The 57,343-nt window shown below is 67.5% G+C and carries 46 protein-coding genes (2 of these 46 only partly in view); 22 read left to right on the top strand and 24 right to left on the bottom strand.

The window, feature by feature from the left end; all coding sequences use genetic code 11:
* The 6 genes from RVU70_RS07815 to glgB form a co-directional block, all read right to left on the bottom strand.
* Positions 1-784, bottom strand: partial view of a S41 family peptidase gene (locus RVU70_RS07815; RefSeq protein WP_363350660.1) — the 5' portion only. The gene continues 575 nt to the left of window position 1, outside the view; only the first 784 of its 1,359 coding nucleotides appear in the window; it begins with the start codon at positions 782-784; its stop codon lies beyond the left edge, outside the window.
* Complete coding sequence (locus tag RVU70_RS07810; protein ID WP_363350659.1) at positions 781-2,154, bottom strand: peptidoglycan DD-metalloendopeptidase family protein; 1,374 nt, start codon at positions 2,152-2,154, stop codon at positions 781-783. The genes RVU70_RS07815 and RVU70_RS07810 overlap by 4 nt, the downstream gene beginning before the upstream one ends.
* A gap of 42 nt (positions 2,155-2,196) precedes the next feature.
* Positions 2,197-6,309 (bottom strand): glycogen debranching protein GlgX, encoded by a 4,113-nt coding sequence (gene glgX, locus RVU70_RS07805; RefSeq protein WP_363350657.1) that lies wholly within the window; start codon positions 6,307-6,309, stop codon positions 2,197-2,199.
* Between the two features lie 82 nt (positions 6,310-6,391).
* Positions 6,392-7,870, bottom strand: coding sequence for a glycogen synthase GlgA (gene glgA, locus RVU70_RS07800; RefSeq protein WP_363350655.1), 1,479 nt, complete (start codon positions 7,868-7,870; stop codon positions 6,392-6,394).
* Positions 7,867-9,129: a glucose-1-phosphate adenylyltransferase gene (glgC, locus tag RVU70_RS07795; RefSeq protein WP_363350653.1), complete on the bottom strand. Its 1,263-nt coding sequence runs from the start codon at positions 9,127-9,129 to the stop codon at positions 7,867-7,869. The genes glgA and glgC overlap by 4 nt, the downstream gene beginning before the upstream one ends.
* A 27-nt stretch (positions 9,130-9,156) precedes the next feature.
* Positions 9,157-11,361: a 1,4-alpha-glucan branching protein GlgB gene (gene glgB, locus RVU70_RS07790; RefSeq protein ID WP_363351265.1), complete on the bottom strand. Its 2,205-nt coding sequence runs from the start codon at positions 11,359-11,361 to the stop codon at positions 9,157-9,159.
* A 346-nt stretch (positions 11,362-11,707) separates the two neighbouring features.
* On the opposite strand from glgB, the gene ffh reads away from it, so the two are divergent.
* The 4 genes from ffh (at position 11,708) to trmD (ending at position 15,115) form a co-directional block, all read left to right on the top strand.
* Positions 11,708-13,243, top strand: a complete 1,536-nt coding sequence (ffh, locus tag RVU70_RS07785) for a signal recognition particle protein (RefSeq protein ID WP_363350651.1) — start codon at positions 11,708-11,710, stop codon at positions 13,241-13,243.
* Positions 13,244-13,268: 25 nt separating this feature from the next.
* A complete protein-coding gene (rpsP, locus tag RVU70_RS07780) occupies positions 13,269-13,628 on the top strand; it encodes a 30S ribosomal protein S16 (RefSeq protein ID WP_363350649.1) in 360 nt (119 codons plus the stop codon).
* A 220-nt stretch (positions 13,629-13,848) separates the two neighbouring features.
* Entirely contained in the window at positions 13,849-14,385 is a 537-nt protein-coding gene (gene rimM, locus RVU70_RS07775) for a ribosome maturation factor RimM (RefSeq protein ID WP_363350647.1), read from the top strand.
* A gap of 40 nt (positions 14,386-14,425) precedes the next feature.
* On the top strand, positions 14,426-15,115 hold the full coding sequence (trmD, locus tag RVU70_RS07770; RefSeq protein ID WP_363350645.1) for a tRNA (guanosine(37)-N1)-methyltransferase TrmD: 690 nt from the start codon (positions 14,426-14,428) through the stop codon (positions 15,113-15,115).
* A gap of 52 nt (positions 15,116-15,167) precedes the next feature.
* On the opposite strand, the gene RVU70_RS07765 is transcribed toward trmD, so the two are convergent.
* The 9 genes from RVU70_RS07765 to RVU70_RS07725 form a co-directional block, all read right to left on the bottom strand.
* Positions 15,168-15,629: a host attachment family protein gene (locus tag RVU70_RS07765; RefSeq protein WP_363350643.1), complete on the bottom strand. Its 462-nt coding sequence runs from the start codon at positions 15,627-15,629 to the stop codon at positions 15,168-15,170.
* Positions 15,630-15,740: 111 nt separating this feature from the next.
* A complete protein-coding gene (locus RVU70_RS07760) occupies positions 15,741-16,019 on the bottom strand; it encodes a hypothetical protein (RefSeq protein WP_363350642.1) in 279 nt (92 codons plus the stop codon).
* 375 nt (positions 16,020-16,394) lie between these two features.
* Positions 16,395-18,068, bottom strand: coding sequence for an acyl-CoA dehydrogenase family protein (locus RVU70_RS07755; protein ID WP_363350640.1), 1,674 nt, complete (start codon positions 18,066-18,068; stop codon positions 16,395-16,397).
* 140 nt (positions 18,069-18,208) lie between these two features.
* Complete coding sequence (locus RVU70_RS07750) at positions 18,209-19,624, bottom strand: DUF3526 domain-containing protein (RefSeq protein WP_363350638.1); 1,416 nt, start codon at positions 19,622-19,624, stop codon at positions 18,209-18,211.
* Entirely contained in the window at positions 19,621-21,099 is a 1,479-nt protein-coding gene (locus RVU70_RS07745; RefSeq protein ID WP_363350636.1) for an ABC transporter permease subunit, read from the bottom strand. Before RVU70_RS07745 ends, RVU70_RS07750 begins: the two co-directional genes overlap by 4 nt.
* Positions 21,096-21,815, bottom strand: coding sequence for an ATP-binding cassette domain-containing protein (locus RVU70_RS07740; RefSeq protein WP_363350634.1), 720 nt, complete (start codon positions 21,813-21,815; stop codon positions 21,096-21,098). The genes RVU70_RS07745 and RVU70_RS07740 overlap by 4 nt, the downstream gene beginning before the upstream one ends.
* Before the next feature lie 9 nt (positions 21,816-21,824).
* Complete coding sequence (locus tag RVU70_RS07735; protein WP_363350632.1) at positions 21,825-23,216, bottom strand: heme biosynthesis HemY N-terminal domain-containing protein; 1,392 nt, start codon at positions 23,214-23,216, stop codon at positions 21,825-21,827.
* 15 nt (positions 23,217-23,231) lie between these two features.
* On the bottom strand, positions 23,232-24,641 hold the full coding sequence (locus RVU70_RS07730; RefSeq protein WP_363350630.1) for a hypothetical protein: 1,410 nt from the start codon (positions 24,639-24,641) through the stop codon (positions 23,232-23,234).
* Positions 24,642-24,726: 85 nt separating this feature from the next.
* Positions 24,727-25,596 (bottom strand): CoA ester lyase, encoded by an 870-nt coding sequence (locus RVU70_RS07725; protein WP_363350628.1) that lies wholly within the window; start codon positions 25,594-25,596, stop codon positions 24,727-24,729.
* 135 nt (positions 25,597-25,731) lie between these two features.
* Here RVU70_RS07725 and RVU70_RS07720 point away from each other — a divergent pair, with 135 nt between their 5' ends.
* The 3 genes from RVU70_RS07720 to RVU70_RS07710 are packed head-to-tail and all read left to right on the top strand — an operon-like array spanning position 25,732 to position 27,889.
* Positions 25,732-26,448, top strand: coding sequence for a carbonic anhydrase (locus RVU70_RS07720; protein ID WP_363350626.1), 717 nt, complete (start codon positions 25,732-25,734; stop codon positions 26,446-26,448).
* Positions 26,448-27,356 carry a TIGR01459 family HAD-type hydrolase gene (locus RVU70_RS07715; protein WP_363350624.1) on the top strand — a complete coding sequence of 303 codons (909 nt, stop codon included), beginning with the start codon at positions 26,448-26,450 and terminating at the stop codon, positions 27,354-27,356. Before RVU70_RS07720 ends, RVU70_RS07715 begins: the two co-directional genes overlap by 1 nt.
* A 56-nt stretch (positions 27,357-27,412) precedes the next feature.
* Positions 27,413-27,889: a MaoC family dehydratase gene (locus RVU70_RS07710; RefSeq protein WP_363350622.1), complete on the top strand. Its 477-nt coding sequence runs from the start codon at positions 27,413-27,415 to the stop codon at positions 27,887-27,889.
* A gap of 7 nt (positions 27,890-27,896) precedes the next feature.
* Here the strand turns inward: RVU70_RS07710 and dps are convergent, their stop codons facing one another.
* A complete protein-coding gene (dps, locus tag RVU70_RS07705) occupies positions 27,897-28,379 on the bottom strand; it encodes a DNA starvation/stationary phase protection protein Dps (RefSeq protein ID WP_363350620.1) in 483 nt (160 codons plus the stop codon).
* Positions 28,380-28,525: 146 nt separating this feature from the next.
* Between dps and RVU70_RS07700 the strand changes: the two genes are divergently transcribed.
* The 11 genes from RVU70_RS07700 (at position 28,526) to hemA (ending at position 42,694) form a co-directional block, all read left to right on the top strand.
* A complete protein-coding gene (locus RVU70_RS07700) occupies positions 28,526-29,479 on the top strand; it encodes a bifunctional riboflavin kinase/FAD synthetase (protein ID WP_363350618.1) in 954 nt (317 codons plus the stop codon).
* Between the two features lie 134 nt (positions 29,480-29,613).
* Positions 29,614-30,312: an arylesterase gene (locus RVU70_RS07695; protein WP_363350616.1), complete on the top strand. Its 699-nt coding sequence runs from the start codon at positions 29,614-29,616 to the stop codon at positions 30,310-30,312.
* A gap of 80 nt (positions 30,313-30,392) precedes the next feature.
* A complete protein-coding gene (locus tag RVU70_RS07690; RefSeq protein ID WP_363350614.1) occupies positions 30,393-30,686 on the top strand; it encodes a hypothetical protein in 294 nt (97 codons plus the stop codon).
* Positions 30,687-30,913: 227 nt separating this feature from the next.
* A complete protein-coding gene (gene ileS, locus RVU70_RS07685) occupies positions 30,914-34,009 on the top strand; it encodes an isoleucine--tRNA ligase (protein ID WP_363350612.1) in 3,096 nt (1,031 codons plus the stop codon).
* 157 nt (positions 34,010-34,166) lie between these two features.
* Positions 34,167-35,594 (top strand): lipopolysaccharide biosynthesis protein, encoded by a 1,428-nt coding sequence (locus RVU70_RS07680; protein ID WP_363350610.1) that lies wholly within the window; start codon positions 34,167-34,169, stop codon positions 35,592-35,594.
* Positions 35,595-35,657: 63 nt separating this feature from the next.
* On the top strand, positions 35,658-36,503 hold the full coding sequence (locus RVU70_RS07675; RefSeq protein WP_363351263.1) for a rhomboid family intramembrane serine protease: 846 nt from the start codon (positions 35,658-35,660) through the stop codon (positions 36,501-36,503).
* Between the two features lie 141 nt (positions 36,504-36,644).
* A complete protein-coding gene (locus tag RVU70_RS07670) occupies positions 36,645-37,391 on the top strand; it encodes an electron transfer flavoprotein subunit beta/FixA family protein (protein ID WP_363350608.1) in 747 nt (248 codons plus the stop codon).
* Between the two features lie 3 nt (positions 37,392-37,394).
* Complete coding sequence (locus RVU70_RS07665; protein WP_363350606.1) at positions 37,395-38,339, top strand: FAD-binding protein; 945 nt, start codon at positions 37,395-37,397, stop codon at positions 38,337-38,339.
* A 181-nt stretch (positions 38,340-38,520) separates the two neighbouring features.
* Entirely contained in the window at positions 38,521-39,402 is an 882-nt protein-coding gene (locus tag RVU70_RS07660; protein WP_363350604.1) for a 3-hydroxybutyryl-CoA dehydrogenase, read from the top strand.
* 267 nt (positions 39,403-39,669) lie between these two features.
* Positions 39,670-41,055 carry a M20/M25/M40 family metallo-hydrolase gene (locus RVU70_RS07655; protein WP_363350602.1) on the top strand — a complete coding sequence of 462 codons (1,386 nt, stop codon included), beginning with the start codon at positions 39,670-39,672 and terminating at the stop codon, positions 41,053-41,055.
* Positions 41,056-41,407: 352 nt separating this feature from the next.
* A complete protein-coding gene (gene hemA, locus RVU70_RS07650) occupies positions 41,408-42,694 on the top strand; it encodes a 5-aminolevulinate synthase (protein WP_363350600.1) in 1,287 nt (428 codons plus the stop codon).
* Between the two features lie 85 nt (positions 42,695-42,779).
* On the opposite strand, the gene RVU70_RS07645 is transcribed toward hemA, so the two are convergent.
* Complete coding sequence (locus RVU70_RS07645) at positions 42,780-45,062, bottom strand: NADP-dependent malic enzyme (protein ID WP_363350598.1); 2,283 nt, start codon at positions 45,060-45,062, stop codon at positions 42,780-42,782.
* Between the two features lie 263 nt (positions 45,063-45,325).
* On the opposite strand from RVU70_RS07645, the gene RVU70_RS07640 reads away from it, so the two are divergent.
* The gene (locus RVU70_RS07640; protein ID WP_363350596.1) at positions 45,326-46,246 is read left to right on the top strand and encodes a hypothetical protein; all 921 of its coding nucleotides are present in this window, start codon (positions 45,326-45,328) and stop codon (positions 46,244-46,246) included.
* A gap of 203 nt (positions 46,247-46,449) precedes the next feature.
* Positions 46,450-49,113, top strand: a complete 2,664-nt coding sequence (gene mutS / locus RVU70_RS07635; RefSeq protein WP_363350594.1) for a DNA mismatch repair protein MutS — start codon at positions 46,450-46,452, stop codon at positions 49,111-49,113.
* A 135-nt stretch (positions 49,114-49,248) separates the two neighbouring features.
* Here mutS and rsmD read toward each other — a convergent pair whose 3' ends face one another.
* Positions 49,249-49,809 (bottom strand): 16S rRNA (guanine(966)-N(2))-methyltransferase RsmD, encoded by a 561-nt coding sequence (gene rsmD / locus RVU70_RS07630; protein WP_363350592.1) that lies wholly within the window; start codon positions 49,807-49,809, stop codon positions 49,249-49,251.
* Between the two features lie 3 nt (positions 49,810-49,812).
* Entirely contained in the window at positions 49,813-51,882 is a 2,070-nt protein-coding gene (locus RVU70_RS07625) for a pseudouridine synthase (RefSeq protein WP_363350590.1), read from the bottom strand.
* A gap of 73 nt (positions 51,883-51,955) precedes the next feature.
* On the opposite strand from RVU70_RS07625, the gene RVU70_RS07620 reads away from it, so the two are divergent.
* Positions 51,956-52,402: a nucleoside deaminase gene (locus RVU70_RS07620; protein ID WP_363350588.1), complete on the top strand. Its 447-nt coding sequence runs from the start codon at positions 51,956-51,958 to the stop codon at positions 52,400-52,402.
* A 19-nt stretch (positions 52,403-52,421) separates the two neighbouring features.
* Here the strand turns inward: RVU70_RS07620 and RVU70_RS07615 are convergent, their stop codons facing one another.
* Positions 52,422-53,279 carry a patatin-like phospholipase family protein gene (locus tag RVU70_RS07615; RefSeq protein ID WP_363350586.1) on the bottom strand — a complete coding sequence of 286 codons (858 nt, stop codon included), beginning with the start codon at positions 53,277-53,279 and terminating at the stop codon, positions 52,422-52,424.
* Complete coding sequence (locus RVU70_RS07610; RefSeq protein ID WP_363351261.1) at positions 53,279-54,163, bottom strand: alpha/beta hydrolase; 885 nt, start codon at positions 54,161-54,163, stop codon at positions 53,279-53,281. The genes RVU70_RS07615 and RVU70_RS07610 overlap by 1 nt, the downstream gene beginning before the upstream one ends.
* 218 nt (positions 54,164-54,381) lie before the next feature.
* On the opposite strand from RVU70_RS07610, the gene RVU70_RS07605 reads away from it, so the two are divergent.
* Complete coding sequence (locus RVU70_RS07605) at positions 54,382-54,969, top strand: carbonic anhydrase (protein WP_363350584.1); 588 nt, start codon at positions 54,382-54,384, stop codon at positions 54,967-54,969.
* A 212-nt stretch (positions 54,970-55,181) separates the two neighbouring features.
* Here RVU70_RS07605 and RVU70_RS07600 read toward each other — a convergent pair whose 3' ends face one another.
* The 3 genes in view from RVU70_RS07600 to RVU70_RS07590 are tightly spaced (at most 21 nt apart) and all read right to left on the bottom strand, a layout consistent with a single transcriptional unit that may run on beyond the window.
* Positions 55,182-55,526, bottom strand: coding sequence for a rhodanese-like domain-containing protein (locus RVU70_RS07600; RefSeq protein ID WP_363350582.1), 345 nt, complete (start codon positions 55,524-55,526; stop codon positions 55,182-55,184).
* 21 nt (positions 55,527-55,547) lie between these two features.
* Complete coding sequence (locus tag RVU70_RS07595; protein ID WP_363350580.1) at positions 55,548-55,916, bottom strand: carboxymuconolactone decarboxylase family protein; 369 nt, start codon at positions 55,914-55,916, stop codon at positions 55,548-55,550.
* Positions 55,913-57,343, bottom strand: the 3' portion of a protein-coding gene (locus tag RVU70_RS07590; protein ID WP_363350578.1) for an efflux RND transporter permease subunit. Its footprint extends 1,839 nt past the window's final position; only the last 1,431 of its 3,270 coding nucleotides appear in the window; its start codon lies beyond the right edge, outside the window; its stop codon occupies positions 55,913-55,915. The genes RVU70_RS07595 and RVU70_RS07590 overlap by 4 nt, the downstream gene beginning before the upstream one ends.

The raw sequence follows: 57,343 nt of genomic DNA, 5'->3' as shown, positions 1-57,343 counted from the left end.
TGTCGATGAAGGCGTTGACGACCTGGATCGACTGGTCGAGCAGGCCGCCCGGATTGTTGCGCAGGTCGATGATATAGCCCTTGAATTTGTCGGCCGGGATTTCCTGCGCATATTTGGCCATGGCGTTGCGCAGGCCGTCCGCGGTCTCCTCGTTGAACTGCGAGATGCGGACATAGGCGATGTCGTCGTCCTGCTTGCGCGCGCGCACGGATTTGATGTGGATCTCGGCGCGGGTCAGCTTGACGTCGAGCTTGTCCTTGTCCTTGCCGCGGTAGATCGTCAACTTCACCGGCGTGTTGATGGCGCCGCGCATCTTGTCCACGGCCTGATTGAGCGTCATGCCTTGCACGCTCTCGTCGTCGATGGCGCCGATCAGGTCGCCGGACATGATGCCCGCGCGCGACGCGGGCGTGTCGTCGATCGGCGTCACGACCTTCACGAGGCCGTCTTCCTGCGTCACTTCGATGCCGAGCCCGCCGAATTTGCCCTCGGTCTGGGTCCGCATGTCCTTGAAGCCCTTGGCGTCGAGGTAGCTCGAATGCGGATCGAGCGAGGTCAGCATGCCGTTGATGGCGTTTTCGACAAGCTTCTGCTCGTCGGGCTTCTCGACATAGTCGGCGCGAACCTTGTCGAAAACGTCGCCGAACAGACTCAGGAATTTATAGGTGTCGGCGGTGGCCGCCACCGCCGGCGTGCCAATCAACGCCCGCGCTTGCTGGCCAAGCGTCGCGCAACCGGCGCCGATGGCGATTCCGGTAGCGAGTAGAGCAGTTTTGCGAATCATCCGCCGACCTTCCGACTGTCTGACCTGGCCCACCATGGGCTCGAGTCGATCGAGGTTCCGTCCTTGCGGAACTCGACATACAAAATGGGTTGTTTCGCGCCGATCGCGATGGTCGCCGCCGTCTGCGCGGCTCCGTCTCCCATGCTGGCCACCGGCTCTCCCGCCAGGACGAATTGTCCGACGTTCACATTCGAGCGACTCATGCCGGCCAGGACCACATAATAGCCGCCGCCCGCGTTAATGATCAAGAGTTGTCCATAAGTTCTGTAAGGACCTGAAAAGGCGACCCATCCGTCGCAGGGCGCGACCACCACGCCATTGTCGCGCGCGCCGATGAAATAGGCTTTTTCCTTGCCGCCGAAACCGTCGGGCGCGCCGTAGCGCTTGAGCACCGACCCCGCGACCGGAAAATTGAGCTTCCCCTTGAGATCGGCGAAGGAAACGGCGGGCGCGAGCCGCGCCGGGTCTTTGAAGGGGGCGGCCAGCGCTTTCTGGCGCTGCTCTTCGTCGAGCTTCGCCTGCGCGGCGGCCCGCTCGGCGTCGGCCTTGCGCGCGGCCTCGGCGGCCTGGCGCGCGGCCTCGCTTTCGGCCTCCATGCGCGTGATGAGCTCTTTCAGGCTCGTCGCCTGGCGCGCCAGTTTCTCGACGCGCGCGCTTTCGCTCTGCAGCGCCGACTGCGCCGCGGAGAGGGCTTCCTGGCGCATGTCGATGAGCGCGCCGAGTTTTTCGCGCTGCTCGGCGAGCGCCGTCTTTTCTTTCGTCAGGCGCGCCTGCTCCTGCCGCACGCCGTCGCGCAGCCGCACGAGCTCGGTTAGATCCGTTTGCAGCGCCTGCGCTTCCGCGCGCATCTGCGGCAACAGATCCCCGAGCGCCAGCGCGGCGCGCAACGCGTCGAGCACGTCCTGCGGCCGAGCGAGCAGCGCGGGCGGCGGACGCCGGCCCATGCGCTGCAGAACCATCAGCACTTCGACGATCGTGGCGCGGCGGCCTTCAAGTGAATCGACGATGGCCTTTTCCTGCAGCCCGAGCTTTTCGAGGCGCGTCTCGATCTCGGCGGCGCGGGCCTCGGTCTCCTGGAGCCGGCCCGTCGCCTCGATCAGCGTCTTGTTGAGATTTTCGCGGATCGCCGCATGGGCGGCCACGTCCTGTTCGAGCTTGCGCGCGCGCTCCTTGCTTTCGCCGATGACGTCCTCGACGCCGCGCAGCTCGAGCCGCCGGATGGTGAGATCAGAACCGTCTGCGGGCGTCGCCGCCTTCTCCTCGGCGCGCGCGGCGAGCGAGGCGACGGCGACCGCGGAGGCGAAAGCGAGGCCGCCGACCGCGCGCCTGCGCATGTCGCCAACCCGAAACCGCTCCGCCGATGCCGTCATGCGCGCCGCAGATCCTTCGTCTTTGAAAAAAACTGGCCGGAACTATGGCCCGGCAATCTGGTCCACATTGCGGCGGAGGGCGGAAACAACCGCGCCCGCCCGCGGCAAGGTAAATAGCGCTTCGATTGCGGGTTGCAGCTTGCGTCGCCAGTTCGGCCGCTCGCGGTCGGTTCCGGGCAGATTGACGGCGACGGCTTCGCCGGCGAGATCGTCGAGCTGCGCCACGGCGAGAAGCGCGGGCGTGCGCGCTGCGAACGCATGCAGCGCCTGCGCCAGCGCGTCGTCGAACGGCGTCTCTACGTCGCGCGGCGCGATAAGTCTCTCGGCCTGCAAGGCGTCGATGAGGGCGCGCCTGTCTCTCGCCCGCGCCTCGCGCTCCTCCGCGGCGGTTTGCGGCGAAAGCAGCGCGAGACGCTCTTTCTCGGCGATGTCGGCTTCTTCCCACCAGCCTCGTAACGTCGGCAGATCATGTGTCGAGACGCAGGCCATGGCCTTTTCCGGATAGTCGCGCGGCGCCACGAAGCCTGCGCCGGCGCGCTCGAACCAGAGCACCCGATAGCTCAGGACATGCGCAGCGTCGAGACGCTCCCTGAAGCCCCAGGGCAGCGTGCCGAGGTCTTCGCCAATAACGGCGCAGCGCGCCCGGACGCTTTCGAGCGACAGCTGCGCGAGCAGCGCGTCGAGCGGATAGGAGACATAGGCGCCCTCGCCGGCCTTTGCGCCCTCCGGCACGAGGAAGAGCCGCGCGAGCCCCATCACATGGTCGATGCGCAGCGCGCCGGCGTGGCGCATGTTGGCGCTGAGCAGCTCGGCGAAGTCGGCGCCGCCGTCAGCTTCGATCGCCAGCGGATTGGGCGCGGGCAAGCCCCAATTCTGGCCGTCGCGGCTGAAGGGATCGGGCGGCGCGCCGATCGAAAAGCCCGCGATGAGATGCGCGGCCTTGCGCCAGCTTTCCGCGCCGTCGGGAGCGGCGCCGATGGCGAGGTCGCGGCAAAAGCCGAGCGAAAGACCCGCTCGCTGCGCAGCCGCGGCGGCCCCAAAGAATTGACGATCGGCGACCCACTGCAGGAATGCGTGAAATCGCAGACGCGTCGCATGTTGATCCGCGATAGCGGCGAGCGCGGCCGCTTGCGCGTCGCGCAAGGCCTGCGGCCAGCGCCGCCAATCTTCGCCGCGCCTCGTCTCGCTGATCGTCTCGAAAAGCGCAAAGCGCGTCAGCGCCTCGCCGCCATCGGCGCAAAAACGGGCGAAGCCTGCGACGGGCGCGGCGTCCGGCTGGCGTCGCGCCAGATCGTCGAATTGCGCGAAGGCCGTTTCGAGCGCGCGCTGCTTGAGCGCCTGAACGGCCGGATACTCGACCATGTCGCGCAAGGACAATGCGCGGGCGTTTTCAGGGTCGAATGCGGCGCCGGGGCAATCGGCGAGGTCGATGTAAAGCGAATCGAGAAAGCGCCGGTCGGAAGGGTAATACGGGCTCGCCCGCGTGCGGTCCTGCGAAAACAGCGCATGCAGGGGATTGAGGGCGACGAGCGCCGCGCCGGCCTTGGCGCTTTCCTCGGCGAGGCGACGCAGCGTCGTGAAATCGCCCATGCCCTGATCGCCGTCGCGGCGCAAAGAATAGAGCTGCGCCGAAAATCCGAACGCGCGGCCTTCGGGAAGATGACAATGCGCCGGCGCGACGATGAGACGACAGGTTGCGCCATCCTCGGCGCGGAGGTCGTAACGACCTGCCGGAAGCGGCGGCAATGACGCGCGGCGGCCGTGACGCCGGACGCCGTCCGCGCCAAGCCAGGCGCAGGGCGCCACGTTCGACAGGACCAGCGGCTCTTCGTGTCCGTCTTCATGCGCGAGCGTCAGACGCGCGGGAGCCTCAACGCCGAGGCGCAGCGTCACAGGCGCATGTTCGCGACCGACGAGATGTTGCGGCAAGGGGCGGCGATCGCGCATTTGCGCCAGACGCAGCAGACTGTCGCGCGCGTCAGTCCGGCTTCGCGCGGGCAGGCCGAGCCGGGTCAGCAGCGCAAGCAGCGTGTCGCGCGGGACCTGATGGTCGACGCCGTCGACGTCGCGCCAGTGCGTGGCGACGCCCGCCGCCTCTGCGAGCCGCGCCATCAGCGCGTCGTCGGGGGCGGGCAAGCGAGCCGGCGCAGCGCTCTTTTCTTCGACGAGCAAGACCGCCGTTCGCGCCGGAGCCGTCACATCGCCCGCTTCAACTCTCGCCTCGCCCTCAGAGGCGTCGAAGGCCAGGCGCCAGCAATAGCCGTCGCGCGTCTCCGGCGCCGTCACGCCACAGGGCGCGGCGTCTCTGTGAAGAATGACGAGAACGCGGTCGCCCTGCGCATAAAGCGTTGCGATCAGAGTCGGCGCGTCGCCTCGGCGCCAATCTTCCTCGCGCATCGGTGCGCCGTCGGGCCGTCGCCAGTCCACATCGGGGATGAGGGAATCGTCCTGGGCGGCGCCGTCGAGGAAGCGATCGTCCCCCAGCGCGGGATGCGCGTTGCGCAGCGCAATGAGTTTCGCCGTCGCCTCGATCAGCCCGGCGTCCGCCAGCGTCCAGTCGATCCAGCTCGTTTCGTTGTCCTGCGCATAGGCGTTGTTATTGCCGTTCTGCGTATGGCCGAGCTCGGCGCCCATGGCGAGCATGGGCGTTCCCCGCGAGAAGAAGAGCGTCGCCAGCAGATTGCGCTGATCCCGCTGGCGCGCCGCGATGATTGCAGGCTCGTCGCTCTCGCCTTCCGCGCCATTGTTCCAGGAGAGATTGTCAGTTGTCCCGTCGCGATTGTCCTCGCCGTTCCCCTCATTGCGCTTACGTTCGTAGGAGACGAGATCGCGCAGCGTGAAGCCGTCGTGCGCGGTCACGAAATTGACGCTGCTCGAGGGACGACGGCGTGCGAACAAATCCTGTGAACCGGCGAACCGCGTCGCCAATTCTCCCACGCCCGCGGCGTCTTTGCGCCAGAAACGCCGGACGCTGTCGCGATAACGATCGTTCCATTCGGCGAAGGGCGCCGGGAATTGCCCGAGACGATAGCCGCCCGGACCAAGATCCCAGGGCTCGGCGATGAGCGTGAGCTCGCGCAGCAGCGGGTCCTGCCGCAGCGCCGTCAGGAAAGGCGCGTCGGGATCGAAGCCCGAGGGGAAGCGCCCCAGCGTGGTCGCGAGATCGAAGCGGAAACCGTCGACGCCGCCAAAGGTCGCCCAGGCGCGCAGCGCGTCCATGGCGAGCCGCACGACGGCTGCGCGCTCGAAGGCGAGAATATTGCCGCAGCCGGCGTCATTGACATAGCGCGACTTCTCCTCGGCAAGCCGGTAATAGGTAGCGTTGTCGAGACCGCGCAGGGAAAGCGTCGGCCCGAATGCGTCGCTCTCTCCGGTATGATTGAAGACGACGTCGACAATCACGTCGAGGCCTGCTTCGTGCAGCGCCTCGACGGCTGCGCGCACCTCGCCCCACCCGCCGGGCGCCAGGCGCGGATCGGGGGCCATCCAGGCGATCGGATTGTAGCCCCAGTAGTTGGCGAGGCCCAACGGCGGCAGATGGCGTTCGTCGATCCAGGCCGCGCAGGGAAGCAGCTCGATCGTCGTGACGCCCAGTCTTTTCAAATGCGCGATCGCCGCCTCATGCGCGAGGCCGGCGAACCGTCCGCGCAATTGCTGCGGAATATCGGGATGCGCGGCGGTGAAGCCCTTGACGTGAAGTTCATAGATAATCGCATTTCGCGGCGCCTGGCGCGCAAGCTTCTGCGCCGCAGGCCGCGGCCGGCTCATCACCGCTTTGGCGACGAAGGGCGCGCTGTCGTCTGCGGCGGTCTCGCCGAATGCGAACTGGCTGGGATGCAGCCGCAGCGCCCGGTCGAGCGCGAGCGCGTAAGGGTCGATGAGAAGCTTCGCGCCGTTGAAGCGATGCCCCTCCGCCGGCGCGTCAGGGCCATAAGCTCGAAAGCCATAGCGCTGTCCGTCGTCGAGCCCGGCGACATGGCCGTGAAAGACGTCGCCGGTGCGGGCGGGAAGCCTGATGCGCGCCGTCTCGCGGTCGTCGGCGTCGAACAGGCAAAGCTCGATTTCGTCGGCGTGGGCGGAAAAAACGGCGACATTGGCGCCCGTCTCGTCGAGCGTGACGCCGAGCGGCTCGGGTGCGCCTGTCGTGATCTGCATTCAGGCTCCCTCGCGAACCCTCCCCCGCCTTGCGGGAGAGGAAATCAGACCGTCGACTTCAAAGAGGATGAGCACGCCCGCTTCAGCGGGGGAGGGACAGGGAGGGGACGGCGTCCCCCGAGACCGCCTCACGGTAAAGCGCCGCATAACGCCGCGCGGGATGGCGCCAGGACACGTCTGTCTTCATGCCGTTGACCTGCAAGCTGCGCCACGTCTCTTTATCCCTGAAAACCCTCTCGGCCTGGCGCAGCGCAAGGGCGAGCGCCTCCGCCGAGGGCGGCGAGAATTGAAAGCCTGTCGCGACGCCGGCCTGCAGCGCCATCTCATTGGCGTCGACAATCGTGTCTTTCAGGCCGCCGAGGCGCGAAACGATTGGGACTGCGCCATAGCGCAGCGCGTAAAGCTGCGTCAGGCCGCAGGGCTCGAATCGCGAGGGAACGAGAAAAGCGTCGGCCCCCGCCTGAATGAGATGCGCCATGTCCTCGCTGTAGCCGATGGTGACGGCGACGCGGCCAGGATAGGCGTCCTGCGCCGCGAGAAAGCTCTCCTCGAGATGTTTGTCGCCCGTCCCGATCAAAGCAAGCTGCACGCGGCGCGCCATCAGCGCGGGCAGCGTGGCGAGCAGCATGTCATGGCCCTTTTGCCAAGACAGCCGGCTCACCACGCCCAGCACAAAAGCCTCGGGGTCCGCATCGAGATGCAATCGGCGCTGAAGCGTCGCCTTGTTTTTCGCGCGGCGGTCGAGGCGCCCCGCGTCATAGCGGGCGGCGATGCGGGAATCTGTCGCGGGGCTCCATACCGCTTCGTCGACGCCATTGAGGATGCCGCTGACCACATTCGCGCGCGCGCGCAACAGGCCGTCGAGCCCCATGCCGAATTCGGGGGTTTCGATCTCGAGCGCGTAACTCGGCGACACGGTCGTGATGCGGTCGCAAAGCTGGAGGCCAGCCTTCAGGAAGCCGATCGCGCCGTAATATTCGACGCCCTCCATCTGGAAGGATTGCGGCGGCAGGCGCAGATCGTCGAGCAATTCCTTGGCGAATTGTCCCTGAAAGGCGATGTTATGCACCGTGACGATGGTCGCTGGCCGCGGCCGGCCGCTGTAATGGAGATAGGCGGGCGCCAGCGCCGCCTGCCAGTCATGCGCGTGCAGAACGTCGGGAAGGAAATCCGCAAGCGCCCCTTGCGCGATCTCGGCGCCGACCCAGGCGAGCGCGGCGAAGCGGAAGGCGTTGTCGGGATAGTCGACGCCATTCGCGTCGGTATAGAGTCCGCCCGCGCGCGCATAGAGATGCGGCGCGACGAGCGTGTAGATAACATCTTCGCCCAGGCGTCCCTCATGCAGCCAGGCCGGGCCGCCGAAGAGATCGTCGAAGGCAAGCGACGTCTCGCCCGCCCCGAGCGCGGCGATAACGTCCGGATAGCCGGGAAGCAACGTGCGCGTCTCGACGCCCTCGGCGCGCAACGCCGCCGGCAGCGCGCCCACGACGTCGGCGAGCCCCCCCGTTTTGACGAGCGGGCTCATCTCCGAGGCGACGGCGAGAACCTCGAGCGGCTTCATGTCGCAAGCCTGTCGAGCATCGGCTGGGTGATGAGGCAGACGCCCTGTTCGGTGCGGCGGAAGCGCTGCGCGTCGAAATCCGGGTCTTCGCCGACCACGAGACCCTGCGGGATGCGCACGCCGCGATCAACCACCACATTGGTGAGGCGCGACGAGCGGCCGATGTCGACATAGGGCAGGATCACCGCGTTCTCGACCGTGGCGTAAGAATTCACGCGCACGCCGGTAAAGAGCAACGAGCGGCGCAGCGTTGAGCCGGAGACGATGCAGCCGCCGGAGACGAGAGAGGACAGCGCCTGTCCGCGCCGGCCCACCTGGTCGTGGACGAATTTGGCCGGCGGCGTGATTTCGGCGTAGGTCCAGATCGGCCAGTTGCGGTCATAAAGATCGAGCTGCGGCGTGAAGTCGGTGAGATCGATATTCGCCGCCCAATAGGCGTCGACCGTGCCGACGTCGCGCCAATAGGCGTGCTGCTCGCTCGCCGCGCGCACGCAGGAGCGCGAGAAGTGATGCGCGACGGCTTTGCCGTGCTTCACGATATAGGGAATGATGTCCTTGCCGAAGTCATGCGTCGAATGGGCGTCGTCGGCGTCGCGGCGCAACTGGTCATAGAGGAATTTCGCCTCGAAGACATAGATGCCCATGCTCACGAGCGATCGGTCCGGACGATCCGGCATGGCCGGCGGATCGGCGGGTTTTTCGTAGAAGGCGACGATGCGGTCGTCGTGATCGACCTGCATGACGCCAAAGCCCGACGCTTCGCTGCGCGGCGCCTCGAGACAGCCGACCGTCACGTCGGCCCCCTGCTCGACATGCTGCTGCAGCATGTATTCGTAATCCATCTTGTAAACATGGTCGCCGGCGAGCAGCACGATGTATTTGGGGTCGTAGCTCTCGACGATGTCGAGGTTTTGAAAAACGGCGTCGGCCGTGCCGAGATACCAGTGATCCTCCGAGACGCGCTGGCTCGCTGGCAGAATGTCGAAGCTCTCGTTGCGCTCGGTGCGGAAGAAACTCCAGCCGCGCTGCAGATGGCGAATGAGGCTATGCGCCTTGTACTGGGTCGCGACGCAGATGCGGCGAATGCCGGAATTGAGCGCATTGGAGAGCGCGAAGTCGATGATGCGGGATTTGCCCCCGAAATAGACGGCGGGCTTGGCGCGCCGATCGGTCAATTCCATCAGCCGCGAGCCGCGGCCGCCGGCGAGCACATAGGCCATGGCGTAGCGCGCGAGCGGCGCATTGTCATAGGCGGCCATGCGGTGCGTCCTGTTTAAGTGAGAGCGTCATTCCAGACCATCGTCGGGTTCGAAGAACATTGTGGAAAGCGGCGGGATTTCGAGATCGGCGCAGGCCGGAAAACCCGCGAAGCCTTCCGCCCGCGCTGTAATTGCGCCGAGATTGCCCATGCCGGAGCCGCCATAAGCGGCGGCGTCGGAATTGAGGATCTCCCGCCAGCGTCCGGCGCGCGGCAGGCCGAGCCGATAGGCGTGGCGCGGCACGGGCGTGAAATTCGAGACGACGAGAACGGGCCGCGCGCGATCGTCGCCGTAGCGCAGAAAGGCGAAAACCGAACTCTCCGCGTCGCCGACGACGACCCATTCGAATCCCTCGCTCTCGCAGTCGCGCGCATGGAGCGCCGCGCGGCTGCGATAGAGGCGATTGAGGTCGCGCACATAGTCCTGCACGCCCCAGTGCGGCGCATATTGAAGCAGGCCCCAATCGAGCTCACCCGCATAATCCCATTCGCGCGTTTGGCCGAACTCCTGGCCCATGAACAGGAGCTTCTTGCCCGGATGCCCCCACATGAAGCCGTAATAAGCGCGCGCGCCGGCGAAACGGCGCCAGTCGTCGCCGGGCATTTTGGAAAGGATCGAGCCTTTGCCGTGCACGACTTCGTCATGGGAGAGCGGCAGCACGAAATTCTCCGCGAAGGCGTAGAGCAGGCCGAAGGTCAGCTCATTGTGGCGCCATTTTCGATAGACAGGATCGGACGACATGTAGCGCAGCGTGTCGTTCATCCAGCCCATGTTCCATTTGAAGCCGAAGCCGAGCCCGCCGGAAGAGGTCGGCAGCGTGACCCCGCCCCAGGCGGTCGATTCCTCGGCCGCCGTCACGACGCCGGGGTAAAGCCCGTAGACGAGCTCGTTGAACCTTTGAAGAAAGCGCACCGCGTCGCGGTTGTCGTTGGAGCCGTCGGGATTGGGCGCCCATTCCCCCGCCTTGCGCGAATAATCGAGGTAGAGCATGGAGGCGACGGCGTCGACGCGCAATCCGTCGATATGGAAACGATCGAGCCAGTAGAGCGCGTTGGCGATGAGGAAATTGGCGACCTCCCGCCGCCCATAGTCATAGATCGCCGTGTTCCAGTCGGGATGGAAGCCGCGGCGGGGGTCGGCGTGTTCGTAGAGCGGCCCGCCGTCGAACTGCGCCAGCCCGTGTTCATCAGTCGGGAAATGCGCCGGCACCCAGTCGAGGATCACGGAAAGGCCGGCCTGATGGGCGCGGTCGACGAAGCGGCGGAAGCCCTGCGGATCGCCGTGCCGGCGCGTCGGCGCGAACAGGCCGATCGGCTGATAGCCCCAGGACGCGTCGAGCGGATGCTCGTTGACCGGCAGAAGCTCGATATGGGTGAAGCCCATGTCGGCGACATAGGGCACGAGCGCGTCGGCGAGTTCGTCATAGGTGAGGAAGCGCCAGCCTTCCGCCTTGCGCCAGGACGGCAGATGAACCTCGTAGATCGACATGGGCGCGCGGCGCGGATCGTTGTTGGCGCGCGCGCGCATATGAATGTCGTCGCCCCATTCGTAAGGCGCGTTGGCGGCCACGACCGAGGCCGTCGAGGGTCTGAGTTCGGATTCGAAGCCGAGCGGGTCGGCCTTCAGCGGCAGCAATTCGCCATGACGCCCGAGAATTTCGTATTTGTAGACGGCGCCTGCGCCGACGCCGGGGATGAAAATCTCCCAAACGCCGCTGTCGACCCGCTTGCGCATTTGCGCGCGGCGCCCGTCCCACTGGTTGAAGTCGCCGACCACTGATACGCGTTGCGCGTTGGGCGCCCAGACGGCGAAATTGGTCCCCTCGACGCCTTCATGAACGACAAGCTGCGCGCCGAGCCGCTCATAGAGTTTCTGATGTTCGCCCGCGACGAGCAGATAGTCGTCCAGTGGGCCGAGGAACGGCGGGAACGCGTAAGGGTCGGCGAAGCGCCAGGCGCCCGTCTCGTTTTCGGCGGCCAGGAGATAGGGGCCCCGCTTGTCGAGCGTCGTCAGCGCTTCGAAGAAGCCCGCGTCGTGGACGCGGTCGAGAGCGGCGATTTCCCGCCCGTCCGGCATTTCGGCCGTGAGCCTTTGCGCGCCGGGCGCGAAGGCGCGGATTACGAAGCCCTCGGGGGTCTCGTGCAGGCCCAGCAGCGCGAAAGGATCGCCGTGGCGGGCGGCGAGGATGGCCGCGATCTCGTCGGGTTTGGCCCGCCAGCTCTGTGTGCGCATAAGAAGCCGATGATCCGCGAAGGCCGAGAGGCTCGCAAGGAGCGCCTGTCGGATTTTCAACAGATGATGGCCCGACAGGCGCCGCCGGGGAAGCCCCCGCGCGACGCCAGACTGTCGCATCTGTCGTCGCTTTCGCCGCGGGGCGCGGACGGCCCGGCTCGACAGCATTGACAGAGCGGCCCCGCCGCCCCTAAAAAGCGGGTCAATCTCGGTAAGAGAAAACTGTTCAACAGCCCAGCCGTCCCATAGAGGCGGCAGGCCAACGCCCGGCAGCGCGATGCGCCCCCGGGCGCATTTTGCTTTGGAGCGGCGGCTGGCGACAAGCCCGCGCCGCGGGAGAGACAACATGTTCGAGAGCCTTTCCGACAAGCTCTCCGCCGTATTCGACAGGCTGACGCGGCGCGGGTCGCTGACCGAGGCCGACGTCAACGAGGCCCTCAAGGAAATTCGCCGGGCGCTGCTCGAGGCGGACGTCGCGCTCGACGTCGTGCGCTCTTTCGCCGACAAGGTGCGCGACCGCGCCGTCGGGGCCGGGGTCGTCAAATCGGTCTCGCCCGGCCAGATGGTCGTCAAGATCGTCAACGACGTGCTGATCGAGACCCTGGGTGAAACGACGGAAGCGATCGACCTCGCCGCCAAGCCGCCGGTCGCGATCATGATGGTCGGCCTGCAGGGCGCCGGCAAGACCACGACCACGGCCAAGATCGCCAAGCGCCTCAAGGAGCGCCACGGCAAGGGCGTGCTCATGGCCTCGCTCGACGTGAAGCGTCCGGCCGCGCAGGAGCAGCTCGCCGTGCTCGGCCGCCAGGTCGAGGTCGACACGCTGCCGATCGTCGCAGGGCAGACGCCGATCCAGATCGCCCGCCGCGCCATGGAGGCGGCGCGTCTGGAAGGCTACGACGTCGTGCTGCTCGACACCGCCGGCCGCACCCATATCGACGAACCGCTCATGCAGGAGATGGCGGACATCAAGTCCTACGCCAGCCCGCATGAAATCCTGCTCGTCGCCGACGCGCTCACCGGCCAGGACGCGGTCAATCTCGCCAAGAGCTTCGACGAGCGGGTCGGCATCACCGGCATCGTCTTAACGCGCATGGACGGCGACGGCCGCGGCGGCGCGGCGCTCTCCATGCGCCACGTCACCGGCAAGCCGATCAAGCTCATCGGCGCCGGCGAGAAGATGGACGCGCTCGACGAATTCTCGCCGCAGCGCATCGCCAACCGCATTCTCGGCATGGGCGACATCGTCGCCCTCGTCGAAAAGGCGGCGGCCGCGATCGACGCCGAGGAGGCCCGCAAGGCCGCGGCGCGCATCGCCAAGGGCAAATTCGACCTTCAGGACCTTTGCGACCAGCTCGCGCAGGTCGAGAAGCTCGGCGGCTTCGGCGGCATCATGGGGCTGCTGCCCGGCGTCGCAAAGATGAAGGACCAGATTGCCAAGGCCAATCTCGACGAAAGCCTGATCAAGCGCCAGCGGGCGATCATCCTCTCCATGACGCCGCAGGAGCGGCGCAACCCCGACCTTCTCAAGGCCTCGCGCAAGAAGCGCATCGCCGCGGGCGCCGGCGCGAAGGTCGAGGAGATCAACAAGCTTCTCAAGCAGCATCGCCAGATGGCCGATCTCATGAAGTCCTTCGGCGCCGGCAAGCGCGGCGGGCTCATGGGCAAGGCCGCCCAGATGATGGGGCTCGGCCCCGGCGGCATGGCGATGCCGTCACAGGAAGAATTGCAGAAGATGCAGGAGAAGCTCGGGGGGCCGCCTGCCGGCGCTCCCGGCCTTCCGGCCGCTCCCCCGGCCGATCTCCTTGCGCAGAAGCCGAGCCTGCCCGGGCTCGGCGGCGGACTGCTGAGCGGGCTCAACCCGTTCGGAAAGAAAAAGTAACCGATAAACTCACAAGGAAACTGACATGTCTCTCAAGATCCGTCTCGCCCGCGGCGGCGCCAAGAAGCGCCCCTTCTATCGCGTCGTCGTCGCCGACTCGCGCTCGCCCCGCGACGGCCGCTACATCGAGAAGCTCGGCACCTTCGACCCGCTGAAGGCCAAGGACGCCGCCGACCGTGTCGTGCTCGACGCGGACAAGGCCAAGGAATGGCTCGTCAAGGGCGCCCAGCCGACCGACCGCGTCGCCCGCCTGCTCGACGCCGCCGGCCTGCTGAAGCGCGAGGCCCGCAACAACCCCGAGAAGGCCAAGCCGAAGAAGAAGGCCCAGGAACGCGCCGCCGCCGCGGCCGAAGCCGCCGGCGCCGCTGCCGACGCGGCGGAGTAAGGTTTCCACCTCCATTTCGGAGCCGCCGCTCGCGGGACTCCATCCCTCCCCCTTGCGGGGAGGGTGGCCCCGCGAAGCGGGGTCGGGTGGGGCTTAGCCCGCTCGAGAAAATGCCTTCTGCAGCCGCGCGTTCCGCGCGGTCCCCGCCCGGCGCGCTATGCGCGCGCCTCCCCGCGAGGAGGGGATTTTTGGCCCCATGGTTTCAGCTGCTGCATAATCCATGAAAGCCGGAAAGAACCTCGTCCTCCTCGGCCGCTTCGGCGCGCCCCATGGCGTGCGCGGCGAAATTCGACTGCAGAGTTTCACGGCCGACCCTCTGGCGATCGCCGATTACGGCCCGCTCAGCGACAAGAGCGGCGCGAGAAGCTTCACCCTTCTCTCCGTCCGCCCCCAGGGGAAGGACATGCTGGTCGCCCGAGTCGAGGGCGTCGGCGACCGCGCGGGCGCCGAACGGCTCACCGGCGCCGAACTCTTTATCGCGCGCGAAAAGCTGCCCGCCCCCGAGGACGAGGACGAATTCTATCTCGCCGATCTCGTCGGCCTGCGCGCCGAGACGCGCTCGGGCGAGGAACTCGGCGTGATTGTCGCGGTGCGCAATTTCGGCGCGGGCGACATTCTCGAAGTCGCGCCCAAGGCCGGCGGCGAGACGCTGCTCTTCCCCTTCACGAAGGCGATTGCGCCGATCGTCAGCGTCGCCGAAGGCCGCGTCATCATTGAGCCGCCCGCCGAGGTCGAAGGCGAACCGCAGGAGCCGTAAGGGCTAGCGGCGCGCAGCGGCCGCATGCCATAAGCGCCCCATGTGGCGCGCGACGATCCTTACGCTTTTTCCCGAAATGTTTCCGGGGCCGCTCGGCCTGTCGCTCGCCGGCGACGCGCTGGCGCGCGGCGTCTGGGCGCTGGAGACGCGCCAGATTCGCGAACACGGGATCGGCCGCCATCGCGCCGTCGACGATACGCCGGCGGGCGGCGGCCCCGGCATGGTGATGCGCGCCGACGTGCTGGCGGCGGCGATCGACGCGGCGGCCGATGAAAACGACCCCCGCCCGCGCCTGCTCATGAGCCCGCGCGGCCGCCCCCTCACCCAGGCGCGCGTGCGCGATCTGGCGCAGGGGCCGGGCGCGGTCATTCTCTGCGCGCGGTTCGAGGGCGTCGACGAGCGCATCATCGCCGCGCGCCGGCTCGAGGAGGTCTCGATCGGCGATTACATCCTCTCGGGGGGCGAAGTCGCGGCGTTCGCCTTGATGGACGCCTGCGTGCGGCTGCTGCCGGGCGTCATGGGCGAGGAGCTGTCGGGGGAAGAGGAAAGCTTCGAGACGGGCCTGCTCGAATATCCGCATTACACGCGCCCGCGCGACTTCGAGGGGCGACCCATCCCGGAAATCCTGCTGTCGGGAGATCACGCCAAAATCGCCAAATGGCGCCATGAGCAGGCGCTGGCGCTGACCCGCGCGAGGCGGCCGGACCTTCTGGCGCGCGGGAAAGAATAATGACTTTCCCGCAGATGGCCGCGACATGCGCGGCCATGACGTCGCGGAAGTTTTAACCCGCGGGCTTCAGCGCCAGCGCCTTCTCGATCTCGGGAAGGGGATGCTTGGTCAGATCCTTGTCGAGCTCGCCGGCGACCTTGCCCTGCGCCTTCACGGAGAGATCCTTGCGGATTTCGCCGAGCGTCTTGGGCGGCGCGACGATGACGATTTCCTTCAGCTCGCCGCTTTCCGCCGCGGCGTTGATGCGGTCGGCCATGGCGCGGGCGAAGCGCTCTTCCTCGAGCTCGTGCCAGTCGACATTGCCCATGGCGCTGCGGGCGTGCGAACCGGCCGATGCGAAGGCGCGGCCCGGCGCGTCCGACCCCTGGTCGCGCGTCGCGGGATTCTGGTCGATCCGGGTCTCGAGGACGCGCAGGTCGAGGAGTTGAGCGTCGCCGTGATTTTGAAAGAACAACGCCCGCCGACCGTCGCCGACGAGCACCCACGCCCCATTGTGCACTGCAATCGCGCTCATACCGTCCCTCGTGAAGATAACTGACGCCTGTGCATTTGGCCGTTGGACGAGGGGAGAGCAAGCTTGGCCGGGCGCGTCGCATCGACGCGCGTCCGACAGGAAGGCCCGCGGTCAGGCCGCGAGCTTTTCGCGATTCGCGCGGCTCTGCTGCATCTGCTCGACGACGCCGATGAGTTCGCTCGCGGCGCCGGCGACGGAAGACGTCGCATGCACGCGTCGGCTGATGCGCGCCTCGTTGAAGGCGTAAACGAGGTAGCACACGGCGGCGATGAAGAAGAGCGCCGTGAACGGCTCGCCATTGCCGAGGACGGACAGGTCGGGCGCACATTCATTGGCGTATTCACAGGCGTCCGACCAGTCCTGGAGATACTGTCTGACCGATTCCATCATGGTGACCTCCTTGCCCGTCCAACATAGGGCCGGAAAAAGCTTTCCGGTTCGTGGACGGGCTTTTTAGCGCATGTCCGCCGCGCTGTTTGTGCGCTGCAACATATACTGCGCTTCAAAGCTTTCGCCAGTCTAAAATCAATCTTGGCCTCTGAAACTATCCCAATGATTACAACGGTCCGCGCTATATTGACGCACTGCAAAAGCATTGAGCAGACCGCGCAAAAATCAGTCGGAAGTCTGTCGGTTTTCAAACAGAAAAGGGGGCCTCGCGAGGGCCCCCTTCTCCGCCTCGCCTTCGGCGAGACGCGAAATCCTCTCCCTCCCCCCTTGCGGGGAAGGGGCTCTGGACGCGCCGGGTGAAGCGGCGTGGCGTCGTTAGCCCTCCAGCAGGCGCCGTGCGATGACCTGCGCCTGGATTTCCGCCGCGCCCTCGAAAATATTGAGAATGCGGGCGTCGCAGAGGACGCGGGAGACCGGATATTCGAGCGCGAAGCCGTTGCCGCCGTGAATCTGCAGGGCGTTGTCGGCCGCCGCCCAGGCGACGCGGGCGCCCAGAAGCTTGGCCATGCCGGCTTCGAGGTCGCAGCGCTTGCCTTCGTCCTTCTCGCGGGCGGCGAAATAGGTGATCTGGCGGGCGACGTGGATCTCGACCGCCATGGCGACGATCTTGTTGAAGACGCGCGGGAAGGCGAACAGCGGCTTGCCGAACTGAATGCGCTCCTTGGCGTATTTCAGGCCGAGATCGAGCGCGCATTGCGCGACGCCGAGCGCGCGCGCCGCGGTCTGGATGCGGGCCGACTCGAAGGTCTCCATGAGCTGCTTGAAGCCCTTGCCCTCCTCTCCGCCGAGCAGGTTTTCGGCCGGCACTTCGAAATTGTCGAAGCCGATCTCGAACTCCTTCATGCCGCGATAGCCCAGAACCTCGATCTCGCCACCGGTCATGCCCTTGGCCGGGAAGGGATTCTCATCCGTGCCGCGCGGCTTCTCCGCGATGAACATGGACAGGCCCTTGTAGCCCTTCTCGTTCGGATTGGTGCGCGTCAGCAGCGTCATGACGTCGGCGCGGACCGGATGGGTGATCCAGGTCTTGTTGCCGGTGACCTTGTAGACGTCGCCTTCGCGCACCGCGCGGGTGCGCAGGCCGGCGAGATCGGAGCCGTTGTTCGGCTCGGTGAAGACCGCCGTGGGGAGAATTTCGCCGCTGGCGATCTTGGGCAGATATTTGTTCTTCTGCGCCTCGGTGCCGCCGACGAGGATGAGCTCCCCGGCGATTTCGGAGCGGGTGCCGAGCGAGCCGACGCCGATATAGGCGCGCGACAGTTCCTCGGAGACGACGCACATGGCGATCTTGCCCATGCCCGAGCCGCCGTATTCCTCCGGAATGGTTAGGCCGAAGACGCCCAGTTCGGCGAGGCCGGAGATGACGTCGAGCGGAATATAGGCGTTCCTGGCGTGCCACTCCTGCGCATACGGCACGACATGGTCGGCGGCGAATTTGCGCATCTCGCTGCGAATCGCCTCGAGTGTCTCGTCGAGGCCGGACGCGCCGATGGTCTCGGCGGCCGCGTGATGGTCGATCAGCTCGGCGAGGCGCGCGCGGTTCGCCGGCGTATTGCCGGAGAGGATCAGTCGGTCGACCGAGGCCGGCCGCTTGGCGGCGATCTGCTGGGCGGAAAGGCCGAAATCCGAGAGGCGGACGAATTCGCCCTGGCTCATCGGAATGCCGCCATAGACCTGGGCGAGCAGTTCGGCGAAGCCGATCTGGTTCAAGAGCTCCTCGGTCTCGCCATAGGCGCCTTCGGCCTGGAGGCGCTCGGCGTAATGGATCAGCTCTTTCAGACCCTGCACATAGGTCGCGAGCCAGGCGAGGCCGTGGGCGGCGTGCTGGTCGGCCTCGAAAAGATCGTTGGAGATCTTGCCGTCGCGCGAGACCCGGGCGCGGACGCTCGCGAGCCCCTCATTGTAGAGCGCCTCGACGGCCCCCTGCGCCTCCTTGGCGTCGGCGAGCCAGGTGGCGGGTTCGATTTTCAACGCGACGGCTGCGGTCATGGACTTTCCTACCCGTGAAAGAGGCCCGTTGCAGGGCTGTCAGCAAATTTGCGCCTTTCATGCCGTCATTTCGCCTGCGACGCAACAGCGCCGCCCTGCGCCCCAAGAGCGCGGGCGCGACGGGGTCGCGTCACCCGGCTTCAGGGCGCGACGCGCCGGAAACCGCGCCAGGCGAAGAGGGCGAGAAGCAAGGTCGGAAGCCCCATGCCGAGAAGCGCCGCCGTGACGCCCCCCTCAGCCTCGCCGTCCGCCGCGAAGCGCGGCAAGGAATCGTAATCCTGAGCCGTCATCGCTTGCCCCGCCTTGGCGCGGGAGAGGAAGAAGGCCCGCCAATCGAGGTGGAATGCGCCCAAGCGATCCTGAAAATCCCGGTAGCGCGCTTCGCCCGTTCCGGCGACGTCGGCAAGCGCCGCATAGGCGAGCATTGTCGGGGAAAGGTAGCTCAGGCGGTCCACGAGAGCGCGTTGGCGACCGAGCGCCGCGTCATGGGCGGCGATGACGCCTTCGACGCGTTCGAAGGCGGCTTCCTGGGTCGCGATCCGGCGCAACGTCCCCTCCCGCGGCCCGCCGCGCGGCGCGCTTCCATGCTCCTCGACATAGCGGGCGAGCATGGCGTCGCGGTTCTTGTCGGCGTCGGTCGCGGCGGCGCGGGCGGCGAGCGTCATGTCGATGCGCGAGGGCGCGGGATAGGCGTAGGCCGCCACGCTGTTGATTGCGGCCGGCGCCAGCAGGGCGAGCACGACCCAGGCGCCGACGAGCGTCAGCGCATTGGAGGCGGAGCTTTGGCCGAGCCCATCGACCGCCGCCGCCAGCGCCGCCCAGAACAGCCCATAGACCAGAATGACCGCGGCGAGCCGCATGAAGCCTGTGGACGCGAGCGCGTCCCATCCCGCGAAAAGACCGACCCCCAGCGCGCTCGCCAGAAACATGACGGCGATGGGGGCGACGAGGCGCGCCGCCAATTTTCCGGCAAGGGCCGCGCCGGGGCGACGCGCCGCGGCGAGCGTCATGACGAGCGTGCCCTGTTCGCGCTCGCCCGAGAGCAAATTGAAGGCGAGCGCCAGAATGACGAGCGGATAGACAAGGACGACGATGAAAGCGAGATCCGTCGCGCCGCTCGACAGAAGCGCCGGGTTCTCGATCTCGTCGGCGAAAAGAAAAGCGTCTTTCGAACCGCTCGTCACCTTGATCGCCGACGACATGAGATCGCTCTGGCCGACGGCGACGAGCGCGAGCGGCTGCGGGGCGAGCGCCGCGACGCGCGCGGCCGGCCCGGCGCCCATGAAGGCGGCGTTGCGCGGGTCGCGATAGGGCGGCGGCTCCTGCTGCGCGGCGCCGCTTTCGAGCGTGAGGAGCGTCTTCTTCAGGCCGTCGATCCGCTGCGCCTCATCGGCGCGCGCGGCGGCGACGATCTCCTGCTGCGTAGCGACGCGCGTCGCGCCGGCGTAAAGCGCAAAGAGCGCGGCGGCGGCGAGCGCGACGAGCGCCACCCCTACGGCGCGCGCGCGGCTGAGGATCAGCGCCTCGGCGCGCAGCCCGGCGAGAAAGCTCGTCATAGCGGCCTCAGGCGGCGAACCGCGACGCGTGCGAAAACCGCGGTGAGCGCCAGCCAGCCGAGCAGCCCCGCGATGGCCTCGCGCGCGCCGGCAAGCGCAAAGCCGGCCTTGGGCGACGAATAGGAAAAGGCGGCGATGCGCCGCCACAGCTCCGGACCCGCGACGTAGCTCTCGTCGCGCTGGAAGTGGATGATGTTGTCGCTGACCTCGTTCTGGATCAGCCGGCGATGCGCCTCGGCGGCGGTCGCGAAATCGAATTGCGCGCGGCTGTCCGCGCCGGCGAGCGCCATGGAGAACGGCTGCATCGCCAGAAGCGGGAAGACGAAGCCCGCCGCCGTCCGCAGCGCGTCCTGGCGGTCGAACGCCGCCTGCAGCGCGCCGAAATGCTTGTCGTAGATCGCGTAGCCGTTTTCGTCGTCGCGGCGCAGCGTCAGGCCGCGAAAGCTTACCGGCAGATCCTCGACGCGCGAGACGCCGTATTTCTTGAGCGTCTCGTCGCGAAAGGCGACGAAGGCGGGATGCGTCTCGTCATGGCCGAAGGTTTTCGCCTTGTCCCTGGCGATGGCTGCGCGGAATTCCTGCGCGCTCGGCGTCGGCGCCAGCGCGCGCGCGAGATCGGCCGAAAGGCGCGGCGCGACGAAGGCGTTGACGAGCCAGAAGGCGAGCAGCGCGACGAGCGCCGCGCGGCTGTCGCGGGCGAGCGCCGAGACCCCGAGGGCGAGAAAGGCGAAACCCGCCAGATAGACGCCATAGCCGAGCGTCAATACGGCGAGGCGCAGGAACTGGTCGGCGAGAGAGAGTTTCGACGGATCGGCGAGCAGCGCGACCGCGACAAAGGCGCAGATAAACGCCGGGGCGAGCAGCGCGGCCGCCGCGCCGAAGAGCGCCAGCGCCTTGCCGGCGAGAAGATCGCCCGGCCGCGCGCCGAGGCTCAGAAGCTGTTTCAGCGCGCCGCTTTCGCGCTCGCCGGCAAAGCTCGCGAAGCCCGTCAGCAACACGACGAGCGGCGCGATGACCTGCAGGATGAAGGCAAGCGACAAGCCGCCGAGCCGGGCGGCCGTCCCGCCGTCGCGCGCCGGGCGGAACTGCGCCTCGTTCTGCTTATGCGCCTCGAGCCACACCGCCGTCCCGACATAAGGATCGACGCCGGGGTCGGCGAGCGCGAGCGGGCTTTCCGGCTTGAACGCGTATTGGCCGAAATGGGCGGCCGCGTGCGGGTTCTTGGCGCCCTGGCTGGTCCAGAGCTCGCGATCGGCTTCGGCCGCGGCCGCGCGCTCGCGGGAAAGACGCGCATTCTCCGCCGCCCCGAAGCCGAGCGCCGCGAGCATCAAGAGCGCGGCGAAAGCGAACAGCGCGACCAGCCGGCGGTCGCGCCGCATCTCCAGCCATTCCTTGGCGGCGACGGCGCGGATGACCTTGAAGCGCCCGGGCGCACGGGCCGAGGCGGCGGCGGGAGAGAGCGCCAGATCGCTCACGCCGTGCCTCCCGAAGCGACGATATCGAGATAGGCGCGTTCGAGCCCGAGATGATCGACGTCCTCGGCCCCGAACACGCGCGCGAGCCGCCCTTGCGCCATGACGCCGATGCGCCCGCCGCATTGCTTGGCGAGGAAGAGATCGTGGGTGACCATCAGCACCGCGAGCCCCTCGCGGCGCAGCCGCTCGATCAGCTTGGCGAATTCGTTCGCCGCCAGCGGATCGAGCCCGGAAGTGGGTTCGTCCAGCACCAGCGCCTGCGCGCGCCGCGCCAGCGCGATAGCGACGCCGACCTTCTGGCGCATGCCCTTGGAATAGGCGCGCACCGGCCGCGTCGCGGCCTCCTCGGGGAGGCCGGCGGCGAGCAGCAGCGGGAGAAACTCGGAACGCGGCGTCGCGGCGCCCGAGACCTCGACGAAGTAGCCAAGATTTTCGAGCCCCGTGAGCGCGCCATAGAGCGTGACCGTCTCGGGGACATAGGCGAGCCGCGCCCGCGCGCCGAGCGGGTCTTTCGCGGCGTCGACGCCACATACCAGCGCCTGCCCCTCCGTCGGGGCGAGAAAACCGAGGAAGAGATTGACCGTCGTCGTTTTCCCGGCGCCATTGGGGCCGAGCAGGCAAAAGACCTCCCCGGCCGGAACGGTCAGATCGAGCCGATCGAGCGCCGGCGCCCCGGCGCCCTCATATCGCTTGGTGAGACCCCGCGCTTCGAGCATGCGTCTTCCTCATTCAGCGGCCGGCGTGGCGGCGGGCTCGAGTTCGGCCGTGCGCGCGGGAGGCGCGAGGAAGGCGGACGGGTTATTGGGCCGCCCTTCTCCGGCGACAGGCGACGCGGAATGGGGCGGGGTTTTCCATTCGAAGGCGTCGAGACGTCCGGTCGTCGGCGAAATGGGCAGCCAGTGTCGGGAGACGACGCCATCGGCGATCCAGGCCGGATCGCGCGGGGCGCGCGAGCCGCGGGCGAGCCACTCGCGCACCGGCCCGCTCGGGCCGTTTTCGGCGTCCTCGATTTCCGCCATCAGCAGACAGGTATGGGCCGTCGGATGCCGGCCCTCGGCGATGAGCGGTTTAAGCGCCTCGCGCGCCTTGGCGAAGTCCCGGCCCGCCAGCGCCGCCTGGGCGAGCGCATGCCGTCCTTCGGGCGCCTGCGGCGCGAGTTTGACGAGCTTCTCCACCCGTGCGGCGCGCTGACTGTTCGACTCGCCCGGCAGCGCCTCGGCGTAGACTTCGGCGAGATCGGGATGGGGCGCGCTCGCAAAGACGCCTTCGACGAGCTTGATCGCCTGCTTCTGATCGCCATGGCGGATCAGGACGCGCGCGGCGGTGACCGCGGCGGGAACGAACCCCGGCCGGCGCTTGAGGGCCTGGCGGGCGAGATGGAGGGCGTCATGCGGATGCTCGCCCTCGCGCGCCATGGCCATGGCGGTCTCGATCACGGCGCGGTAGCGCTGCGCCGTGGGAAGGTCGATCGCCTTGGCCGTGACGCTTTTTTCGAGCGCCTCGCGCGCCTTTTCCCAGTCTCCGGTCGCCGCGAGATGTTCGAGAACGGCGGCGCCGGCCCAGGGCAGCGGCGCGATCGCCTGCGCCGCGGCGGCGAAATGATGCGCGGCGTCGGCGTCCTCGCGGCGCTTCGCCTCCACATGCAGCCCGCGCAGGCCGAGAAGCTTGGTCTCGGGCTTCAGGGTCATCTTGTGAAAGGCCTTGGCCGAGGCGTTGGGGTCGCCCGAAAGCTGCGCCGCCTGCGCGACCAGAAGCTGCGTCAGCGGCTCCTCGGGGAGAAGCTTCTCGGCGAGCTGCGCGGCCTTGCGGGCGCGCGCCACGTCGCCCGCGCCGACCGCGACGAGCCCCTGCGAGAGCACGTCGAGCCCGCGCGCCTTGCGCCGCTCACGCGAGCCGCCGCTGATGCGGCCCGGCAGGCGCACGAGGGCGACGAGAATCGCCCAGACCAGGATGGTCGCGGCGATCAGCAGCAGCAGGCCGGCCACGGCGACGGGGATCGAGGTTTCGATATGGCGGCCGGCGAACTCCAGCGTCAGCGAGCCCGGCTGCTCGATCAGCCATTCGACGCCATAGGCGGCCACCGCGAGCGCGATCAGGAAAAAGAACAGGAAAAGCATCAGGGCGGCTCCCGCTTATTTCTTGCCGAGCGCGGCGATCGCGCCGTGCAGCAGTTCATCCGCGGCGCGCGCCGCCTCGGCCCTCTGGCGCAGCGTCGCGCCGAATTCTTTCGATTCGGCCCGCGCCGCCTCGGGCAGACTCTCATAGAGGCTCAAGGCCGCGGCGAAATCATTGTGGGTGAGCGCGGCTTCGATGCGATGGAGCTTGCCGTCGAGGCTTTCCGGCTCCGCCTCGCCCGTCGGGCGAACTTTCACGAGCTTGCTGGCGCCCTGCAGAAGATGATCGGTCAGCGCGCCGCTGTCCTGGCCGTGGCTTTCATGCGCCCTGAGGGCCTTGGCGACCGGCAGGAAGGCCTCGCGCAGCTGCGCGCCGGTCGGCGCGCCTTTCTCGGCCAGGTCGATCAGGGCCGGCGACGGGGCCGGCTCTGCGCCCAGGCGCGAAAAGGCGGCGATCTCGTCGGCGAACGGCCGGCCGGCCTCGAGGTCGCGTTGCAGCGCAAAGGCCAGAACCACCGACGCGCCAGACGTATCGGCGGCGGCGGGCGCGGGAGCGGGCGCAGGAGCGGGCTTGGGCGCCTCGGCCTCGGGCGCGGCGCGGGTCTCGTTCTTCGGCGCGTCGAGCCTGTCGCGCAGCGCCTTCACCTCGTCGCTCAAGGCGTCGATGCGGCCTTCGAGGGCGGATATGAGATCGCGGTCCGAAAAGCCGTCGGCGTCCACGCCCGCGGCTTTGGCGACGGGCGCCGCCGCGGCGACGGGCGCAGGCTCCATGGGCTTCGCCTCCGCCGACCGGGATTCGATCGGCGCGGCCTCGATCGGCTTTGGCTCCAGCGGCTTGGCCTCGGGAGGACGGGCGTCGATCTTTTTGGCGTCGGCAGCCTCGCTTTCCGCCGGCTTCTCGACGGGCTTGACGTCGGCCGGGGGGACCTCGATCGGCTTGGCGGCTTCAGGAGCCACCGCGTCCGGGCGCGGCTCGGCGGCGGGGAGCGCGGCTTCGGGGGCCTTTTCCGGCGCGGCCTCGGCAGGAGCGGGCTGCTCCGGGGCGGCGAGCGGGGCCTTGTCGAGACGCGCCCGCGCGCCGCTCTGCTCGGCGTCGGGCTTCGCCGTCTCGCCGGTCAATTCGGCGACGAGCGCCTGCCCCTTGTCGAGGAGGGCGCGGGCCTCGCTCACGCCCTCGTCCACATAAGCGGCGGCGACGCCGAGGCGCGGGTCCGCGTCCCTGAACGTCAGCGCCGCATAGCCGGCGGCGCCGGCGAGGGCGAGGAGGGCGAGGGCGGCGACGACGAGCTTGGAGACGAGCCCCCCCTTGCACGGCGCGGGCTTCGCGGGAGCCACGGCGGCGGCCGCTTTGGGCGCCGGCGCGCTTGGGGCTTTCGGGCCCTCCGGCTTGGACGCTTGATCGGTCTTCTCGTTTCCAGGGGCCGCCATGCTTGCCGTCCTCGCTATCTCATCCGCTCGCAGCGCAGGTATAAAGGAGGCGGCCTGCTCGCGAAACAGGCTTTCCGCCGTTTCGCTAGCCGGCGGCTTCCATGAGCGCGAGCGTACGGCGGGCGATGTCGAGATGGAGCCGTTCGACCATCTTGCCGTCGATCTGCGCCACGCCCTTTTCGAGATTTTCGGGCTCCTCGAAGATGGCGAGAATTCGGCGGGCGAAGTCCACTTCCTCGGCGGAGGGCGCGAAGATCTCGTTGACCGGGGCGATCTGGTTCGGGTGGATGAGCATCTTGCCGTCGAAGCCCATGTCGCGGCCCTGTTCCGCCTCGCGGCGCAGGCCGGCCTCGTCGTTGAAGTCGTTGTAGATGCCGTCGATGATCTCGATGTCGTGCACGCGCGCGGCGAGCACGCCGGCCGAGAGCCAGGGAAGGAGCGCCGGACGGCCGGGCGTGAGGCGCGCGCGGGTCGATTTGGCGATGTCGTTAGGCCCCAGCACCAGCGCTTCGAGGCGCGAGGCCGGGTCGTCGGCGGCGCTCGCGATCTTCTCGATGTCGAAAATCGCCCGGGGCGTCTCGATCATCGCCCAGAGCTTTGTCTTGAAGGGCGCCCCCGCCGCGACGATGTCGGCCGCGGCCTTGAGGATGTCGTCGCGGGAGTTCACCTTGGGGATGACGATGGCGTCCGGTCCGGTGGGCGCGATCGCGGCGATATCGGGCTTGTACCATTCGGAGCCGCGCGCATTGACGCGCACGACGATCTGGCGGTCGCCGTAGCCGCCGCCCTTCACCGCCTCGGCGACCTGCGCCCGCGCCGTCTCCTTGGCCGCCTCGGCCACCCCGTCTTCGAGCTCGAACATCAGAACGTCGGCCTTGAGGGTCTTGCCCTTTTCCAGCGCGCGGGCGTTGGAGCCCGGCATGGCCAGCACGCTACGCTTCAGTTTGGAAATCATGTTTTGCTCGCTCGAAGGTATCGAAAGGGTGATCTTTCTCTTGCCGCGCCGGCTCTCCTACACAATAAGAGGCGTCTACGCCATCCGCCTCCGGGCGCGGCGGCCCCGGTGACCCCCTTTCCGGAACGGCACAAGATGCAACCCGACGACAAAGCGGCGCTCGATAGCAGCTTCCCGCCACACCTTGTGGAGGGCTACGAGGTGTTTCTGGCCGGGCGATTCCGCGCCGAGCAGGCCCGCTTCCGGACGCTCGCGATCAGGGGCCAGAAGCCGACGACCATGGTGATCGGCTGCTGCGACTCGCGCGTCGCGCCCGAGGCGATCTTCGACGCCGGACCCGGCGAGCTCTTCGTGCTGCGCAATGTGGCGGCGCTCGTGCCGCCCTATGAGCCGGACGACCATTTCCACGGCGCCTCCGCCGCGCTCGAATACGCCATCATGGCGCTCGAGGTTCACCACATCGTCGTGCTCGGCCACGGGCAATGCGGCGGCGTGCGCGCCTTCGCCGAGATTTCGGTCAATCCCGACGCCCCGCGTTTGAGCCACAGCGACTTCATCGGCGACTGGATCAAGATGCTGGCGCCGGCGGTCGAGCGTCTCGGCCGCACGCCGGACCCGCACGACCCCGCCTATCTCCAGAAGCTCGAATTCGAATCGATCAAGCAGACGCTCGTCCATCTGCGCAGCTTCCCCATGGTGCAAATTCTCGAGCGGCGCGGCTATCTGCATCTTCACGCGGCTTATTTCAGCGTGATGGACGGCCGCCTGCTCGCGCTCCACGAAGCCTCGGGCGAATTTCGACCCGTGGCGGCGAAGGCCCATGCCGCGGCCCTCGAGGAGGCGCGATTTTGATGCAGGCGGCAGCCGCCGCGCGGGCGGCCGGCATTCCGGAAATAGGCGGACTGCGTGACATCGCCGGACGCTACGACGCGATCCTCTGCGACGTCTGGGGCGTGCTCATCGACGGCAAGAAGCATTTTCCCGCCGCCGCCGACGCGCTGCGGCGCTTTCGCTCCGCGGGCGGGCGCGTCCTGCTCGTCACCAACGCTTCGCGCCCCGACGCCGAGGTGCGCCGGCAGCTGCTGGGGCTTGGCCTGCCGGAAGACGCCTTCGACGATCTCGTCTCCGCGGGCGAGCTGACGCTGCGCGAAATGGTCTCACGCAAGGGGCAGGCCTGCTATCACCTGGGGCCGCCGCGCGACAACGGGCTCTTCGAGGAGGCGGGCCGCCGCCTCGGCGCGCCGGTGCGAAAGGTTTCTCCGGAGGAGGCCGATTACGTCGTCTGCACCGGACTCCTGGAGGAGCGCGCCGAAACGCCGCAAGATTACGACGAGCGCCTCGCCGCTTTGAAAGCGCGCGATCTCGTCATGCTCTGCGCCAATCCGGACATTGTCGTCGCCATTGGCGACGACCTCGTCTATTGCGCGGGGGCGCTCGCCGAGCGCTACGCCGCGATGGGCGGCAAGGTGCTGATGTTCGGCAAGCCGCATCCGCCGGTCTACGCCGCCGCCCGCGAGCGGCTGGCGCGTCTCGCCGGCCGGCCGGTCGCGGATTCGCGCATTGTCGCCGTCGGCGACGGCGCGCTGACAGACCTCGCCGGCGCGGGGCGGGCCGGGCTCGACTGCGTCTTCATCACCGACGGCGTGCATGGCGAGGAGCTGCGCCCGAGCGGAGAGCAGGTCGACCCGTCGGCGCTCGAACGCCTCATCGCGGCGGCGGGCGCGCGTCCCGTCGCTTTGGCCCGCGCGGTTTTCTGGTAAAAGGGGGCGTCGGGCCCTCTGTCCGTCCAACTCTACAACGATCCGGTGAAACGAAGATGTCGACGCCCTTCAAAATCTATTATTTCGAAGATCTGAGCGTCGGCATGCGCGAAACGCTGATGAAGGCGGTGATGGACGACGACGTGATCGCCTTCGCCGATCTCTCGGGCGACCGCAATCCGATCCATCTCTCCGACCATTTCGCCTCCAAGACGCGCTTCGGCGAGCGCATCGTCCACGGCCTTTACACCGCCTCGCTGATTTCGACGGTCATCGGCATGTATCTGCCCGGGCCGGGCGCCGTCTATTTGTCGCAAACGCTGAATTTCCGCGCGCCGGTCAAGATCGGCGACGTCATCACCGTGGTCGTCGAAGTCGTGGAGCTCGTCGAGAAGGGCCGCCGCGCCAAGCTCAAATGCGAGTGTCTCGTCGACGGCAAGGTCGTGCTCGACGGCGAGGCGCTGGTCATGGTCCCCTCGCGCGAACAGGCCGCCCGCACGGCGCCGCCGGCGGAGAAGCCGGCGACGGCGTGACGCGGCTTTACTGGGTCAAATGCGCTTCGATGAACCAGAGCGACTTGTCGAGCGCGCGCGAATAATTCGTCAAAATATCGGCGCTGTCGGCGTCGCCCGCGCTCTCCGCCGTCTCGATTCCTGCCCGCACTGAGTTTGCCGCTTTGCCGTAGCGGTCGGCGAGCGCGCCGAGATGATCTTCCACCGCCACGAGGTCGAGCGGATAGGGGTCGAGATCCGTCGCGTGAGCGACGGCCTGGGTCGAGCCCATCGCGACGCCGCCAAGTTGGACCACGCGCTCGGCCATTGTGTCGACATGGGCGTCGAGCTCGGTGCGGAAGCCGTCGAGCATTTCATGAACGGCGATGAATTGCGGACCGCGCAGATTCCAGTGCGCCTGTTTGGTGGCGAGCGACAGATCGATCGCGTCGGCGAGACGGGCGTTGAGCATGGCGACCACGGCCGTTTTCGAATTCGACGGCAGATCGTTGCGGGTGTTGCGAAGCTTCATGATCTTCCTCGCTGCTCCGGGCTCGTCCCCTAAGCTATGGCGCCCCCCGGGGCGCGCGAGTCCAGGCGGGCGAATTTTTCGGTCCCCTTGCGCTCAGGCCCGCCGCACGGCAGTTTGACGCCCCGCGCCGCCGATCGGATCAGCTCGTGACAAAACCTTCCTTCATTGTCGCCTCCGACCCCGAACGCCCGCCCGAGGGGCTCGAGGGCGCCGTCGTCGCCATCGGCAATTTCGATGGGCTGCATCGCGGCCATCGCGGCGTCGTGGCGCATGCCCAGGCGCTCGCGAAAAAACTCGGCAAGCCCTGCGCGCTGTTGACCTTCGAGCCGCATCCGGCCGACGTCTTCGCCGGCCGGCCGGTGATCTTCCGCCTCACCCCGCCCGCCGCCAAGGCGGCGCAAGCCGCCCGGCTCGGCCTCGACGGCATGATCGTGCTCAGCTTCACGCGCAGCTTCGCCGCGCGGCCGGCGCGGGAGTTCACAGAGGAGATCTTGAAGAAGAAGCTCGGCGTTTCGGCCGCCGTCGCGGGCTACGACTTTCGTTTCGGGGCCGGCCGCGCCGGCGACGCCGACTTCCTGCGCGCCGAGGGCGCGCGGCTCGGCTTCGCCGTCGAGATCGTCGACAGGATCACCCAGGACGAGGAGGGCAGCCTGGAGGCGGTGTCGTCGACCGCAACGCGCGAGGCGCTGGAGGCCGGCGACGTCGAAGCCGCCCGCCGGCTCCTGGGCCACCCCTTTTTCGTGCGCGGCGTCGTGCGCCATGGCGACAAGCGCGGGCGGCTCTTGGGCTTCCCCACCGCCAATCTCGCGCTCGACCCCTCGAACCGCCTGCGTCACGGCGTCTACGCCGTGACGATCGAGATCGACGGGGTCGTGCGCAACGGCGTCGCGAGCTTCGGACGCCGTCCAACCTTCGACAATGGCGCGCCCCTTCTCGAAGTCTTCGTCTTCGGTTTTTCCGGCGACCTCTATGGCGAAGAAGTCGAGGTCGCGTTCTACGCTTTCCTCAGGGGCGAGCAGAAATTCGACAGCGTGGAGGCGCTGATCGCCCAGATGGACGCGGACAGCGCCCTGGCGCGCGCGCTCCTCGCGAAACGATAGTCCTTCCCGGAGCTGACATTCTCCGCCAAACAGCGCAAGCCTCGTAAAGAAAGTTGCTCCCGCTTCGCTTGGTCCGCGCTGAGCCGGCCCTAGCCTCCTTGCAGGGCTGACTGCTTCCGGCATGGAGGATGATCATGCGCGGCGCCGAGCGGCTCCTGGCCGCTTTACTTTCTCTCTTCCTTTTCGCCTGCTTGGACGCGGCGCAGGCGCGCCCTCTCAAGCGCGTGCTCATCTTCGGTGACAGTCTGGCCTCTGGCTTCGATCTGCCGGAAGGAACCGGCTTCGCCTGGTCGCTGCGTCGGCAGCTCTATCGCCGCGGACACGGCGACGTGCAAGTCATGAACAGCTCGCGCGCCGGCGACGATACGGCCGTCGGCGTGGATCGCATTCCGCTGGCCTTCAGCCGCGGGGCGGATCTCGTGATCGTCGAGCTCGGCGGCAACGACATGAGAAGCGACGTCGAACCCGGCGTCGTCTACCGCAATCTGCAGACGATCATCGCGCATAGCAAGGCGCAAGGCGCGCGAGTCATCCTCGCCGGCATGCTGTCGCTGCCGAAGCGCGATCCGACCTACAAGCAGCGCTTCGACTCGCTCTACCCTGCGCTCGCCGCACGCGAGAAGGTGCCGCTCTATCCGTTTTTCCTCGACGGCGCCTTCGGCAATTCGCGTCTGATGCAAAGGGACGGAGCGCATCCCAACGCCGCCGGGTCCGAGGTGATCGCCGCGCGCATGGCGCCGCTTGTCGACCGCGAGCTTCGGGCGCTCGACGGCGCCGGGAACGGCTTCGGCGCCTATGGACGCTACGGCTACGCGGGTCGGCGCGCCCGCTAGACGCCGCGGCGGCCGGCGCGGCGTTGCGGGCCGGCCGCCCAGCCCCTATCTTTGCGCCAGCAAGAGGGAGTTATAGCGTCATGAGCGACGAGCCGAGAGGCGAGATCGAGATCATTCCGCCCGGAAAAAAGCCGGAGGACGATTTCGCGACCTCGCGCATCTGGATTTCCTCGGGCTCCGGCGAAGTGAAATTCGTCAAGCTGGGCCCGTTCCAGAGCCTGCTCCTCGGCGTCGCCCTGCTCGTTTTCATCGGTCTCGGCCTGTTCTTCCTCTCGAGCCTCTTCCTCATCCTCGCGCCCGCGGTCGTTCTGCTCGGGGCCGGGGCGTGGATCGCCCACAAGCTCGGCTTCGGCCCGTTCCGGCGCCTCCGCTAGGCGAGATTTCATCGGGTTTTTGAGCTTTTCCGCAGGGGCGCCGCTTGCTAAAGAGAGGCATGCGGTTCCCCTGGCGCAGACGAATTACCGGCCCGGCCCACGCTTGAGGCCTTTGTCTCGCGTCGGGTCCGGGTTTTGGCGCGATTGGCGCTCCTTACGCAAATCCTTTATGTGACGCGGACCTTGCCGGCCCACCCGGCGCCGCCCGACCCCGGTTTAGCGAACCCATGAACGACGAGACGCCCAAGGGGCCCGACTATTCCAAGAGCCTCTATCTGCCGGCAACCGAGTTTCCGATGCGCGCCGGCCTGCCGCAGCGCGAGCCCGAACTTCTGAAGCGCTGGCGGGAGATCGGCCTCAACGAGAAGATGCGCGACGCGGCGAAGGGCCGGCCGAAATTCACCCTGCACGACGGGCCGCCCTACGCCAATGGCGCCATTCACATCGGCCACGCGCTCAATAAAATCCTCAAGGACGTCGTCACGCGCAGCCAGCGCATGACCGGCAAGGACTGCGTCTATGTGCCGGGCTGGGACTGCCACGGCCTGCCGATCGAATGGAAGATCGAGGAAGAGAGTTACCGCGCCAAAGGCAAGAAGAAGCCCGACTTCTCGCGACCCGACGAAATGATCGCCTTCCGCCGCGAGTGCCGCGCCTATGCCGAGCATTGGCTCTCGGTGCAGCGCGAGGAGTTCAAGCGCCTCGGCGTCGCCGGGGAATGGGATCGCCCCTACGCCACCATGGCCTATCCGGCCGAGGCGATCATCGCGCGCGAGATCTTGAAATTCGCCGAGAACGGCCTGCTCTATCGCGGCTCCAAGCCGGTGATGTGGTCGGTCGTCGAAAAGACCGCTCTCGCCGAGGCCGAAGTCGAATATGAGGATCATACGAGCGACACGGTGTGGGTCGCTTTCCCGATCCCGCGCGGCGCCGGCGCCGATCTCTCCGATGCGCGCGTCGTGATCTGGACCACCACGCCCTGGACGCTGCCGGGCAATCGCGCGATCTCCTTTTCGTCGAAGATCGCCTATGGCCTCTACCGCGTGACGGAGGCGCCCGAGAACAACTGGGCTTTTCCGGGCGCCAAATTCATTTTGGCCGACAAGCTTGCTCCCGAGGTCTTCAAGGCGGCGAAGGTCGAAGGCTTCGAGCGTCTGCGCGACGTCGCCGCCTCGGAGCTCTCCGACCTCGTCTGCGCCCATCCGCTCGCGCATCTCGGCTACGCCTTCGACGTGCCGCTGTTCGACGGCGACCATGTGACCGACGACGCCGGCACGGGCTTCGTGCATACCGCGCCCGGCCACGGCCGCGAGGACTTCGACATCTGGATGGCGAACGGCCGCCGTCTCGCCGAGAGCGGCGTCGAGACGCGCATTCCCTATACGGTCGACGCGGACGGCTTCTATACGCCGGAGGCGCCGGGCTTCGCGGGCAAGCGCGTGCTCACCGAAAAGGGAGAAAAGGGCGACGCCAACGACGCCGTGATGGCGGAGTTGGCAAAAGCCGGCAATCTGATCGCGCGGGGCAAACTCAAGCACCAATACCCGCACAGCTGGCGCTCCAAGAAGCCGGTCATCTTCCGCAATACGCCGCAGTGGTTCATTGCGATGGATCGGCCCTTCGCTCAATCCAACCCTCATCTTGAGGAAGCCCAAGGGGCTGTCCCGAACCCTCATCCCGAGGAGGCCCAAGGGGCCGTCCCGAACCCTCATCTTGAGGAAGCCCGAAGGGCCGTCTCGAAGGACGAGGGCCGCGGAAATCGACCAACGCTGCGCGAGATCGCCCTCGAAGAAATCGCGCGCACGCAATGGACGCCGGCGGCCGGCGAGAACCGCATTCGCGGCATGATCGCGAATCGACCCGACTGGGTCGTCTCGCGCCAGCGCGCCTGGGGCGTGCCGATCGCCGTCTTCGTCAAGAAAGGCACGCATGAGATTCTCGTCGACGCCCGCGTGAACGCGCGCATCGTCGCGGCCTTCGAGCAGGAAGGCGCCGACGCCTGGTACGAGACGCGCGCCGCGGAACGCTTCCTTGCGCCCGACTATGATCCCGACGATTACGAGAAAGTCGCCGACGTTCTCGACGTGTGGTTCGATTCAGGGTCGACCCACGCCTTCGTGCTCGATGATCCCGAGAACTTCCCCGCGCTCGCCGGCATTCACAGAAAGCGCGACGGCGGGGAAGACGAGGTGATGTATCTCGAAGGCTCGGACCAGCATCGCGGCTGGTTCCATTCCTCCCTTCTCGAAAGCTGCGGCACGCGCGGCCGCGCGCCCTATGACGCCGTGCTGACGCATGGCTTCGTGCTCGACGAGAAGGGCCGCAAGATGTCGAAGTCGCTCGGCAATGTGGTCGCGCCGCAAAAGGTCATCGCCGATTCGGGGGCCGACATTCTGCGCCTGTGGGTCGCGGCCTCGGATTACGCCGACGATCTGCGCGTCGGCCCAGAGATTTTGAAAACCTTTGTCGATCTCTATCGCAAATTGCGCAATACGCTGCGCTGGATGATCGGCGCGCTCGCCCATTACGGCGCCGACGACGAAGCCGCGCTCGCGCATGCGAGCGAACTCGAAAGGCTGATGCTGCATCGCCTTGTCGAGATGGACGCCCACATCCGCTCGGCCTATGCGGCCTATGACTACAAGCGCGTCGTGGCGCTGCTCACGCCCTTCATGACGACGGATCTCTCCGCCTTCTATTTCGACATTCGCAAGGACGCGCTCTATTGCGAGCCGCCGTCGAGCGTGAAGCGCAAGGCGGCGCTCGCCGTGATCGAGCATATCTTCCGCTGCGTGACGACCTGGCTCGCGCCGATCCTCGTCTTCACGGCGGAGGAAGCGTGGCTCTCGCGCTATCCGGACGCCCTGTCCGTGCATGTCGAGACCTTCCCCGACGTTCCGTCCCATTGGCGCGACGAGGCGCTGGCGAGGAAATGGGAGGGCGTGCGCGCCATCCGCTCGGTCGTGACCGGAGCGCTCGAGATCGAGCGCGCGCAAAAGCGCATCGGATCGTCGCTCGAGGCCGCGCCGCTCGTCTATATCGCCGACGGCAAGCTGCGCATGGAGCTGGACGGGGTCGATTTCGCGGAGATCTGCATCGTCTCCGACATCGAGATCGTCGCCGGCGACGGGCCGGCGGAGGCCTTCCGGCTGCCCGAGGTCGGCGGCGTCGCCGTGGTCCCGAGACGAGCGCCGGGCGTCAAATGCGCCCGCTCCTGGAAATATTTCGACCCCACGACGGCCGAGCCGGACTTTCCGGACGTCACGCCGCGCGACGCCCAGGCGCTGCGCGAACTGAAGGCGCTCGGGCGCTGGAGCGGCTGAGCGGCGACCATGGACTCACCCATGCGCCGAATGAAGGGGTTCCCATCCCTCCCCCTTGCCGGGACGGATGGCAAGGCGGCGACATTCGCATCTCCCATCGGGCGAGCAACGATCTTTTCCCCAGACCGCCGGTTCGGGGAGGGGGGCCCGGCTTGACGTGAAAGTCCTCCTCGCCTTCCTCGCCAACACCATCACCAATTTCATTATCGGCCTGGTGGTCGCGAAATTTCTCGGCCCCGAGGAATACGGGCGGTTCGCGCTCGCCTTCTCCATCGCCGTCGTGGTGCAGACGGCGCTCTATGACTGGCTGCGGCTTTCCGCGACGCGCTTCTACTCCCAGCGCACGCGCGAGAACGACCCGATCATCCGCTCGACGCTCGGCACGTCGTTTCTCGCCGTCACGCTGTTTCTGTTCGTCACGACGGTTCTATATTCGCTCATCGGTCCGCGGCTCGACTTCGACAATGAACTCATCCTGCTCGCGCTCCTCACGGCGACGGCCAATGGACTGTTCGACTATTCGACGGCGCTCGCCCGCGCGCGCTTCGAGGACGCCGCTTATGGGCGGCTGGTTCTCGTCAAGAACCTGTTGGCCTTCGTCCTCATCGGCGCCGGCGCCTGGCTCTTCCGTTCGGCGGGCGTGGCGCTTGCGGGCGGCGTCGTCAGCCTGCTGGGCACGGTGTTTTTCGCCCGCGAGGCGTTGCGCGACCCGGGCGTGCGCTGTCGCGACGCGCAAATCGACACCGTGAAGCTGCTCATGGCCTATAGCGCGCCCATTGTCGCGGCGCATCTGCTCTATCAGGTCATGCCGCTCGCGGCGCGGTCGATCGTCGCGAGCGTGTACGACTTCGCCGAAACCGGCCAGTTCGCCCTCGCCTATGACCTCGGCCTGCGCGCCGTCATGGCCTTTGGCTCGGCGCTCGACGTCCTGCTGTTTCAGATCGCCGTCGCCGCCCATGAGGAGCACGGCGAACGCCGGGCGCGGGAGCAGGTCGCGCACAACATGGGCGTCGTCTTCGCCTTTCTGCTGCCGGCCTGCGTCGGGCTATGGCTCGTGATGCCCTCGGTCGAGGCGCTGATCGTGCCGGGGCAATTCCGCGGCCCCTTCGGCCATTATCTCGGCCTGCTGCTGCCCGGGCTCTTCGCCATGGGCATGATCAATTTCGGGGTGAACCCTGTTTTCCAGATCAGCAAGCGCACGGCGCCGCTGGTCGTCGCGGCCGTCGCGGCCGCCCTTGTCTCGACTCTCTTCCTGTTCGTCCTGCCCTGGGGAAAAGACGCCTCCAATCTCGCCGTCGCCCAGGCGGCGGGCTATGTCGCCGCCCTGGCGGCGACGATTTATTTCGCGCTGAGGGCCCAACCCGTCTGGCCGTCCTTTTGGGATCTTTCCGCGGCCATCGTCGGGACGGCCGTGATGTTCCTCGCTTTGACGCCGATGCGCGGCATGGCGCCGGGCTTTCCGACGCTGATCCTGCAGATCGCCGCCGGCGTCGCCATTTACGGGGCGATGGTTCTCATCTTCGACATCGTCGGGCTGCGCGCTTACGTCCTCGCCTGGGTGCGGGCGCGCCGCGCAAGAGCGTGACATGGGCGCGGGCGCGCTTATGTTAGGCATTGGGTTGTTCGGGAACAGGACGAGGTGTCACCGATGGTCATGCCGCTTTACGACGACGCGCCGCTGCGCCATCTGAAGCGGCCCATCGTCAATCATGCGCTGATCGCCATCAATGTGGTCATTTTCCTCCTGGTCCACAGCGAGGCGCTGGGCGATCCGCTGACCATCATGCGCGGATTCGCAATCATTCCGAGGGTGCTGTTCGGCGAGGCCAATCTCGCCGACTGGGTGGTGGGGCCGCCCGCGCCGGCGACTCTGGTCACCGCGCTCTTCTTCCACTCCTCGCTCCTGCATCTCGGCAGCAACATGCTCTTCCTCTACGTCTTCGGCGACAATGTCGAGGACGCCATGGGCTCGCTGCATTATCTGCTGTTTTATCTCTCCTGCGGGATCATGGCCGGCGTCTTCTATATCTATGCGACGCCTCAATCGATCACGCCGCTCGTCGGCGCGTCGAGCGCCATTTCGGGGGTCTGCGCCGCCTTTCTGCTGCTCTATCCGCGCGCGACGGTCACGGGCTTTTTCCCGCCGCTGACCTTTGTCATGTTCCCCTATTGGCTCATCACCCTCGCCGACGGGTCGAGGTCGCCGACGCGGCCGCTCTTCGGCTTGAAGCCGCCGCTCTTCGCCTTTCACGCCTCGGGCTTTCTGTTCATTGGCGCCTGGGCGGCGCTGCAGCTCGTGAACGCCAGCTGGGGCGGCGGCGAGAGCCATGTCGCCTGGATGGCGCATGTCGGCGGCATCGTCGCCGGGCTGGCGCTGACGCCGATCTTCAAAAGGCGCAGCCATCCGCTGTTCGACCGCGGCCCCAACCGCGCGCCGCCCGCGCCGCCGCGCGAGAAAACGGCTCCGCCCGAGGAAACCGGACTCGAGGGCTAAAAAATTTAAGGCCGGACGAGGGCTCGGGCCCGGCTCGAGCCTCTTCGTTTGACTTGCGCGCGGACGCCCGTTACCAGACCGCCACAGTTTTACAAGGTCAGGGGCGCGATAGCGTCCGCCGTCATCTCCAGGGGTCGCGCGATGAAGATTCTCGTGCCCGTTAAACGGGTCGTCGACTACAACGTTAAAATCCGGGTCAAGCCCGACGGCTCCGGCGTCGATCTCGCCAACGTCAAAATGTCCATGAATCCCTTCGACGAAATTGCCGTCGAAGAGGCGCTGCGCCTCAAGGAAGCCGGCAAGGCGACAGAAATCGTCGTCGTCTCCATCGGCCCGGCCAAGGCGGACGAGACGCTGCGCACCGCGCTCGCCATGGGCGCCGACCGTGGCGTTCTGGTCAAGACCGACGAGACGGTGGAGCCGCTGGCGGTCGCCAAGATCCTCGCGAAAATCGCCGCGGAGGAGCAGCCCGGCCTCATCATTCTCGGCAAGCAGGCGATCGACGACGACTCCAACCAGACCGGCCAGATGCTCGCGGCCCTGCTCGGCTGGGGCCAGGGCACCTTCGCCTCCAAGGTGAACGTCGCCGACGGCTCGGTCGACGTCACGCGCGAGATCGACGGCGGCCTGCAGACGGTCAGCCTGAAGCTCCCCGCCGTCGTCACCACCGACCTGCGCCTCAACGAGCCGCGCTACGCCAGCCTTCCCAACATCATCAAGGCGAAGAAGAAGGAAGTCGCCGTCAAGGCGCCGTCCGACTATGGCGTCGACATCGCGCCGCGCCTCGAAGTGCTGAAGACCGCAGAGCCTGCGTCCCGCTCGGCGGGCGTGAAGGTCGGCTCGGTCGCCGAACTCGTCTCGAAGCTCAAGGAAGCGGGAGTTCTCTAAAAAATGGCCATTCTGCTTCTCGCCGAAACCGCCAATGGCGCGCTCGCGCCCGCGACCGCCAAGGCGCTTGCCGCCGCTCAGGAGATCGGCGGCCCCGTCCATATTCTCGTCGTCGGCCCCGGCCTGAAGGGCGCCGCCGACCAGGCCGCGAAGCTTACGGGCGTCGAAAAAGTGCTCTACGCCGAGGACGCCGCCCTCGACCACGTGCTCGCCGAGCCGGTCGCGGCGCTGATCGTCAGCCTTGCGCCGTCCTATGACGTGATCCTCGCCCCCTCGACCAGCGCGACCAAGAACGTGCTGCCGCGCGTTGCGGCGCTGCTCGACGTCGCCCAGGTCTCCGACATCATCAAGGTCGTTTCGCCCGACACTTTCGAGCGGCCGATCTACGCCGGCAACGCCGTCCAGACGGTCCGCGCCAAGGACGCAAAGAAGGTGATCACCGTGCGCACCACGGCCTTTGCGGCGGCGCCCGAGGGCGGCTCGGCCCCGGTCGAGACCCTTGGCGGCGCCGCCAATCCCGGCGTCTCCGCCTTCAAGAGCGAGGAGCTCGCCAAGTCCGAGCGTCCGGAGCTCACCTCGGCCCGCATCATCATCTCGGGCGGCCGCGCGCTCGCCTCGGCCGAGAACTTCCACAAGGTTCTCGATCCGGTGGCCAACCGCCTCAACGCCGCGATCGGCGCCTCCCGCGCCGCGGTCGACGCCGGCTATGCGCCCAACGACCTGCAGGTCGGCCAGACCGGCAAGGCCGTCGCGCCCGAGCTCTATATCGCCGTCGGCATTTCCGGCGCGATCCAGCATCTCGCCGGCATGAAGGACTCGAAGATCATCGTCGCCATCAACAAGGACGAAGAGGCGCCGATCTTCCAGGTCGCCGATTACGGTCTCGTGGCGGATCTGTTCCAGGCCGTGCCCGAGCTCGACGCCGAGCTCGCCAAGCTCGGAAAGTAAGTCTCGATCCATCCGCCGCCCGGGACTTTACCCGGGCGGCGGAGAGCGCCACTTCTCGATTTTTCAAGCTTGCCAGTTTTCATTCGGCCTCGCGCCGCGTTATATTGCACTGCAACGTGGCCGCATTGCATCGCAGCCGTCCCGCCCTTTCCGGCGGTCCTCTCGCGTGGGTGTTCGAATTATGAGCTTCGAAATTCGCAAAGTCGGCGTTATCGGCGCAGGCCAGATGGGCAAGGGCATCGCGCATGTCTGCGCGCTCTCCGGCCTGGACGTCGCCCTCAATGACGTCACGGCGGACCGAATCGAAAACGGCGTCAAGGACATCGGCGTTCAGATGAAAAAGGCGGTCGAGCGCGGCTTCCTCGCGCGCGAGGCCGTCGAGGCCGCTTTGCCGCATATTTCCGCCGCGCCGGCTCTCCAGGATTTCCGCGACTGCGACATCGTCATCGAGGCCGCCACGGAGAATGAAGAGGTCAAGCGCAAGATCCTTTCCGACGTCGCCCAGGTCGTGAAGCCGGACGGCATCATCGCCTCCAACACTTCCTCGATCTCGATCACCCGGCTCGCCGCCATCACCGGCCGCCCCGAGCGCTTCATCGGCATTCATTTCATGAATCCCGTGCCGCGCATGCAGCTCGTGGAGCTCATCCGCGGCATCGCCACGGACGACGTCACTTTCGAAGAGGCCAAGGCCTTCTGCGCCAAGCTCGGCAAGACGGTGACCGTGGCCGAGGACTTCCCGGCCTTCATCGTCAACCGCATCCTGCTGCCGATGATCAATGAGGCGATCTACACGCTTTATGAAGGCGTGGGCTCGGTCGAGGCGATCGACACGGCGATGCGGCTCGGGGCCAATCACCCGATGGGACCGCTGCAACTCGCCGATTTCATCGGCCTCGACACCTGCCTCTCGGTGATGCAGGTGCTGCACGAGGGCCTCGCCGACACGAAATATCGCCCCTGCCCGCTGCTGGTGAAATATGTCGAGGCGGGCTGGCTCGGCAAGAAGACCCAGCGCGGCTTCTACGACTACCGCAGCGGCACCCCGACCCCAACGCGTTGACGCGGCTTCTGAGACAGGCTGCGGGGCCGCAACGGCCCCGATGCGCCGCCTTGCTCGGCGCCGGATCATTCCTCAAGCCTCACCCCGCCGCTCCCTGCGCGCGCGGGCCTTCGTCGGCCACGCGTTCGCACGCCGCATTCCCTCTCCCGCTTGGCCCGGGGGTTAGGGCGAAGGCGGTCCCGATCCCTCTAAGCGCGCCTGCTCTTGCGGCTTTTCTCGGGCCCCACTTCGCACTAGCTTCGCATCAACTGCGAAGGATCTGATTCCATGGCCAGCATCGACGCCATCCTGAATACGATCGACGCCAATCTCCCCGCGTCGACGAAGCGTCTCTTCGACCTCTTGAGCATCCCGTCGGTCTCGACCGATCCCGCCTATACGCAGCACTGCCTGCGGGCCGCCAACTGGCTCGCGGACGAACTCAAGGGCCTGGGTTATTCCGCCGAGGTGCGCGAAACGCCGGGGCATCCGATCGTCGTCGGCCACGCCAGGGCCAAGCGCAAGGACGCGCCGCATGTGCTGTTCTACGGCCATTACGACGTGCAGCCGGCGGACCCGCTGGAACTGTGGCGGAGCGATCCCTTCGCGCCGCGCCTGGCCGACGGCAAGGACGGCAAGGAAATCGTCGCGCGCGGCGCTTCCGACGACAAGGGGCAGCTCATGACCTTCGTCGAGGCCTGCCGGGCTTTCGAGGCGAATGGCGGCCTGCCCTGCAGCGTGACTTTTCTCTTCGAAGGCGAAGAGGAGACGGGCTCGCCCTCGCTTCCGGATTTCCTCGCGGCGCATAAGGCCGAGCTGTCGGAGCCGGCCATTGCGCTCGTCTGCGACACCGGCATGTGGAACGCTTCGACGCCCGCGATCACCGTCATGCTGCGCGGCCTCGCGCAGGAGGAAGTGATCATCACGGGGCCAAGCCACGACCTCCATTCCGGCATGTTCGGCGGGCCGGTGCTCAATCCCATCCACGTGCTCGCCAAGATCGTCGCCGATCTGCACGACGCCGAGGGCAAGGTGACGCTGCCGGGCTTCTACGCCGGCGTGCCGGAGCTCCCCGAAGACATCGCCGAGCAGTGGCGCAACCTCGAATTCGACGAGCGGGCTTTTCTCGCCGGCCTCGGCCTCACCCATGTCGGCGGCGAAGCGGGGCGCGGCGTCATCGAGCAGATCTGGGCGCGGCCGACCTGCGACGTCAACGGCATTGTCGGCGGCTATACCGGCAAGGGCTCCAAGACCGTGCTGCCGGCGCAGGCGTCGGCGAAGTTCTCGTTCCGCCTCGTCGGGTCGCAGGACCCCAAGGCGGTCATGGAGAGCTTCCGCGCCTTCGTTCGCGAGCGCCTGCCCGCCGACGCCAAGGCCGAATTCATCTCGCACGGGGCGTCGGGCGCCCTGCAATTGCCCTTCGGCTCGGAGGCGTTGAGCCGCGCCCGCCGCGCGCTCGCCGAGGAATGGGGCAAGGACGCCGCCCTCGTCGGCTGCGGCGGCTCGATCCCCATCGTCGGCGCCTTCAAGCGCGACCTCGGCATGGACGCGCTGATGATCGGTTTCGCGCTCGAAGACGACCGCATCCACTCGCCCAACGAAAAATACAGCTACACGTCGTTCCACAAGGGGACGCGGAGCTGGGCGCGGGTCTTGGATGCGCTGGCCGGGTGAGGCCGCGCCGGGCCTTCGGGCGCCCTCGTGAATGGAACTGGTAACCAGCGATCGAAACGCGGGCGCGGCGATCAAGCCCGGCGCAAATGACGACGCGCCAAGCGACCGACCAGTCGCCGGCGCGGCCGCGGCCGCGCAGATCGTTGAGGCGCGAAGAGATAGCGGCTGTGGCGCCACGCCACGCGCGGCCGGCGGCTATTGGCCAAAGGCGCAAAACCCTGCAAATACGCGGCAATCCGCCGCTCGCAATCCGGCCGAGGATCGGCTATGTAAGAAATCGTCCAAACTGGCTTGCAGGCGGGACGGGGCCGATGCCGGTGCGATGGGCGTGAGAAGATCGAGGGTTCGTTACATGGTGTATCGGCGATATTTCGAGGCGGCCGTCTCCCGTCTGAAGACCGAACGTCGTTACCGCGTCTTCGCTCACCTTGAGCGGGACGTCGATAGTTTCCCTCTCGCGAAATGGCATCGCGACGACGGCTCGATCGAGGACGTCACCGTCTGGTGCTCCAACGACTACCTCGGCATGGGGCAGCATCCCGAAGTGATCGCCGCCATGGTCGAGACGGCCAGCAAGGTTGGCGCCGGCGCGGGCGGCACGCGCAACATCTCCGGCACGAGCCACGCCATTGTCGAGCTGGAGCGCGAGCTCGCCGACCTGCATGGCAAGGAGGCGGCGCTCGTCTTCACCTCCGGCTGGATCTCCAATCTGGCCGCGATCTCGACCATCGCCGATCTGCTGCCGAACTGCCTCATCCTCTCCGACGCCTCGAATCACAATTCGATGATCGAGGGCGTGAAGCGGTCGCGCGCGGAGAGGAAGATCTTTAGACACAACGACCTCGCGCATCTCGAAGAGCTGTTGATCGAAACCGGCGACCGCCCCAAGCTCGTCGTCTTCGAGAGCCTCTATTCCATGAACGGCAATGTCGCGCCGGTGGCCGAGATCGCCACGCTCGCCGAGCGCTATGGCGCCATGACCTATGTCGACGAAGTGCACGCCGTCGGCATGTATGGCGCGCGCGGCGGCGGCGTCTGCGAACAGGCCGGCGTCATGGATCGCATCGACGTGATCGAGGGCACGCTCGCCAAGGGCTTCGGCACCATGGGTGGCTATGTCGCCGGCGACGCCGTGGTCATTGACGCGATCCGGTCCTATGCGGGCGCCTTCATCTTCACCACGGCGCTGCCGCCGTCGGTCGCCGCCGCCGCCTGCGCGGCGGTGCGTCTGCTCAAGCGCCGGCCCGATCTGCGCACCGCGCATCAGCGCGCTGCCCATATCGCCAAGCATGCGCTTTCGGCGGCCGGCCTCCCTGTGCTGGAGAATGGTTCGCATATCGTGCCGGTGATGGTGCGCGACGCGGAGCTCTGCAAGGCCGCGAGCGATCTGCTGCTCACGCGCCACCACATTTATATCCAGCCGATCAACTATCCGACCGTCGCAAAGGGCTCGGAGCGCCTGCGCATCACGCCGACGCCGCGCCACACGCATGAGCACATCGCCCATCTCGTCGAGGCGGTGGTCGACGTCTGGCATACGCTCGGCATTCCCTTCGTGGAGCCGCCGTCGCATCTGCATGTCGACGAGAAGAGCGCCGAGCGTTGCAGCTATCCCGAGATCAAGCTCGCGGCGCAGTAAGTTTACGTCCTCATGCCCGGCCTTGAGCCGGGCGTCCGCCGGCAGGGATGGCCGGGCCAAGCCCGGCCATGACGAAAGGCCGGCTCTATCCCCCGATTCCGAAGGCGGCGATGGCCGCCATATTGACGATCTCCGTGTCGGTCGCGCCGAGCTGGACGATCTGGATCGGCTTGTCGAGGCCGACGATCAGCGGGCCGAGCACGGTGGCGTCTCCCAACTCCTGCAGCATCTTCGTCGAGATCGCCGCCGAGTGGAAGGCCGGCATGATGAGCACATTCGCCGTATCGGTGAGCCTGGAGAAGGGATAGGCGCTCATCAGCTCGCGGTTGAGCGCGATGTCGGCGCCCATCTCGCCCTCATATTCGAAATCGACGCGGCGCTGGTCGAGCACGCGGACCGCCTGATGGACGCGCGCCGTGCGTTCGCCTGGCGGATAGCCGAAGGTCGAGAAGGCGAGCATGGCGACGCGCGGCGTCAAGCCGATGCGACGCGCGACGCCCGCCGCCTCCACGGCGATTTCCGCAAGCTCCTCCGCCTCGGGCAATTCGGTGATCGCCGTGTCCGCGACCACGACGACGCGGCCCTTGGCGAGGATGAGCGATACGCCGATGACGCGGTGGCCGGGTTTGTGATCGACGACGCGGCGCACTTCTTCGAGCGCATTGGAGAAATTGCGCGTCACGCCGGTGACCATCGCGTCGGCGTCGCCGCGCGCCACCATGGCGGCGGCGAAGTGATTGCGGTCCTGATTGATCAGGCGCTGGCAGTCGCGCAGCAGAAAGCCCTTGCGCTGCAGCCGCTCGAACAGGAATTGCGCATAGACCGCGTTGCGGCTCGAGAGCTTGGCGTTGTGAATTTCAATGCCGTCGATGAGCTCCACGCCGGCGTTGGCGGCGTTCTGGCGGACGCGGTCCTCGCGGCCGACGAGCACCGCCGTTCCGAGCCCCTGATTGACGAAAGCGACGGCGGCGCGAATGACCTGTTGCTCCTCGCCCTCCGCGAAGACGACGCGCTTGGGCTCGCGGCGCACGCGCTCGTAGATCGTCTGCATGAGCCCGGCGATCGGATCGCGCCGCGCCGACAGCTCATGGCGATAGGCTTTCATGTCGACGATCGGCCGGCGCGCCACGCCGGAATCCATCGCCGCGCGCGCGACCGCCGGCGGCACGACCGAGATCAGGCGCGGATCGAAGGGCGCGGGGATGAGATAATCGCGGCCAAAGCGCGGACGCGCGCCGCGGTAAGCGTTGGCGACTTCGTCCGGCACGTCCTCGCGCGCGAGATCGGCGAGCGCCTGCACCGCGGCGATCTTCATCTCCATATTGATGGTCTTGGCGCGCACGTCGAGCGCGCCGCGGAAGATGTAGGGAAAGCCCAGGACGTTGTTGATCTGGTTCGGGTAGTCCGAGCGCCCCGTCGCGATGATCGCGTCGGGCCGCGCCGCGCGCGCTTCTTCCGGCGTGATCTCGGGGTCCGGATTGGCCATGGCGAAAATGATCGGATCGGCCGCCATGGAGTTCAGCATTTCCGGCGTCAGCGCGCCCTTCACCGAAAGCCCGTAGAATATATCCGCGCCCTCGAGCGCTTCGGCGAGCGTGCGCGCCTTGGTGTCGACGGCGTGGGCGCTCTTCCACTGATTCATGCCCTCCTGGCGGCCGCGATAGACGACGCCCTTGGTGTCGCAAAGGATCACATTGCGCGGATCGAAGCCCAAGGCCTTGGCGAGATCGAGACAGGCGATGCCGGCGGCGCCGGCGCCGTTGCACACGAGCTTCGCCGTCCTGATGTCGCGCGCCGTGAGCCGCAGCGCATTGATGAGGCCGGCGGCGGAAATGATCGCCGTGCCATGCTGGTCGTCGTGAAAGACCGGAATGTCCATCAGATCGCGCAGGCGTTCCTCGATCACGAAGCACTCGGGCGCCTTGATGTCTTCGAGATTAATGCCCCCGAAGGAGGGGCCGAGATAGCGCACGGCGTTGACGAAATCGTCGATGTTCTTGGCGTCGACCTCGAGGTCGATCGAATCGATGTCGGCGAAGCGCTTGAACAACGCCGCCTTGCCTTCCATGACGGGCTTCGCCGCGAGCGGGCCGAGGTCGCCCAGCCCCAGAATCGCGGTGCCATTGGTGATGACCGCGACCATATTGCCGCGCGTGGTGTAATCGAAGGCGAGCGACGGGTCCTGGGCGATGGCGAGCACGGGCGCGGCGACGCCCGGCGAATAGGCGAGCGAGAGATCGCGCTGCGTCGCCATGGGCTTGGTCGCGACGACGGCGAGCTTGCCCGGGCGGCCGCGGGAGTGAAAAAGCAGCGCCTCCTTGTCGGAGAAAATCGGGCGCTCCTGCCCCGTCGTCTTGTCTGTCGCCATTCTCTTCGAACCCTTCCCGCGCGTCGGCCTTTTCGCGGCGCAACATAGCGCCGAAGCAAGAAGCTTCACAAGGCTGCGGCCGGCCCCTCCCTGCCGCGCCGCGGAACATTCGCGCCCGTCTCTGGTTCCAGCATCTCTCGCGCGCGCCGCGAGGTTCCGCGCGCCCAAAGGAGGCGACGATGAACAGCATCATTTATCTCGTTGGAATGGTCGTGGTCGTCATGGCGATCCTGTCCCTGCTCGGATTGCGCTAGGAGGCGATCATGACGGACGTCATTCGGCCGGGCGTAACGCCCGCGCCCGTCGAGAGCGCGGCGCTCTCGCGCATCACCGCCGTCGATTGGGGCGCCATTCTCGCGGGCGTCGCGGTCGCCACGGCGATCACCTTTGTTCTGGCGGCCTTCGGCTCGGGCATCGGCCTCTCCCTGGCCTCTCCCTACGAAGGCGCCTCGCCGCTCACCCACGCCATCGCGCTGGCCCTGTGGGTGCTCTGGGTCACGGTCGCGAGCTACGCCGCCGGCGGATATGTCTGCGGACGGCTGCGCGCGCGCAATCCGAGCGTCCCGCGCGAGGAGGCGGAAGTCCGCGACGGCGCGCATGGCCTCGTCGTCTGGGGCGTCAGCATGCTCATCATCGCCTTCGCGGCCGGGTCGTCGCTCTATGACCTCGGCAAGGCCGGCGTGGATGCGGCGAGCCAGCAGGCGCAGAAAGCGGGACTGTCAACGAGCCCCGTGGATTACCGGGTCGATACGCTGATGCGCGGCGACGGCGGCGCCGCGCCAATGGCCCCCGCCGCGCGGGGCGGCGCGCCAGCCGGCGCGACGGCCGCAACTGGCGCCGCTATGGCGGACACCCGGCAGATCATCTCGCGGGTCGTCGCGCGTGGCCAGGCCACGGGCGAGATCAGCAACGAAGACCGCACATTTCTGCAAAACATGCTGGCTTCGACCGGCGTGAGCCCGAGTGACGCCCGGGCCCGCGTCGACATGCTCGCGCAGCAGGTGCGCGACGACAACGCCCGCGCCAAGGAGCTTGCCGACAAGGCGCGCAAGGCCGGCATACTGGCGAGTTTCATCGCCGCGGCGGCCATGCTGCTCGCCGCAGCCTCGGCCTGGGGCGGCGCGGCGCTCGGCGGACGCCACCGTGACGAGAATGTCGGGCTCGCAGAACTGACGCGCTGGTAGGAGGGAAAGATGGGACGTTCTGTATTACTCTGGCTGCTCGGCGTGCCGATCCCGATCATCATCCTTCTGGCCTTGTGGCGCTAGGCGCCGCGGACCTCGGATCGATCAAGAAGGCCCCGGAATCCGGGGCTTTTTTGCGGCGTTCCACATGCGGTCGCTTCGCCCGCATGGCGCCTTCGGGCGGGCGCCGCTAGACTACCCGGATGACGCAGAAAGCTTTGGATCAGACCCGCGCGGGCGAGGCCGTGCGCGCGACGCCGATGATCGCGCAATATATCGAAATCAAGGCCGCCAACAGCGATTGCCTGCTCTTCTACCGCATGGGCGATTTCTACGAACTGTTTTTCGAAGACGCCGAAGTCGCGGCGCGCGCCCTCGGCATCATGCTGACCAAGCGCGGCAAACATCTGGGCCAGGACATTCCGATGTGCGGCGTGCCCGTCGAGCGCGCCAATGATTATCTGCAAAAGCTCATCGCGCTCGGCCATCGCGTCGCCGTCTGCGAGCAGATCGAGGACCCGGCCGAAGCCAGGAAGCGCGGCGCCAAATCCGTTGTGCGTCGCGACGTCGTGCGCCTCGTCACGCCGGGCACCATCACGGAAGACGCGCTCCTCGATCCGGCGCGCGCGAATGCTTTCGCCGCGGTCGCGCGCGCGCGTCGCTCTGACGGCGGCTGGCGCTATGGCGTGGCCAGCCTCGATATTTCGACCGGCGCTTTCACGGTCTGCGACTGCGACGCCGCCGAGCTTGCTTCGGTCCTCGCGCGCCTCGAGCCGCGCGAGATCGTCGCCGCGGAAACGCTGTGCCGCGAGGAAGATGTGGCCGACGCCTTCGCCAATGTCGCCGCGCCGGCCGCGCCGCTCGGCCGCGACGCCGGCGATCCCGAGCGGCGATTGATCGATTTCTATGGCGTGTCGACGCTCGACGGCTTCGGCGCGTTGAGCGAGGCGGAACTCGCGGCGGCCGCGACAGCGATCCTTTATGTCGAACGCACGCAGAAGGGCGGCCGCCCGGCGCTTTCGCGACCCGTGAGTTTGCGCGACAGCGCCACGCTCGACATGGACGCGGCGACGCGCGCCAATCTCGAAGTGGCGCGCACGCTGTCCGGCGCCCGCGAGGGGGCGCTGCTGTCGGTCGTCGATCTGACGGCGACGTCGGCCGGCGCCCGGCTTCTCGCCGAACGCCTCGCCGCGCCCTCGACTGACCCGGCCCTGATCGGCGCAAGGCTCGACGCCGTCGCCTTCTTTCTCGACACGCCCGACATTCGCTTCGCGCTGCGCGGGCGGCTGGCGCGCGCGCCCGACCTTGCGCGCGCCGTCTCGCGCCTCTCTTTACAGCGCGCCGGCCCGCGCGATCTCGCGGCTGTCGGCGCCGCGCTCGTGACGGCGCGGGACATTGCGGCGCTCTTCGCTGACGCCGGGACGCCTGAGAAGATCGCGCGCGAAGCCGAGACCCTTGCGCAGGCGGACATTGCCCTCGCCTCGGAGATTATGGCGAGCCTCGCCGACAATCCGCCGCTCGACAGGCGCAACGGCGATTTCGTGCGTGCGGGGTATGACGCGGCGCTCGACGAGGCGCGCGCGCTGCGCGACGAAAGCCGCACGGTCATCGCCTCGCTGCAGGCGCGCTACGCCGAGGCGACGGGAACGCGGCTCAGGATCAAGCACAATAATTTCCTGGGCTTCTTTCTCGAACTGCCGGCGGCGCAGGGCGAGAAGCTCTTGCGTCCGCCCTTCGACGCGACCTTTACGCACCGCCAGACCATGGCCGACGCGATGCGCTTCTCGACTCGCGAGCTCGTCGAGCTGCAAAGCAAAATCGCTTCTGCCGCCGACCAGGCGCTTGCGCGCGAAATTGCGATCTTCGAACGGCTGGCCAGCGCGGTTCTCGCGCGCGCCGAGCCCTTGCAGACGCTGGCGCAGGCCTTTGCGCGGCTCGATCTCTTCAGCGCCCTCGCGGAGGTCGCCGAAAGGCGCAATTGGACGCGGCCGCATGTCGATCACTCGCTCGACTTCGCCATCGTCGGCGGGCGGCACCCCGTCGTCGAAGCGTCGCTCGAAGCGCAGGGCAAAGCCTTCGCGGCGAACGACTGCGATCTCTCCGGCGACAAGGCCGGGCGCATCGCCGTCGTCACCGGCCCGAACATGGCGGGTAAATCCACCTTTTTGCGGCAAAATGCGCTGATCGCGCTGCTCGCGCAGGCGGGCTCCTATGTGCCGGCGGCGCAAGCGCGCATCGGCGTCGTCGATCGTCTGTTTTCGCGCGTCGGCGCCTCGGACGATCTCGCCCGCGGCCGCTCGACCTTCATGGTCGAGATGGTGGAGACGGCCGCGATCCTGAATTGCGCGACGCCGCGCTCGCTCGTCATTCTCGACGAGATCGGGCGCGGCACGGCGACTTTCGACGGCCTCTCGATCGCCTGGGCGACGATCGAGCATCTGCACGACGTCAACCGCGCCCGGGCGATCTTCGCGACGCACTTCCATGAACTGACCCAGCTCGCCAAGCGCATGAAGCGGCTCGTCAATCTCACGATGAAAGTCACCGATCACGCCGGCGAGGTGGTGTTTCTGCACGAGGTCGTAGAAGGCGCGGCCGATCGCTCTTACGGCGTGCATGTGGCGCAGCTCGCGGGATTGCCGGCGAGCGTCGTGGCGCGCGCCCACGCCATCCTCGCGGAACTCGAAGCCGCCGACCGCCGCGCGCCGGTCGAGGCGCTGATCGACGACCTGCCGCTGTTCAAGCGCGTCGCGGAGACGTCGGCGTCCAAAGACACGCTGCGCGAGGCGCTTCTCCGAATCGACCCCGACCAGATGAGCCCGCGCGAGGCGCTCGCGGCGCTCTATGAGTTGAAGGCGAAGGCCTGACCTCCTGGGCGCCCGGAAAGTCGGCCTCCCGCAAGCTTCGGGTGTCAGCCTTGACGCGCGAAAGCAGGGGAAGGGCAGCTCCGTCCCTCTCCCCCGCCCTCCCCTGTCTCGGGGGAGGGATCGGGGCCGCACGGTTCAGCCCGCCGTGAATCGGGCGAACAGAAATTGCGTGTCGCCGTAGCGCCGCGCATCTTCCTGTTCCAGCCCCGCAGGCAGCGCGATCTCGGCGTCCGCGGCGTCCTCGATCACGGCGAGCGCGTCTTTCCTGAGCCAGCCGCCCTCCAGCAGCGCCGCGAGCGCCGGCGCCGCGAGGCCCTTGCCATAGGGCGGGTCGAGAAAGGCAAGGGAAAACGCCTCGCCCGGCGGCGCGAGACCGAGCTTCGTCGCGTCGCGGCGAAAGACGCGGGTGACGCCGCCCAACCCCAGCGTCTCGATATTGGCGCGCAGCAACGCGCGCGCCTCGGCTCCGTCGTCGACGAACAGCGCCCGAGCGGCGCCGCGCGACAGGGCCTCGAGCCCCAGCGCGCCCGTGCCGGCGAAGAGATCGACGACCGCCGCGCCGCTGACGGGATCGTCGAAGCGGTGCGCGAGAATGTCGAATACGGACTCGCGCAGCCGGTCCGAGGTCGGACGGATCGCCTGCGACTTCGGCCCCGCAAGCGCGCGCCCGCGCAGCGCGCCGCCGACGATACGCATGCGCTACGCCCCGCGCGGCTTGCGGGGTCCGCCGCCCGGACCCTTCCCCGGACCCTTGCGCGGTCCCTTGTTCAATCCCCTGGGCGCGCCGCCGGGACCACCCCGCCCCTTGGGCGGCCCTTTTGGCGACGCCGATCGGGGCGGGCCGCGACGGGAGCCTTCGGGCGTTCCGGCGTCGCGCGCACGGGGACGCGCGGCCCTTTCACCACCGCGATCCGCGTCGAAATTCCGTCCGCCGCCAGACCGCTCGAAGCGTTCTGGACGCTCGCCCGCGTCGCGGCCTTGCCGGGGCGGGCGCGGCGCGCGCCCCTCGGACGCGAAACCGCGCGTTCCCCTGCCCTCGGCCCCCTCCTGCCGGGGCCGACGCTCGAACCGACCACGCTCCTCGCCGCCCGGCGGCCGCGCGCGGGGGCGTGGGGCTCTTTCGCCGCCGCTACGGTTTGCATCGGAGCGGCCGACGCCGGTCCGCTCGAAGCGTTCAGGACGCTCGCCCGCGTCGCGGGCTTGCCGGGGCGGGCGCGGCGCGCGCCCCTCGGACGCGAAACCGCGCGTTCCCCTGCCCTCGGCCCCCTCCTGCCGCGGCCGCCGCTCAAACCGACCACGCTCCGCGCCGCTCGGCGGCCGCGCGCGGGCGTGACCGGGGGCGGCTTTCGCGTCGCCATGGGCGCGCCGCTCCGCGCCGCCGCGCGCGGGACGCTCGGCCCTTTCGCCTTCGAAACGGGGCGGGCGCCGCTTTTCGGTCTGGCCGCGTTCAGGCCGCGCCGCGCCTTCGTCGCGGGGACGGCGGAACGGCCGTTCGGCGGCTTCGGCCGCGTCGCGACGCGGGCGGCCGGCGCCGCGGAGCGCCTCGAATCGTCTGGCGTTGCGCGAGGCGGGCGCTTCTTCTTCCGTCGCCCGCTTCGTACGCGTCGGCGTCACCCGCTCGACCGCGACCGCGCGTCCCTTGCGGTCGGCGGTGGCGCCGCGCTCGATGCGCGCGCGCGGTCCTTTCTCGGCCAGTTCGTCGCGCTGCTTGCGCAGCACGGAGACATGTTTGCGCGCGCGTTTCTCGACGCGCTCGCGCTGTTCCTGCTGCTCGGCGGCGGTCGGCTCGCGCAAGGGCGACGCGAAATCGACGCCCGCGAGCGCCGCGAGGCTCTTGCCGAGCTGGTCGCGCAGGACTTTGAGCTTCACTTCCTCGACGGCGCCCTCGGCGAGCTCGCCGAGCTGGAACGGTCCGTAAGAAACGCGGATGAGGCGCGTGACGTCGAGCCCGAGATGCTCCATCACGCGTTTCACTTCGCGATTCTTGCCCTCCGTGAGCGCCATGGCGATCCAGGCGTTGGAGCCCTGTTCGCGCTCGAGCCGCGCCTCGATGGGCGCATAGGCGACGTCCTCGACCGTCACGCCCTTGCGCAAGTCGTCGAGCTGCGCCTGATCGGTCTCGCCATGAACGCGCACGCGGTAGCGCCGCGTCCAGCCGGTGGCGGGAAGCTCCAGCGTCCGCGCCAGGCCGCCGTCGTTCGTCAGCAGAAGCAGCCCTTCCGTATTGATGTCGAGTCGTCCGACGCTGACGAGGCGGGGCAGCTCAGGATGGCGCTCTTCCAGATAGGAAAAGACGGTGGGGCGGCCCTCGGGATCATGCGCCGTCGTCACATAGCCTTGCGGCTTGTGAAACAGAAACAGCCGCGTGCGCTCGCGCGCCTGCATCGGCGCGCCGTCGATCTCGATCTTGTCCGCCTCGGTCACATTGACGGCGGGCGAAGTCAGCACCCTTCCATTGACGGCGACGCGCCCCTGCTCAATCCAGTCCTCGGCGTCGCGTCGCGAGCAGACGCCCGCGCGCGCCATCGCCTTGGCGATGCGCTCGCCGGCGAAGCTGCTGGTCTTTTCGACCGGCGCCGGCGCGGGCTTCGCGCGCTTGGCCGCGCCAGGCTTCGCGTCCTTGCCTGTCTTGGGCGCCCCGGCTCTGGGCTTGCCGAAGGGCGCGCCGCCGGCTTTCCTGTCGGGGGCGTCGTTTGCGGAAGGGCGGCGTCGCATCGGGCGATCGCCGCCGGGCGCGCCGGAGCGCTTGTCGGATTTCTTGTCGGCCATGATCTTTGATAGCAGGCGGGTCGACGGCTTTGAAGCGCGCTGACGCAGGGATGATGAAAATGACGCGGGGCCCATGAAACGCATCGACCCTTTCGCTGTCGCTTTCGAAGCGGCGCGCGCCGCGGCGGCCGCCGAGGAGGTGCCGGTCGGAGCCGCGATCGTCCGCGCGGGCGACGTGCTCTCGGCCGCCGGCAATCGCACGCTGCGCGACCGTGACCCGACGGCGCATGCGGAAATGCTGGCGATTCGCGCGGCCTGCCGAATCATCGGCAGCGAACGTCTCGTCGACTGCGATCTTTATGTCACGCTCGAACCCTGCGCCATGTGCGCGGCGGCGATTTCCTTCGCGCGCGTCCGGCGGCTCTATTTTTCAGCGCAAGACCCCAAGGGCGGCGCGGTCGAGCATGGGCCGCGTTTCTTCTCGCAGACGACGTGCCATCATGCGCCGGAGGTCTATGGCGGCATTCGCGAGAGCGAATCGGCGCAGCTGCTGAGGGAATTCTTTGCTCAGAGACGGTAAGCGCGACCCCCGGCGGCGGCTACGCTCCCAATTTCGCGGCCGCCCGCGTGAGGCCCTCACGCAGCGTCTCGCGGCAGGCGTCGCCGGCGGAAAAAATGCGCTCCGCCTTGAAGAGATCGAGCGCGAGATATTGGTGCACGGCTGGCGCGACGAGCACGTCGGGCGGATTTTCCTCGATCATGCGGGCGCTGATCGAATTGGTGAGAATTTGCGTCGCCACCATCATGGTCTGGAAGGCCGTGGGCGTGCGAATTTCCGTTTCGGGGCCCGAATTGCCCGAGACGTTCACGGCGACGATGATGTCCGCCTTGCCGGCCAGATGGTCGTAAGGCAGCGGATTGACGAGGCCGCCGTCAACGAGATAGCCGACCTCGGTTTTCGTCGCGCGCACGACGCCTGGGACCGACATGGAGCCGGCGACGGCGGGACGCAGCGGCCCTTTTGAGAAGGCGACTTCGCAGCGACGGCGGAAATCGGTCGCAACCACCGTCAACGGAATTTCGAGATCCTCGAACCGCTCCGGCACGCCCTCGGGCCAGAAGGCGTCGAGAAACCTCTCGCCGTCGATAAGGAAGGGATGGCCGACGCCCTTGAACAGCCGCTTGCGCCCCCGCGCCCGCGCATAGAGCAGCCGGCGCGCGAGCTTGAGGCGGTTGCTGAGCATGGCCTCGGTGTGGTGGCGCAACTCTTCGCCGGAAAAGCCCGCCGCATAGGCCGCGCCGATGATGGCGCCGATCGAGGCGCCGGCGAGCGCGACGGGGCGGACGCCCAGTTCGTCGAGCGCCTGCAGCACGCTGATATGGGCGAGACCGCGCGCGCCGCCGCCGCCGAGCGCCACGGCGACCGTCCGGCGGCCGAGGGCGCCGCGCCGGGGCATCAGAGGAAGCGGTCCAGCGCGTCGCGCGTCGCCTCGGGCGCTTCTTCCATCAGATAGAGCCCGCTGTCGACGCTCTCGGTGACGACGCCGTCGCCCCAGTCGCGCCAGGCGTCGGCGAGCGATGGACCCCCTGCCGGGAAGCTCGTCTCGCCATAAAGGACGAGCGTGGGGACGTTGAGCTTCTTCCCCGCCGCCTTGTCGGCGAGCGTCAGCTCGCGATCAATCGTCGCGCCGGCGCGAAAATCCTCGCAAAAGGCGTGGATGCGCGACGGCTCGTTGAAGGCCGATCGATAATGCGCGAGCGCCGCCGCGCCGAAGACGTCGAGCGACTTCTCCTTCGTGGAGCTTTGCAGCGCGTCGTCGAGGAACCCTTGTGGATCGAGGCTGATCAATTCTTCGGGTCGGGGCGCGTCCATGGACAAGAGCTTGGCGCGGCCCATGCGCTGAAGATCGCCGGCGCCAAAAGCGTCGTCGACCGGCGCGATGTTGAGCAGCGCGAGTTTCGTCAGCCTGCCGGGGTGGTCGAGCGCCAAGCGAAAGCCGACACGCGCGCCCCGGTCGTGGCCGGCGAGCGCGAATTGCACATGGCCGAGCGCCGCCATGACCTTCACCACGTCGTCGGCCATTTCCCGCTTCGCATAGGCTTCGCCCTTCTCGCTGTCGGGCGCCGCCGACCAGCCATAGCCGCGCAGATCCATGACGACGACGGAAAAGCGGTCGACGAGGGCCGGCGCGATCCTGCGCCAGGCCACATGCGTCTCGCCGAAACCGTGCAGCAAGAGCAGGGCCGGCCCGGCGCCATGGGCGCGTGCGAAAATTTTTCCCGCCTGCGTGTCGATCCAATGCGCGGCGAAACCGGGGTAGAGATCGGGAAGCTCGGACATTCCTGTAAAGACCATGTTGACGCTGAGGGCCATGCGCCCCCGACAGCGATGTTATATAGTAACGCTTGCGCGCGTCGTCACGACATTTCTGTTCTCGCAGGGTCAAGCGACTTTGTCACGAAAGTGAAATTCTTACCTTGCTTGAAAAGCCTTTCGAAGCATTGGAGACTTGCTTCATGGAAAGCGAGAATGAATCGATGCTTCCAGGGGAGGAAAAAATGAGCAAGATCGTCGATGAGGTCATGGCGGCGAACCGCGCCTATGTTTCGAGCTTCGGCGCCAAGGGCGAACTCGCTTTACCGCCGGCGCGCGGCTTTGCGATTCTCACCTGCATGGATGCGCGTCTCGATCCCGCGAAATACGCCGGCCTCTCGGAAGGCGATGCGCATGTCATTCGCAACGCCGGCGGCCGCGCCTCGGACGACGCCATCCGTTCGCTCGTGATTTCGCACAAGCTGCTCGGCACCAAGGAGTGGTTCGTGATTCACCACACCAATTGCGGCATGGAGCTGTTCTGCGACGAGGTCATGGGCGATCTTCTCGAAGACAGCCTCGCGACGGCCTCGCTCGACATGTCGACGCTGAAATGGTCGAACCCGCAACATGGCGGCGGCTGCGCGGCGGGTCATTTCATCAAATGGCACACGATCAAGAATCAGGAAGACAGCGTCGCGCAGGATGTGGCGCGCATCCGCTCGCATCCGCTGACGCCGAAGAACGTCCCGATCTACGGCTATATTTACGACGTGAAGACGGGCCAGCTCATCCACGTGCCGAAGGCGACGGAGATCGGCAAGGCGGCGTGAGATGTCGTGACGGATTTCCTCGTCCTTCGAGACGCCGCCTTCGGCGGCTCCTCAGGATGAGGAAATCCTCCTGCTGGCTGTCTATAAATTTCAAACCCTCATCCTGAGGAGGCGCCGCAGGCGCCGTCTCGAAGGATGCGCCGCAGCGACCCTCGCCCTTCGAGACGTCTGATTACGCAGGCTCCTAAAGGGTGAGGGCGCATTTTCAAGATTTACGCCGACACTGCGCCGCCGCGCGCGCGCCAGCCGCCGGTGCCGGGCGCATAGTGGCGCACGTCCTTGCGGCCGGCCGCCATCGCCTGAGTCAACGCCTTGGCCGAGCGGCCGCCCGCCTGGCAGATGATGACGCACTGGCCCTGCGGCAGCTGTGAGGGATTGAACTGCGACAGCGGCAGATTGCGCGCGCCGGGCACATGGCCCGCCGCATATTCATGCGGCTCGCGCACGTCGACGATGGCGCAGGAGCCTTCCTTCACCACCCGCGCGAAGTCTTCATGCTCGATCGTCGGCAGCGACGCGCCGCCGCCCGTGAGTTTCGACATCAGACCTGAGAACATTGCTTCTTCCTTTCTTGGGCCTCAAGCGCTCTGCGCCGGGGCCGTCTTTTCGGCGTCGAACTGCGTGAAGGCGGCGAGCGCATGGCTCGCATACATCACGGAAGGTCCTGCGCCCATGTAGATCGCCATGCCGAGCGTCTCCATCACTTCCTCGCGGGTCGCGCCGCGTCCGGCGGCGGCTTTGGCGTGGAAGGCGATGCAATCGTCGCAGCGAATGGCGACGCTCACCGCAAGAGCGATCAATTCCTTTGTCTTGGCGTCGAGCGCGCCAGTGGCGCCGGCGGACGTCGCCATGGCGCTGAAGGCCTTCATCACCTCGGGCGCGCCGCTGCGCAGATTGCGCAGGTCGGCGGTCAGCGTCTTGGCGAGCTCGGGCCAATCATTTGTCATGCGAGCCTCCTTATGTCGGGCGCCGTCGGCGCCTCCGGACGTTCGTCGTCGCGCAGGACGACATAGATCGCAGGGATCACGAGCAGCGTCAGCGCGGTCGACGAAGCGAGGCCGAAGACGAGCGAAATGGCGAGGCCCTGGAAGATCGGATCGGTGAGAATGAACGCCGCGCCGATGATCGCCGCCGCCGCCGTGAGGAAGATCGGCTTGAAGCGCACCGCGCCGGCTTCAACGAGCGCCGCGCGCAAAGGCATGCCCTTCTCGCGCAGATGACGAATGAAGTCGACGAGCAGGATGGAGTTGCGCACGACGATGCCGGCCAGCGCGATGAAGCCGATCATCGAGGTCGCCGTGAAGGCGGCGTTGAACAGGAGATGCCCCAGGACAATGCCCGGCAAAGTCAGCGGCACCGGCGCGAGAATGACGAGCGGCAGCTTGAAAGAGCCGAATTGCGCGACGACCAGAAGATAGATGCCGAGCAAGGCCACCATGAAGGCCGCGCCCATGTCGCGGAAGGTGACATAGGTGACCTCCCACTCGCCGTCCCACAAAATCGTCGGCTGCGCGTCGTCGAGCGGCTGCCCGTGATATTTGATCGTCGGCGGACCATTGGGACCCCAGTCGACGTTCTTGATCGCGTCCTCGACCGCGAACATGCCATAGATCGGCGCCTCGAAGCGTCCGGCGACTTCGGCGCTGACCATTTCGGCAAAGCGGCCGTTGTGGCGGAAGATCGGATAGGAGCCCAATTCCCGCGTCGCCTTCACGACGTCGCCGAGTTCGACATTGGCGCCCTGGCGCACCGTTCCGCCGGCGGGCAGAGGCGTCGACAAAAGGCGCTCGCTCGGCGTCATATGCGCATGCGGCAGGGCGACGGTGACGTCGATCGGCTTCGCGCCGCCGCCTCTTTGCGAGAAGCCGATCTTCACGCCGCCGACGAGCGCTCCGATCGTGTCATAGACCGCGCGCTCCTCGACGCCGTGATATTCGAGCGCGTCCTGATCGATCGCGAAGCGCAGCCGTTCGGCGCGCTGGCCGAAGCTGTCGTCCGAGTCGACGACGAAATCTACGGCGTCGAACGCCTGGCGCAGCTTCGTCGCGAGATCGCGGCGCGTCTGCGCGTCCGGCCCATAGACCTCGGCGAGCAGCGTCGACAAGACCGGCGGGCCGGGCGGCACTTCCACGACCTTGATCGCCGTATGCGGCGGCAGGGGGAGGCCTTTGAGCTTTTCGCGGATGTCGAGCGCGATGGCGTGGCTCGCCCGCTTGCGCTCGTCCTTGGGCAGAAGATTGACCGCAAGCTCGCCCGTCTCCGGCGCCATGCGCATATAGTAATGGCGCACCAGCCCGTTGAAGTTGAAGGGCGCCGCCGTGCCGGCGTAGGATTGAATGGAGGTGAGCTCCGGAATATCCTTCAGGCGCTCGGC

This window comes from Methylocystis echinoides (assembly GCF_040687965.1).
In the GTDB taxonomy this organism is placed as follows: domain Bacteria; phylum Pseudomonadota; class Alphaproteobacteria; order Rhizobiales; family Beijerinckiaceae; genus Methylocystis; species Methylocystis echinoides_A.
Note: the sequence above shows the minus strand (reverse complement) of the source record. Positions and strands in the feature narration are given on the sequence as shown.

Bases quoted from the DNA above. Each gene is read 5' to 3' on its own strand.
- RVU70_RS07750 (WP_363350638.1), bottom strand. From the start codon at position 19,624: ATGACGAGCTTTCTCGCCGGGCTGCGCGCCGAGGCGCTGATCCTCAGC.
- RVU70_RS07600 (WP_363350582.1), bottom strand. From the start codon at position 55,526: ATGTTCTCAGGTCTGATGTCGAAACTCACGGGCGGCGGCGCGTCGCTG.
- RVU70_RS07645 (WP_363350598.1), bottom strand. From the start codon at position 45,062: ATGGCGACAGACAAGACGACGGGGCAGGAGCGCCCGATTTTCTCCGAC.
- RVU70_RS07655 (WP_363350602.1), top strand. From the start codon at position 39,670: ATGGCCAGCATCGACGCCATCCTGAATACGATCGACGCCAATCTCCCC.
- rsmD (WP_363350592.1), bottom strand. From the start codon at position 49,809: ATGCGTATCGTCGGCGGCGCGCTGCGCGGGCGCGCGCTTGCGGGGCCG.
- RVU70_RS07595 (WP_363350580.1), bottom strand. From the start codon at position 55,916: ATGACAAATGATTGGCCCGAGCTCGCCAAGACGCTGACCGCCGACCTG.
- RVU70_RS07695 (WP_363350616.1), top strand. From the start codon at position 29,614: ATGCGCGGCGCCGAGCGGCTCCTGGCCGCTTTACTTTCTCTCTTCCTT.
- RVU70_RS07660 (WP_363350604.1), top strand. From the start codon at position 38,521: ATGAGCTTCGAAATTCGCAAAGTCGGCGTTATCGGCGCAGGCCAGATG.
- RVU70_RS07605 (WP_363350584.1), top strand. From the start codon at position 54,382: ATGAGCAAGATCGTCGATGAGGTCATGGCGGCGAACCGCGCCTATGTT.
- RVU70_RS07620 (WP_363350588.1), top strand. From the start codon at position 51,956: ATGAAACGCATCGACCCTTTCGCTGTCGCTTTCGAAGCGGCGCGCGCC.
- RVU70_RS07675 (WP_363351263.1), top strand. From the start codon at position 35,658: ATGGTCATGCCGCTTTACGACGACGCGCCGCTGCGCCATCTGAAGCGG.
- glgX (WP_363350657.1), bottom strand. From the start codon at position 6,309: ATGCAGATCACGACAGGCGCACCCGAGCCGCTCGGCGTCACGCTCGAC.
- rimM (WP_363350647.1), top strand. From the start codon at position 13,849: ATGAAAGCCGGAAAGAACCTCGTCCTCCTCGGCCGCTTCGGCGCGCCC.
- mutS (WP_363350594.1), top strand. From the start codon at position 46,450: ATGACGCAGAAAGCTTTGGATCAGACCCGCGCGGGCGAGGCCGTGCGC.
- RVU70_RS07735 (WP_363350632.1), bottom strand. From the start codon at position 23,216: ATGCTTTTCCTGTTCTTTTTCCTGATCGCGCTCGCGGTGGCCGCCTAT.
- glgA (WP_363350655.1), bottom strand. From the start codon at position 7,870: ATGAAGCCGCTCGAGGTTCTCGCCGTCGCCTCGGAGATGAGCCCGCTC.
- glgC (WP_363350653.1), bottom strand. From the start codon at position 9,129: ATGGCCGCCTATGACAATGCGCCGCTCGCGCGCTACGCCATGGCCTAT.
- RVU70_RS07810 (WP_363350659.1), bottom strand. From the start codon at position 2,154: ATGACGGCATCGGCGGAGCGGTTTCGGGTTGGCGACATGCGCAGGCGC.
- RVU70_RS07625 (WP_363350590.1), bottom strand. From the start codon at position 51,882: ATGGCCGACAAGAAATCCGACAAGCGCTCCGGCGCGCCCGGCGGCGAT.
- ffh (WP_363350651.1), top strand. From the start codon at position 11,708: ATGTTCGAGAGCCTTTCCGACAAGCTCTCCGCCGTATTCGACAGGCTG.
- RVU70_RS07710 (WP_363350622.1), top strand. From the start codon at position 27,413: ATGTCGACGCCCTTCAAAATCTATTATTTCGAAGATCTGAGCGTCGGC.
- RVU70_RS07610 (WP_363351261.1), bottom strand. From the start codon at position 54,163: ATGTCCGAGCTTCCCGATCTCTACCCCGGTTTCGCCGCGCATTGGATC.
- RVU70_RS07615 (WP_363350586.1), bottom strand. From the start codon at position 53,279: ATGCCCCGGCGCGGCGCCCTCGGCCGCCGGACGGTCGCCGTGGCGCTC.
- RVU70_RS07665 (WP_363350606.1), top strand. From the start codon at position 37,395: ATGGCCATTCTGCTTCTCGCCGAAACCGCCAATGGCGCGCTCGCGCCC.
- ileS (WP_363350612.1), top strand. From the start codon at position 30,914: ATGAACGACGAGACGCCCAAGGGGCCCGACTATTCCAAGAGCCTCTAT.
- RVU70_RS07640 (WP_363350596.1), top strand. From the start codon at position 45,326: ATGACGGACGTCATTCGGCCGGGCGTAACGCCCGCGCCCGTCGAGAGC.
- trmD (WP_363350645.1), top strand. From the start codon at position 14,426: ATGTGGCGCGCGACGATCCTTACGCTTTTTCCCGAAATGTTTCCGGGG.
- glgB (WP_363351265.1), bottom strand. From the start codon at position 11,361: ATGCGCACACAGAGCTGGCGGGCCAAACCCGACGAGATCGCGGCCATC.
- RVU70_RS07740 (WP_363350634.1), bottom strand. From the start codon at position 21,815: ATGCTCGAAGCGCGGGGTCTCACCAAGCGATATGAGGGCGCCGGGGCG.
- RVU70_RS07760 (WP_363350642.1), bottom strand. From the start codon at position 16,019: ATGATGGAATCGGTCAGACAGTATCTCCAGGACTGGTCGGACGCCTGT.
- dps (WP_363350620.1), bottom strand. From the start codon at position 28,379: ATGAAGCTTCGCAACACCCGCAACGATCTGCCGTCGAATTCGAAAACG.
- RVU70_RS07730 (WP_363350630.1), bottom strand. From the start codon at position 24,641: ATGGCGGCCCCTGGAAACGAGAAGACCGATCAAGCGTCCAAGCCGGAG.
- hemA (WP_363350600.1), top strand. From the start codon at position 41,408: ATGGTGTATCGGCGATATTTCGAGGCGGCCGTCTCCCGTCTGAAGACC.
- RVU70_RS07755 (WP_363350640.1), bottom strand. From the start codon at position 18,068: ATGACCGCAGCCGTCGCGTTGAAAATCGAACCCGCCACCTGGCTCGCC.
- RVU70_RS07765 (WP_363350643.1), bottom strand. From the start codon at position 15,629: ATGAGCGCGATTGCAGTGCACAATGGGGCGTGGGTGCTCGTCGGCGAC.
- RVU70_RS07670 (WP_363350608.1), top strand. From the start codon at position 36,645: ATGAAGATTCTCGTGCCCGTTAAACGGGTCGTCGACTACAACGTTAAA.
- RVU70_RS07725 (WP_363350628.1), bottom strand. From the start codon at position 25,596: ATGATTTCCAAACTGAAGCGTAGCGTGCTGGCCATGCCGGGCTCCAAC.
- RVU70_RS07720 (WP_363350626.1), top strand. From the start codon at position 25,732: ATGCAACCCGACGACAAAGCGGCGCTCGATAGCAGCTTCCCGCCACAC.
- rpsP (WP_363350649.1), top strand. From the start codon at position 13,269: ATGTCTCTCAAGATCCGTCTCGCCCGCGGCGGCGCCAAGAAGCGCCCC.
- RVU70_RS07690 (WP_363350614.1), top strand. From the start codon at position 30,393: ATGAGCGACGAGCCGAGAGGCGAGATCGAGATCATTCCGCCCGGAAAA.
- RVU70_RS07715 (WP_363350624.1), top strand. From the start codon at position 26,448: ATGCAGGCGGCAGCCGCCGCGCGGGCGGCCGGCATTCCGGAAATAGGC.